This window comes from Rhizobium sp. EC-SD404 (genome assembly GCF_902498825.1).
Taxonomy (GTDB): domain Bacteria; phylum Pseudomonadota; class Alphaproteobacteria; order Rhizobiales; family Rhizobiaceae; genus Georhizobium.
Window position 1 is genome coordinate 399,097 of sequence record NZ_LR701459.1, and the last position, 57,671, is coordinate 456,767.

Sequence of the window (57,671 nt, forward strand, 5' to 3'; positions counted from 1 at the left end):
AGGCTGAGGTGCGTCGGGCGGGGGCGGAACTGACCGTGCTCGCCTATGGCACGATGACCTATGTGTCGGAGGCCGCCGCTGCCGATACGGGCATCGACGCCGAAATCATCGATCTCAAGACGCTGCTGCCGCTCGATCTCGAGACGATCGTTGCGTCGGTCACGAAGACCGGGCGGTGCGTGATCGTGCACGAGGCGACGCTGACATCCGGTTTCGGCGCGGAGCTTGCCGCGCTCGTGCAGAAGCACTGTTTCTATCATCTGGAGGCGCCGATCACGCGCGTGACTGGCTGGGACACGCCCTATCCGCATGCGCAGGAATGGGATTATTTCCCCGGTCCCGCACGTGTCGGCCGGGCGATGATCGAGACGATGGAGGGCTGAAGCGATGGGCGAACGCACAATCAAGCTGCCCGATGTCGGCGAAGGCGTCGCAGAGGCCGAACTCGTCGAATGGCACGTGAAGATCGGTGACGTCGTTAGGGAAGACGACATCGTCGCCGCCGTCATGACCGACAAGGCGACGGTGGAAATTCCGGCACCCTGCGACGGCGAGATCGCCTGGCTCGGCGCCGAGGTGGGCGATGTCGTGGCCGTCGGTTCGGTGATCGTGCGCATCAAAACCGGCGAGGGTGGCGCAGACGAAGATACCGCCGCGCAGCCGATGGATGACGGCGAGAACGAGGCGCCGATCGCAGACGGGATGAGCGGCGAAGGCGAGGATCTGCCGCCACCGCCTGCAAGCGAGCCCCAGAAGGTGGATACCAAGCCGGCAAAGGATATTGAGGCGAAGGAGCCTGCGCCCAAGCGGCCCACCCGCCCCGCTGCGGCGCCCAGTGCCGACAAGCCGCTGGCCTCGCCGGCCGTGCGGCTGCGTGCTCGGCATGCGGGCATCGATCTGCGGCAGGTGGCGGGGTCTGGTCCTGCCGGCCGGATCACCCATGACGATCTCGACCAGTTCAGCGCGAAGGGACCGCAGGCGGCGTCGCCGGCCGGTCTCACGCGCCGCACGGATGTCGAGGACATCAAGCTCGTCGGCCTGCGCCGCAAGATCGCGGAGAAGATGGCGATCGCCAAGCGGCACATTCCCCACATCACCTATGTGGAGGAAGTGGACATGTCGGCGCTCGAGGATCTGCGGGCGGCGCTCAACAGGGACAAGCGGCCCGACCAGCCGAAACTGACGCTGCTGCCGTTCCTGATGCGGGCGATGGTGAAGGCGATCGCGGCTCAGCCGCAGTTCAACAGCCATTTCGACGACGAGGCGAACATCATCCATCGCCATGGCGGCATCCATATCGGCATCGCGGCGCAAACGCCGTCCGGCCTCGTCGTGCCTGTTGCCAAGCACTGCGAGGCGCGCGACCTCTGGGAGTGCGCGGCGGAAGTCGGCAGGCTTTCGGACGCGGCGAAATCCGGCACCGCGACGCGCGAGGAGCTCTCCGGTTCCACAATCACCATCACCTCACTGGGTGCGCTTGGCGGCATTGTCACGACGCCTGTGATCAACCATCCGGAGGTCGCCATCATCGGCGTCAACAAAATGGCGGTGCGGCCGCACTGGGACGGCGCCGCGTTCGTTCCACGGCGCATGATGAACCTGTCCTGCAGTTTCGATCATCGGATCATCGACGGCCATGATGCGGCGGTCTTCGTCCAGCGGATCAAGACGCTGATGGAAACGCCGGCCATGATCTTCGTGGCATGAGGGGACGGTGATGAAAGACATTTCCTGCAAGCTTCTCGTCATCGGCGCCGGTCCCGGCGGCTATGTCTGCGCCATTCGTGCCGGCCAGCTCGGTATCGATACGGTCATCGTGGAGGCAGTGAAGCCCGGCGGCACCTGCCTCAATGTCGGCTGCATTCCATCCAAGGCGATCATCCATGCGGCCGATCAGTTCGCCGAGACAAAGGCGATGGCGGCCGGCGATAGTCCGCTCGGCATCACGCTTGCCGAGCCACGCATCGATCTCACCCGTACGATGGCCTGGAAGGACAAGATCGTCGGGCGACTGACGACGGGCGTGGCGGGACTTCTGAAGAAGGCCGGCGTGAAGACCGTGCAAGGCTGGGCGCGGTTCCGCGACGGCAAAACGGTCGAAGTCAAGACCGAGACGGGTGTTCAGATCATCCGAGCCGAGTCGATCGTGATCGCCACCGGCTCGGAATCGGTGCCTCTGCCCGGGCTTCCCTTCGGCGGTTCGGTGATTTCCTCGACAGAGGCGCTGGCACTCAAAGCCGTGCCGGAAAGGCTCGCCATCATCGGCGCGGGCTATATCGGGCTTGAACTCGGCACTGCCTTTGCCAAGCTCGGGTCACAAGTGACCATCGTCGAAGCCACTGATCACATTCTGCCGCTCTATGATGGCGAACTGACGCGACCCGTCTCCAAGCGGCTCGGCGAGCTCGGCATCGACGTCATCCTGGGGGCAAAGGCGCGGGGCTTGTCGGGCAAGGGCGATGCGCTTCTGGTCGAAGGCGCCGACGGCAATGATCGGCGCATGGTCAGCGACAAGGTGCTGGTGACGGTGGGCCGCCGGCCACTGACGGAAGGTTGGGGGCTCGAAGAACTCGATCTCGACCGTTCGGGCGCTGCGATCCGCATCGACGAGACCTGCCGCACCTCGATGCGCGGTGTTTACGCGATCGGCGACGTCACCGGCGAGCCGATGCTCGCGCACCGGGCGATGGCGCAAGGCGAGATGGTGGCGGAAATCATCGCCGGCCACCGCCGCGCCTTCGACAAGCGCGTGATCCCGGCAGTTTGCTTCACCGATCCGGAGATCGTGACGGCGGGGCTTTCGCCAGACGAGGCGCGTCGGAATGGCCGGGAGGTCAAGATCGGCCTCTTCCCATTCCAGGCGAATGGCCGGGCGATGACGATGGAAGCCGAGCAGGGATTCGTGCGTGTTGTGGCTCGGGCGGACAACCATCTCGTTCTCGGGATTCAGGCGGTGGGTAAGGGCGTTTCGGAACTCTCTGCCGCCTTCGGCATCGCAATCGAGATGGGCGCGCGGCTGGAAGACATCGCCGGCACGATCCATGCCCATCCGACGCAAGGCGAAGCGCTGCAGGAAGCGGCGCTGAAAGCGCTGGGCGCAGCCCTGCATATTTGACGGCCGCGCCATGTCGATGAAACTCCGGTCGCTGACCGTTGCCGGCTATCGCTCGCTCAAGACGATCCGCATGGAGATCGGCGACGTCAATGTGTTCGTCGGCGACAATGGCGTCGGCAAATCCAATCTTTATCGGGCGCTGCATCTCGCCCAGTCGGCGGCCGAAGGGACGTTCGCGCGCGAGATTGCTGCGGAAGGCGGCATGGCGGCCGTGCTGTGGACCGGCGCGCGCAAGAAAGGCCGCCCGGTGCGCCTGTCGATCGCCGTCGAGCTCTTCGACGAGGACACGGCGCTCGGCTGGCGCTACACGATCGAGGCAGGACTGACGCCGCCGATGGGCGCAGGCTTTCCGTTCGAGCCGCAGATCAAGGAAGAGCGGCTCTCGATCGACCAGGGCCGGCGTGTCGTGGACGTGATGAAGCGCGCCGGTCAGGGACTGTCCTACCGCGATGCCGACGGGCGGATGCAGGAGTATCCCGTCAGGCTTCTCTCATCCGAAACGGGCTTGGCTGCGCTTGGCGGATCGGGGATGCATGCGGAAGCGGCGATCGTGCGCGATACGCTTGCCCGGTTCCGCTTTTACCACGGCTTTCGCAGCGACGCCGGGTCGCCCTTGCGGGCAGCGTCACTTGCCGTGACGGCGCCCATGCTCGACATGGATGGCAGCAATCTCGCTGCTGTGATGGCGACGCTCAAACATATTCGTGGCGACACGGTGGATCTCGATCGGGCCGTTTCCGATGCCTTCAAGGGCGCGGGGCTCGATATTCCGCTGCCGGATCGCGAGGCGCGCTTCGGCGTTGTCTTCCCGCAATTCCCGCAGCGCGTTTTCTCGGCTGCCGAATTGTCCGATGGGCAGATCCGGTTCCTGGGCCTTGCTGCGGCACTGCTTGCCTACCGCATCCCGCCCTTCATTGCACTCAATGAGCCCGAAGCGAGCCTGCATCCGTCGATGCTCGCGCCGCTCGCCGACATGATCGCGCGTGCGGCGAAGGATGCGCAGATCTGGGTCGTGACCCACGCGCCGAAACTGGCGGACCTGATTATGGAACGCACCGGTGTGCGGGCAAGGACCGTAATCCGGCAGGACGATGGTTCGACCTGGATCGACGGCATGCGCCTGACGGGGCATTTCCCGGATGAGGCGGAGGAAGACGACGACGATTTCGACGCATGAAAAAAGCCGGCGGACACGATCCGCCGACTTGATGCTTTGGCCAAAGCGTTTCCAGGTGAAGTGGATACCGATTCAACGATCGGGAACGCGACACACCGGAAAATTGGACGATCAGGCGATCGTCTGGCCTGTCTTCTTCCAGTCTTCCAGGAAGGTTTCGAGGCCCTTGTCCGTCAGCGGGTGCTTGACGAGTGCCTTCAGCGTCGCCGGCGGTGCGGTGATGACGTCGGCGCCGATCAGCGCTGCTTCCTTGACGTGGTTCGCCGTGCGGATCGATGCGGCCAGGATCTCGGTGTCGAAACCGTAATTGTCGTAGATCTGGCGGATTTCGCGGATCAGGTCCATGCCATCGAGGTGGATGTCGTCCAGCCGGCCGATGAAGGGGGAGATGAAGGTGGCGCCGGCCTTGGCTGCGAGAAGCGCCTGATTGGCCGAGAAGCACAGCGTCACGTTGACGAGCTTGCCCTGTTCGGTCAGCGCCTTGCAGGCCTTGAGGCCATCAAGGGTCAATGGCAGCTTGATGCAGACATTGTCGGCGATCGCGCCAAGAACATCGGCTTCGCGCATCATGCCGTCATAGTCGGTCGCCGTGACTTCGGCCGACACCGGACCTTCGACGATGTCGCAGATTTCCTTTGTGACTTCCTTATAGTCGCGACCGGACTTCATGATCAGCGACGGATTGGTCGTCACGCCATCGAGAAGGCCGAAATCGTTCAGCTCCCGGATTTCCGCGACGTCGGCGGTATCGACAAAGAATTTCATCGGATCGTCTCTTCTGCTTTGCTTTGGCTGCCTGTTGGCCGGTAAGGCCGTTTCGGGTTCCCTTTAGACCAAACAGGGGGCAAGGTCACGTATCATGACCCGCCATTCCGCTGCCGATTCTCAGAGCGTTCTGTTCGACGCGCCATGCAACGCGCCGTCTCGGCCGGTCGTCTGCGTGCTCGTGCCGCTTCCGGCGCCCGAGCCTTACTCCTATGTGGTGCCTGAGGGTCTGCAAGTCCAACCTGGATCGCTCGTACAAGTTCCACTCGGTCCCCGACAGGTGCTCGGCGTCGTCTGGGACGGGCCGCCGGGGCGTGAGATCGATGCCCGCAAGCTGCGGCCGATCACGCATGTCTTCGATTGCCCGCCGCTCGATGCGGTGATGCGGCGTTTCATCGAATGGGTGGCCGATTACACGTTGTCGCCGCCCGGCCTCGTGGCCCGCATGGCGCTCAGGGCGCCGGCAGCGCTCGATCCGGAGCCGATGATCGAGGGATTGGCCTCGACCGGCAGCGTGCCGGAGAAACTGACGCCCGCGCGGCGGCGCGTGCTCGATACGGCGCAGGAGACCGGCGCCTGGACGCGATCGGGCCTTGCCCATGCGGCCGGCGTGTCGTCCTCCGTGGTCGACGGGCTCGTGAAGCAGGGCGCCTTCGCACCCATTCTGCTGCCGCCGCCGCCCGTCGTCGCTTTGCCCGACCCCACCTATGGTGGAGCCGAACTGAGCGACGGGCAGGCTGGTTCGGCTGCAATCCTGCGCGAGGCGGTCGGCAAGGCGCGGTTCGGTGTGCATCTACTCGATGGCGTCACCGGATCGGGCAAGACCGAGGTCTATTTCGCCGCCGTTGCGGAGGCCATCGAACAGGGCAAGCAGGCGCTCATCCTGCTGCCGGAAATCGCGCTGACGCCTGCCTTTCTCGGCCGCTTCGAGGCCCGCTTCGGTGCGCCGCCGGCGGAATGGCATTCCGAACTTGCGCCCCGTACCCGTGAAAGGGTCTGGAGGCAGGTGGTCGACGGGCGCGTGCGCATCGTCGTCGGAGCACGCTCGGCGCTTTTCCTGCCGTTCAAGGAGCTTGGCCTGATCGTCGTCGATGAGGAGCATGACCCGGCCTACAAGCAGGAAGATCGGGTCTTCTATCATGCCCGCGACATGGCGGTGGTGCGCGGGCGCCTGACCGATTGCCCGGTGGTGCTCGCCTCGGCCACCCCGTCGATCGAAAGCAGGGTCAATGCGGAGGAGGGCCGCTACGGTCTCCTGAAGCTGTCCAGCCGCTATGCAGAAGCAGCCATGCCGGACCTGAAGCTGATCGACATGCGTCAGAGCCCGCCCGCGCGGGGCGGATTCCTATCTCCGCTGCTTCTTAAGGCTGTCGCCGGCCGGTTGGAGCGCAAGGAGCAGTCGCTGCTGTTCCTCAATCGCCGGGGCTATGCGCCGCTGACGCTCTGCCGGGTTTGCGGCCACCGCTTCCAATGCCCGGATTGCTCCAGCTGGCTCGTCGAGCACCGGTTCCGCGGTCAGATCCAGTGCCACCATTGCGGCCATGCCGAACCGACGCCGCAGGCCTGCCCCGAATGCGGGACGCTCGATCATCTCGCAGCCTGCGGCCCGGGCGTCGAGCGGATCGCGGAAGAGGTCGTCGGGCATTTTCCGGACGCGCGCATCGTCGTCATGTCTTCGGACATGCTCGTGGGTGCAAAGCGGGTGCGGCTGGAACTGGAGGCCATCGCCAAGGGCGAGGCCGACATCGTCATCGGCACACAATTGGTCGCCAAGGGACACAATTTCCCTCTGATGACGCTCGTCGGGATCGTCGATGCCGATGTCGGGCTGACGAGCGGCGACCCGCGGGCGGCGGAGCGCACGTTCCAGCTTCTCTCGCAGGTGACCGGACGCGCCGGGCGCACCGGCCTCAAGAGCCTCGGGCTCATTCAGACCTACCAGCCGATGCATCCGGTGATGCAGGCGCTGGTCTCCGGCGATGCGGATACGTTCTACGAGCGCGAAATCGCCGAGCGGGAACGGGCCAAGCTGCCACCCTTTGGGCAACTGGCCGCGATCATCGTTTCGGCGAACACCCGCGCCGAGGCGGACGAGCACGCGCGTGGCCTTCGCCGCGTTGCGCCTGCCGCCCGGGGCCTCACCGTGCTCGGACCGGCGGAAGCGCCACTCGCGCTCATTCGGGGGCGTCACAGGTTTCGGCTGCTGGTGCACGGCGAGAAGCGGGCCGACATGCAGGCCTATCTGAAGGCGATGCTCGCCAGCGGTCCGAAGGAGCGGGGATCGGTGCGCGTGCAGGTCGATATCAACCCGCAGAGCTTTCTCTGACGGCAAAGCGGTGCGGCGTCACGCAGCGCTTTACCTGACGTTACGCCTATCCTATCGGTGCGAAGCGCAAATCAGGAGGTGCTTCGTTGGAATTCGCTTTTCCCTGGCCGGGCAGCCAAGGCGAATGGCTGGCTTTCGGTGCCGCCGTCGCGACCTCGCTTCTCGGGCTCTGGCACTTCATTGCGCTGCTGTTCACCCATTTTCCAAATGCATTGGCGGTCCGAGCGCAGGCTGCGGGCCTGCAATTCGGCGCAGGCGCCGTCGCCGTCCTGATGGCGCAGCCGCTCGTCTATCTGGCGATCGGTGCCGGCTGGGCTGCGACGGTGCTGATCAAGATCATTGCGATGGCGCGCCACGGCAGGGCCGACGGCATCACGTTGCTTTCGCTGATCCTGGCCCTCGTTCTCGCCGTGCTGCCGCTCGGATACGTCTTCGGAATGCTCTGACTGCGACGGAATGCGCCAGGAATGCGCCCAAAGCAGGCGTCCTGGCGTGTTGCGGGGGCGGAATTCCTATGTTAGACGAACCCCGAATTTCGGAGCGGGCGTGCCTTTCAGGCATTTGCTCTTGAAAATTACAGCAACAAATTCAAGGTGTTGTGGTTGGCCAGATTTCAACCGGCGGCGCTCTTGGGTACATTTGAGAGATTTGGGTGCCCGTGGCAGACACATCCCAGCTAATTTCCGGTGTTGCAGAACGGTATGCCTCCTCGCTTTTCGATCTTGCGAAAGAGGCCGGTGAAATCGATTCCGTCACGCGCGAACTCGACGCGTTCGAGGCGATGATCGCGGAAAGCACCGACCTGAAGCGACTGGTGATGAGCCCGGTTTTCTCGGCCGAGGATCAGGCGCGCGCCATCGGGGCCATCGTGGACCAAGGCAAGATCGCCGGTCTCGCCGGCAACTTCCTGAAGGTCGTTGCGGCCAACCGCCGTCTGTTCGCGCTTCCGGGCATCATTCGCTCTTTCCGCCAGCTGTCTGCCGCCGATCGCGGCGAAGTCGCTGCCGAGGTGACGACTGCTCATCCGCTGGACGAAGCGCAGCAGCGCGAGCTTGCCGCGGCCCTCAAGGACGTCACGGGTAAGACCGTGTCGCTCAATATTCATGTCGATCCGTCAATACTCGGCGGCCTGATCGTCAAGGTCGGCTCGCGTCAGATCGACACATCGCTTCGTACGAAACTCTCATCGCTTAAGCTTGCACTGAAAGAGGTCGGCTGATGGATATCCGCGCCGCGGAAATTTCCGCAATTCTCAAAGATCAAATCAAGAATTTCGGCCGCGAAGCCGAAGTTTCCGAAGTCGGCCAGGTGCTCTCCGTCGGTGACGGTATCGCTCGCGTCTACGGTCTGGACAACGTTCAGGCCGGTGAGATGGTCGAGTTTCCGGGCGGCATCCGCGGCATGGCGCTGAACCTCGAAGCCGACAATGTCGGCGTCGTCATCTTCGGCTCCGACCGGGGCATCAAGGAAGGCGACATCGTCAAGCGCACGGGCGCCATCGTGGACGTTCCTGTCGGCAAGGGTCTCCTCGGCCGCGTCGTCGACGCGCTCGGCAACCCGATCGACGGAAAGGGCCCGATCGTTGCCGACGAACGCAAGCGTGTGGACGTCAAGGCGCCGGGCATCATCCCCCGCAAGTCGGTGCATGAGCCGATGTCGACCGGCCTCAAGGCCATCGACGCGCTCATCCCGGTCGGCCGCGGCCAGCGCGAGCTCGTCATCGGCGACCGTCAGACCGGCAAGACCGCGATCCTGCTCGACACGTTCCTGAACCAGAAGACGCTGAACGAAGGCACGGACGAGAGCCAGAAGCTCTATTGCGTCTACGTCGCCGTCGGCCAGAAGCGCTCGACCGTCGCGCAGTTCGTCAAGGTTCTCGAAGAACGCGGCGCACTTCCCTATTCGATCATCATCGCCGCGACGGCATCCGATCCTGCTCCGATGCAGTATCTGGCACCGTTCGCCGGCTGCACGATGGGCGAATACTTCCGCGACAACGGCATGCATGCCGTCATTGGCTATGACGACCTGTCCAAGCAGGCCGTCGCCTACCGCCAGATGTCTCTGCTGCTGCGCCGCCCGCCAGGCCGCGAAGCTTACCCCGGCGACGTTTTCTACCTGCACTCGCGTCTTCTCGAACGCGCCGCCAAGCTCAATGACGAGCAGGGCGCCGGTTCGCTGACGGCTCTGCCGGTCATCGAAACGCAGGCGAACGACGTTTCTGCCTACATCCCGACCAACGTGATCTCGATCACCGACGGCCAGATCTTCCTCGAAACGGACCTCTTCTACCAGGGCGTTCGTCCGGCCGTGAACGTCGGTCTGTCGGTTTCGCGCGTCGGTTCGTCGGCCCAGATCAAGGCGATGAAGCAGGTTGCCGGCTCGATCAAGGGCGAGCTTGCGCAGTACCGCGAAATGGCGGCATTCGCGCAGTTCGGCTCGGACCTCGATGCCTCGACGCAGCGCCTCCTCAACCGTGGTGCACGCCTGACCGAACTTCTCAAGCAGCCGCAGTTCTCGCCGCTGAAGACGGAAGAGCAGGTCGTCGTGATCTATGCAGGCGTGAAGGGCTATCTCGACAAGCTGCCGGTCAGCGATGTCGGCAAGTTCGAGCGCGGGCTGCTTTCGCACATGCGCAATGAAGGCAAGGGCATCCTCGACGCCATCCGCACGGAAAAGGCGCTCAAGGAAAACGTCGAAGCCGATCTGCGCAAGGAACTCGACAAGTTCTCCAAGAACTTCGCCTGAGTTGGTCAGACTCCGAGAAACGGACGGATAGCGGATGCCTTCACTCAAGGATCTGAGAAACCGGATCGCCTCAGTCAAGGCGACGCAGAAGATCACCAAGGCGATGCAGATGGTCGCCGCGGCGAAGCTGCGTCGTGCGCAAGAGGCGGCGGAAGCTGCGCGACCCTACTCACAGCGCATGGGGGCCGTACTGGCCAACATCGCCAATGCAGTGGGTGACGGCGAGGATTCGCCGCGTCTCATGACCGGCACCGGCAAGAGCGACGTGCATCTGCTCGTCGTCTGCACGGCCGAGCGTGGACTTTGCGGCGGTTTCAACTCGCAGATCGTGCGTCTGGCGCGCGAACACATTCGCCGGCTGGTCGCTGAAGGCAAGCAGGTCAAGATCCTCTGCGTTGGCAAGAAGGGTTATGATATCCTTCGCCGTGACCACCGCGAGAAGATCATCGACCGCGTCGACTTGCGTGAAGTGAAGTCTGTCGGTTTCGTCGACGCGGACAAGATCGCACGCCAGGTCATCGCTCTGTTCGAGCAGGGCGAGTTCGACGTCTGCACGCTGTTCTATTCGGAGTTCCGTTCGGTGATTTCGCAGATCCCGACGGCACAGCAGCTCATCCCCGCCAGCGCGCCTTCGGGCGACAGCGCGGTGACGGAAGCGATGAATGCCCGTCTCGGCGGCGCGATCTACGAATACGAGCCGGATGCCGGCGAAATCCTGACCGATCTGATCCCGCGCAACATCGCGGTCCAGATCTTCCGTGCTCTCCTTGAGAATGCTGCGTCCGAACAGGGTGCGCGCATGTCCGCCATGGACAACGCGACGCGCAATGCGGGCGAGATGATCGAGAAGCTGACGCTTTCCTACAACCGCCAGCGTCAGGCTCAGATCACCAAGGAACTGATCGAAATCATTTCGGGCGCGGAAGCGCTCTGAGGCTCTTTGAAGAAGAGGTTTGAACGATATGGCTAAGGCAGCGACACCACAGACGCCGGCGGCTGAAAAGAAGCCCGCCACCAGAAAGGCGCCGGCCAAGGCAGCCGCCGCTGCACCGGCAGCGACCATGACTTCGGCACCGGCCGCAGCCGTTGCGACCGGCCGCGTGACGCAGATCATCGGCGCCGTCGTCGACGTTTCCTTCGACGGCCACCTGCCGCAGATTCTGAACGCGCTGGAAACCGACAACCTCGGCAACCGCCTCGTTCTGGAAGTCGCGCAGCACCTCGGTGAGAACAGCGTTCGCACGATCGCCATGGACTCCACCGAGGGTCTGGTTCGTGGCCAGGCGGTCACCGACACCGGCGCGCCGATTTCGGTCCCGGTCGGTGCCGGCACGCTCGGCCGCATCATCAACGTCATCGGCGAGCCGATCGACGAAGCTGGTCCGGTTCCGGCCGCCACGCGCCGCGCCATCCACCAGGAAGCGCCTGACTTCACCGAACAGTCGACCGAAGCCGAGATCCTCGTCACCGGCATCAAGGTGATCGACCTTCTCGCTCCCTATGCCCGTGGTGGCAAAATCGGCCTCTTCGGCGGCGCAGGCGTCGGCAAGACGGTTCTCATCCAGGAACTGATCAACAACATCGCAAAGGCGCATGGCGGCTACTCGGTATTCGCCGGCGTCGGCGAGCGCACCCGCGAAGGCAACGATCTTTATCACGAGATGATCGAGTCCGGCGTGAACAAGGACCCCAAGGAGCATGACGGCTCCACGGAAGGTTCCAAGTGCGCCCTCGTGTTCGGCCAGATGAACGAGCCGCCCGGCGCCCGCGCCCGCGTTGCGCTCACCGGCCTGACGATCGCCGAGCATTTCCGCGATGAAGGCCAGGACGTTCTGTTCTTCGTCGACAACATCTTCCGCTTCACGCAGGCCGGCTCGGAGCTGTCGGCTCTGCTCGGTCGTATTCCTTCGGCCGTGGGCTACCAGCCGACGCTTGGCACCGACATGGGCGCCATGCAGGAGCGCATCACGACCACGACCAAGGGTTCGGTCACCTCGGTACAGGCCGTGTACGTCCCCGCCGACGACATGACCGACCCGGCTCCCGCCTCGACCTTCGCCCACCTCGACGCAACGACCGTTCTGTCGCGTTCGATTTCGGAAAAGGGCATTTACCCGGCCGTGGATCCGCTCGACTCCACGTCGCGCATGCTCGACCCGATCATCCTCGGCGAGGAGCACTACAACGTTGCCCGCCGCGTTCAGGAAACGCTGCAGCGCTACAAGTCGCTGCAGGACATCATCGCCATCCTGGGCATGGACGAGCTTTCGGAAGAGGACAAGCTGACGGTTGCCCGCGCCCGTAAGGTCGAGCGTTTCCTGTCGCAGCCGTTCTTCGTCGCCGAAATCTTCACCGGTGCACCCGGCCAGCTCGTCGATCTCGAAGACACGATCAAGAGCTTCAAGGGCCTCGTCGAAGGCGCATACGACCACCTGCCGGAAGCTGCCTTCTACATGGTTGGCGGTATCGATATGGCGCTCGCAAAGGCCGAAAAGCTGGCTGCGGAAGCAGCCTGATCACTAGAGCGAATGGCGAATAGGGAGCGGCTGACGGACGCGTAGTGCTGATATTACGATATCACCACGGTTTTCGTCGGCCGACGAGATATGGCTGACACATTCAAGTTCGAACTCGTATCGCCTGAGCGTCTGCTCGTCTCGGCCGAAGCCGTCGCCGTCGTCCTGCCGGGTTCGGAGGGCGAAATGACGGTCATGGCCAAGCATGCGCCGCTGATGTCGACGCTGCGTCCCGGCGTGATCACCGTCGAACTCGCAGACGGCCAGAAGCAGTCCTTCATCGTGTTTGGCGGCTTCGCCGACATTCTGCCGGATGGCTGCACGGTGCTTGCCGAAGCCGGCTACGAGCAGACGGCTTTCGACAGAGCCGAACTGACGCGCCGCATCGACGCAGCGCGCGCAGAGCGCGAGAAGGTTACCGGCGACGATCAGGCTTTCAAGCTCGACGAGTATCTGAGCCAGCTGACGACGCTGCAGGGCACCGTGCCTCCGGCGTAGGTTTCAGCGCTCCACTGACTTTGGCAACGCCGGCCTCATCAGGCCGGCGTTTTTCGTTTCAGGATTGAGATGTCGCTTCGCGCAATTTCGCGCTTCTGCGAAACGTTCAACATCCACTGCAGCGCTTCCCGCTTCATCTGCTCATATCCGGCTGATCGGAAGCAACGTCCGCATTCGCCCGATGTGGAGCATTCGGATATAGCCGACCGCCGATTTGCACGCGTCGATGAAGCACAATGAGCGACTGCCAAGTGGTTTCGGAAGCTGCCATAGCGAGTCGATAAGAGGGTCAGGCTGGAGCGCTGACAGGCCGGCCTTCAGTGCAAGTTGCTTGAGGCCACCGCGATCGCCGGATTCGCGCACAATCGTTGGTGAATGGCGGAGAGGGGGGGATTCGAACCCCCGATACGGTTGCCCGTATGCCGCATTTCGAGTGCGGTGCATTCAACCACTCTGCCACCTCTCCAGGGGCCATGTTGCACGGGTGGTCGCGTGCGGGCGTTTCAATAGCGGGATGAGCGCCAGGACACAAGGCCCTGTAACAGGCAAATTTATGCCGCGCATCTTGACTCGGCGGGCCCCATCGCTTATCCGCGCAGCATCTTGAGATGGCGAAGTCCGTCCTTGATCATGCATCGACCACCACGCTTCCTGTTCGCCTTTCCTTTCGGCAGGCACGCATGGCCATGGGTGCGATGTTTCACCGGCTGAACCATGATCGGCTGTTGGCGCGTAAGCGTCTTCGATCATGGCTGATGCCATACGACTGACAAAAAGACGGCTCGCGGCCACTTGGTCGAAGAAGCCGGAACGAACATGAAAGGCTAAAAAATGTTCGCAGTCATCAAGACCGGCGGTAAGCAGTACCGCGTCGCCGCAAACGATGAGCTGACGGTCGAACGGACCGGCGGCGAAATCGGCGACATCATCGAATTCGCAGAAGTTCTCATGGTCGGCGTCGGCGCCGATGCCACGATCGGCGCACCTTTCGTTCAGGGCGCGCTCGTCACGGCAGAAGTCGTCGAGCACGGCCGTGCACGCAAGGTCATCGCCTTCAAGAAGCGCCGCCGCCAGAACTCCAAGCGCACGCGTGGCCACCGTCAGCACCAGACGGTCATCCGCATCGCCGAGATCCTGACCGAAGGCAAGAAGCCTTCCAAGAAGGCCGCTGCCAAGTCGGAAGCGAAGTCCGCGCCTGCAGCCCAGACGCTCTTCACCGCACCTAAGGGTGCCGGCGACGATCTGACGGTCATCAAGGGCATCGGCCCGAAGGCTGCCGAGCAGCTCAACGAGCAGGGCGTCACCACCTTCGCCCAGATCGCTGCCTTCACCGACGCGGATATCGCCAAGATCGACGAAGCCATGCCGTTCAGCGCCGCCCAGATCGAAGACTGGCGCGAGCAGGCCAAGGCTTTGGCCGAGAACAACTGATAGCGACGAGAAACTTTAAGGAGAACACCGATGGCACATAAAAAAGCTGGTGGTTCGTCGCGCAACGGTCGCGACTCTGAATCCAAGCGCCTTGGCGTGAAGAAGTTCGGCGGCGAGAACGTCGTTTCGGGCAACATTCTCGTGCGTCAACGCGGCACCAAGTGGCATCCGGGCACGGGCGTCGGCCTGGGCAAGGACCACACGATTTTCGCAGTCACCGCCGGCCAGGTCGCTTTCCGCACGAAAGCCAATGGTCGTACCTACGTGTCCGTGATGCCAATCGCGGACGCAGCGGAATAGCCGGACCGCTCTTCAAAAAGCCGGCGTCTCATCGACCCGGCTGAGCAAAAAGGTTCAGACCACGTTCAAAAGGGGAGATGGGGCAATCCATCTCCCCTTTTCTCTTTTGAACGAAGGACTGATCCGATGTTGATGGACCTCGATGAAGACTGTCGGGACGACTTATTGCCCGACGAAGCCCGGCCCGATTGTCCCGTCCTGTTGACCGAACGGCTGGTCTTGCGCCGGCCCCACGCGGAAGACGCGGACGCACTTGCCAATCTCGCCAACAATATGCGCGTGGCATCGATGGTGTCGCGCATGCCGCATCCCTATACGGCACAAGATGCGTCGGACTTCATCCGACGCGCCAAAACGGGCGGTATTGGCAAATGCGTCTACGCGGTCACCCTAGCGGATAATGGTGCGTTCGTCGGCTGTGCCGGCATTGAACCTCATGACGACACCGACACGGTCGAACTCGGCTACTGGATCGGCGAGCCTTACTGGAACCGAGGGATCGCGACCGAAGCTGCCCACGCCGTCATCGACATGGTCTTCCGCACCCGCACGATCGAGGCGATCGAAGCGCGCTGCCGGGTGACGAACCACGCGTCGCGCCGGGTCATCCAGAAGTCCGGCTTCCAGCACCAGGGCAACGGCATGGTGCCGTCCATGGCGCTCGGCGGCGCGCTACCGGTCGAATGGTACAGGCTCGATCGCAAAACCTGGCTGTCGTTGAAGAGCTGGAGCGCTGCGCCCAACCGCAGGGCATGAAGCTGCGCGCCACCGAAGGCATTGAAGCGGCCTCATGATCCTATCCACCGGCCTCTGCGTAGAAGCCGGTGGACTTCCTCGAAGGATCATCGCCATGAAAGCCGTTCGTTTCGTTCTGATTGCCGCGGTCGGCCTCGTTCTCGCCTTGCCGGCCTATGCTGAGTTTCGTCTCGAGGACTGGTTCCTGGGCAAGACGCGCGCGGAGGGAAGCTTTTCCGCCATCGACGGCACGCATCGGCGGTTCACCGTCGACCTGACGGGCACGTGGGACGGCACGACGCTGCGCCTGCGCGAAGATTTCGCCTATGACGACGGCGAACGCGACACCAAAACCTGGGTTTTCGAAAAGACGTCCGAGACAACCTATCGCGGTACTCGGGAAGACGTGGTCGGGACGACGACGGTCTATCTAGCCGGCAACGAGGCCGATTTCACTTACCGCGTGGATCTCGCGCCGGGAGAAGACCCGAACATCGTCCGGTTCTTCGACAAGCTCGTGCTAAACGGCGACGACACGATCACGAACACCGCGCTCGTTACCAAGTTCGGCGTGCCGGTTGCCCGCGTCGAGGTCAATTTCGAGCGCGATTGAACCGCTCGGCTAACGCCGTTCTCGAATGGAGGCTAAGCGGCGGCGCTTGCCGCCGTTGGCCTAATGCAGCGTCTCTTCGCCCAGCTCCGGTGTCATCCACATCTTCTCGAGATTGTAGAATTCCCGGATTTCCGGCCTGAAGACATGGACGATGACGTCACCGGTGTCGATCAACACCCAGTCGCCAGTTGCCAGACCCTCCACGCGCGCATTGCCGAAACCGGCTTCCTTGATCTGCCGCAAGAGCTCGTCGCAGATTGCGCTGACATGACGGCTCGAACGTCCGGATGCGATCACCATGTGGTCGCCCAGCGCTGATTTTCCGGCAATGTCGATGGAGACGATGTCTTCCGCCTTGGAATCCTCGAGGATTTCGAGGATCTGGTGAAGCACGCGGGAGTCGGCGTCCGCGCCGCGACCCGTGGCTGAGGAGAAACTGCTTGGCGCATTTCCCTTCGCGTGTGCTGTTGTCAGTGTCGTTACCCTTTCAGCAGTGACAGGACCAGCTTCACTTGCTTTGTTCCTGAAGGTCCAAAGCACATGTAATGATAGGCTCGTCTCGTTAAAGGTTTCAAGACACAAGAAGTTGCCGTCCCATCACCAATTTTCTTGGCCCATCACCGATTTCTCAGGATGCTTGGGTCGGCCTCAGGACTTTCCGGGCCAGTGGCTGCGCAACTCTGTGGAGGATAGAAGCGATCGCGGTCCGTGGATGAAGGTCCAGGCCGGCGCTTCCATCAATGCGAGGCGTCCGGCATCGTCCTCGTCGACCCGCGCATGCGCGAAGGTCTTGGCCATTTTCGAGGAGAGATACGAAAGCGTCGAACCGGGGCGGTCGATGACGGCGATAGGAAACGTCTTGGCGATCGCCTGCCAATCCTGCCAGCGGTGAAAACCGGCAAGATTGTCGGCCCCCATGACCCAGACGAAATGGATGCCGGCATTGCGCTGCTTGATGAGCGCCAGGGTTTCGGCCGTATAGCGCAGCCCATAGTTCGCTTCGAACGCCGTCACCTTTACCCGCGGATCGGGCGTGATCGCTTCGCTCAGTGCGATGCGCTCCTCAAGCGGCAAAAGCTTGCCGTGGTCCTTCAGTGGATTACCGGGCGTCACCATCCACCAGAGCTGGTTCAGCCTGAGCCGCCGCAGCGCGATTTCCGCCACCAGCCAGTGGCCACCATGGGGCGGATTGAACGACCCTCCGAACAGCCCGACGCGCATGCCTTGCTCGACATGGGGCATGCGGCCGTAAGGCGACAGGGGAGAAAGCGCTGAGCTCAAGGGGTCAAGGTCGCGTCTGGCCAGTGCCGTGGACGCGGTACTTGAACGAGGTCAGTTGTTCTACGCCGACCGGACCCCGCGCATGCATCTTGCCGGTCGCGATACCGATCTCTGCGCCCATGCCGAATTCACCACCATCGGCAAACTGCGTCGAGGCGTTGTGCAGGAGGATCGCGGAATCCACTTCGTTGAAGAAGCGCTCGGCGACGGCCGGATCCTCGGCGATCACCGCCTCGGTATGGTGGGAGGAATAGCGTTTGATGTGAGCGATCGCGCCCGAGATCCCGTCGACCAGCGCCACCGAGATGATGGCGTCCAGGTATTCGGTTGACCAATCTTCGTCGGTCGCTTGCTTCAGGGCCGGAAACACCTTCAAAACCGCAGCCGAAGCGCGAATTTCACAGCCGGCCTCAGTCAGCGCTTCGAGAAGCGGCATCAGATGCGTGCCCGCTGCGGCACCGTCCACCAGAAGCGTTTCGGCCGCACCGCAGATGCCCGTGCGCCGCATCTTCGCGTTCACGACGATGCGCTTCGCCATCTCCAAGTCGGCGGATTGGTCCACGTAGATATGGCAGAGGCCTTCGAGATGCGCGAAGACCGGCACCCGCGCCTCAGCCTGGACGCGCGCGACGAGGCTCTTCCCGCCCCGCGGCACGATGACGTCGATGGCGCCGGAAAGCCCGGTCAGCATGGCGCCGACGGCAGCCCGGTCGGCAACTGGTACGAGCTGGATCGCGTCCTCGGGCAGACCGGCCTGCTTCAGGCCGCGAACGAGGCTCGCATGAATCGCGCGGGATGAGTTCAAACTGTCGGAGCCGCCGCGCAGGATCACCGCATTGCCAGCCTTGACGCAAAGCGCGCCGGCATCGGCGGTCACGTTCGGCCGGCTCTCGTAGATGACGCCGATGACGCCGAGCGGCGTGCGTACGCGCTCGATCTGAAGGCCGTTTGGGCGCTCCCAGGCGGCGATCACGGCACCGACGGGATCGTCGAGTTCCGCAATCGTGCGGATGCCCTCGGCCATGCCGGCGATGCGTTGGGTGTCGAGCTTTAGCCGGTCGACCAGCGATTCGGCGAGCTCAGCTTGCTTTGCGTTGGCGAGGTCGACAGCATTGGCGGCAAGGATCTTGTCCTCGTCGGCCAGAACCGCGTCGGCCATCGCCTGAAGCGCCTTGGTCTTCATTTCCGGCGTGGCGATCGCCAATGGTCCACTCGCCGCTTTCGCGCGACGGCCGATCTCTTCCATCACGTCGGCGATGGTGTTGTCGTTGGTCTGGACCTGGTGCAGCATGCTCATGCTCCGCCTTAATTCTGGAGAATTATGCCATCGGCTCTCGCGGTGCGCCTGTCAACACCAGGTCGTCGCGATGAACCATGGCCGCCCGGCCCGAATAGCCGAGGATCGCCTCGATCTCGGCGGTCTTACAACCGGCTATCCTGGTGGCCTCTTCGGCATCGTAGGCGATCAGTCCACGGGCGATTTCGCGACCCACCTCGTCGAAGATCGCCACCGTATCGCCCCGGGCGAATTCCCCGGACAGCGACCGAACGCCGGCCGGCAACAGGCTCTTGCCCATACGCAGCGCGCGCTCGGCACCCTTGTCGATGCGCAGCGTGCCCATCGGCGTCAACTGACCTGCGATCCAGGTTTTGCGGGCAGTGACGGGCTGGCCGCTCGGCGCAAAGAAGGTGGAGCGCGCGCCTTGATCGATGGCGCTGATCGGATGCATATCCTTGCCGGAGGCGATGATCATCGCGCAGCCGGCATTCGTTGCGATCTTGCCGGCTTCGACCTTGGTGCGCATGCCCCCGCGCGACAGTTCGGACGCAGCGCCGCCAGCCATCGCCTCGATCTCGGGCGTGATCGACGACACGATGTCGAAGAACCGCGCATCGGGATCGATCGAAGGCGACGCGCTGTACATCCCGTCGACATCGGACAGCAGGATCAGGAGATCGGCACCGATCATCGTTGCGACGCGCGCTGCCAGTCGGTCATTGTCGCCGTAGCGGATCTCGGTCGTGGCGACCGTGTCGTTTTCGTTGATGATGGGCACCGCGCCTAGCTTCATCAGTTCGGTGAGCGTCGCGCGTGCATTGAGGTAGCGCCGCCGGTCTTCGGTGTCGCCGAGCGTCAAAAGCACTTGCCCCGCAATGATCGACCGTTCGGCCAGCGCTGCAGACCAAGCGCGTGCGAGCGCGATCTGCCCGACGGCAGCCGCCGCCTGGCTGCCCTCGAGCTTCAACATGCCTGCCGGCAGATCGAGAACGGAACGTCCGAGTGCGATGGCACCGGATGACACGACGAGCACGTCGCAACCGCTGGCCCGCAAAGCTGCGAGATCGGCGCACAGCGCTTCCAGCCATGCCTGCTTGAGGCCGAGATTTCGATCGACGAGAAGCGCCGAACCGATTTTCACGACCACGCGTCGGTGTGCGGCGACGGGTTTCCTGGATGTTGCCACGGGCGGGTCTGCCTATCGCCTGTCCGCGTCGGCAGCCCAGTCGGCATCGTCCTGGAAGTCGTCGGAAACATCGGTCGGTTCGCCACCCTTGGATTCCAGGATGATCGTGCGCAGCGCCCGCAATGCCGCCTGCATGCCTTCTCCGGTCGCCGCCGACAGCATCATCGGCGTCTTGCCCGATGCGTCGGCCAGCTCTTTCAGCTTCTCGGCACGCTCGTCCTCGTCCAGCGTGTCGATCTGAGAAAGCGCCAAGATTTCGGGCTTGTCGGTCAAGCCATGACCGTAGGCATCGAGCTCGTTGATCACGGTTCGGTAGGCCTTCGCCACATCCTCTTCCTGGCCCGAGACCAGGTGCAGGAGGACACGGTTGCGTTCCACATGACCAAGGAAACGGTCGCCGATCCCGACACCCTCATGGGCGCCTTCGATCAGGCCGGGAATATCGGCAAGCACGAATTCCGATCCATCGACAGACGCGACGCCGAGATTGGGATGAAGCGTGGTGAAAGGGTAGTTTGCGATCTTCGGCCGCGCGCGGGTGACGGCTGCGAGAAATGTTGACTTTCCGGCGTTCGGCAGCCCGACGAGGCCGGCATCGGCGATGAGCTTGAGACGCAGCCACACCCACTTTTCGATGCCTTCGAGGCCCGGATTGGCGTGGCGGGGCGCCTGGTTCGTCGACGACTTGAAATGCGCATTGCCGAAGCCGCCATTGCCGCCGGCCGCAAGCCGGTAGCGCTGGCCTTCCTTCGTCATATCGACGATCAGCGTTTCGTTGTCTTCTTCGAAAATCTGCGTGCCAACAGGCACCTTCAGGACGACTTCGCCGCCCTTGGCGCCGGTGCGGTTGCGGCCCATGCCGTGGCCGCCGGTCTCGCCCTTGAAGTGCTGCTGAAAGCGATAATCGATGAGCGTGTTGAGGCCGTTGACCGCCTCCACCCACACGTCGCCGCCACGGCCGCCGTCGCCGCCGTCCGGTCCACCGAATTCGATGAATTTTTCGCGGTGAAACGAGACGCTGCCTGCGCCCCCGTCACCAGAGCGGATGTAGACTCTCGCCTGATCCAGAAACTTCATGATGTTGCCACTTATCGTCACGCGCGCAGGATCAAGCCTGCGGGACCGGGTTCTGCCGGCGGTGATATAGCCGACGGCCCGAGAGGTCAAAGACAATCGCCGAAATGCGGGCGAGCGCCGCCTTTACGGAGCGGCATCGGCCTGCCAGAAACCAAAGGCATGAAGATCGACATCATTGCCATCGGCAAACTGAAATCGGGACCGGAGCGTGAACTCGTTGCCCGCTATCTGGACCGTCTCGCCAAATCGGGCCCTGCCATCGGCATCGAATTCGGCCGCCTCATCGAGCGTCCCGAAAGCCGCGCGTCCAGCACGAACACCCGCAAGCGCGAAGAAGCCGACGCGATCCGGTCGGCGCGACCGGAGGGTGGCAAGCTCATCCTTCTCGACGAAGGCGGCAAGACGCCGGGATCCGAAGCATTCGCCGCCGATCTCGGCCTTTGGCGCGACGATGGCGCCCGCAACGCCACATTCGTCATCGGCGGGGCGGATGGCCTCGATGGGTCCCTATTGGGAGAAAGCGATCTGACGCTGTCCTTCGGCCGGCTGACCTGGCCGCACCAGATCGTCAGGGTGCTTCTGGCCGAGCAGCTCTACCGCGCCGTCACGATCCTGTCCGGCCACCCCTATCACAGGGAATGAGCAGACAGGATTTCGTGCGGGTCAGTTGGTGAAGTGCAGTTGCGCCACCATGCTGCCAATGCGTGCGAAGACGCTGTCCAGCCGGCTGACATCGTTCGTCGGGAAATAGTTCTCCGGCGCCGACGCACACCCACCGTTGGCACTGCTGTAGACCGCGCGGTTGTTGGCGGTGTCAGCCTGCAGCAGCACCGTATAAATCTCCACGCCGTTATTCTTCAGCATGGTGCAATTCTCTTTCGTCCAGCCATCGACCGTTCGAGCAGCCGTACCTTGGTTCGTGGTGCCGAAGCGGTTTGACGACATGAAGCCGTTCGAGCCGTAGTCGGACTTGTTGACCGTGTTACTTGAGCCGTAGACGACATTTTCCCCATCCGTCAGCAGCACCACGATCTTCTTCGTGCCCTCGGTAGCGAAGGGATCGCCGGTGGTGTAGGGCGCTTCCGGTGAAAGCACGCGGGTGCCCCAGGCAAGCCCCTCCGCGACATTGGTGCCTGACCCGTTCCACTCCCGCATTTGGGAGACGGCAGTTTTCAGCGCAGTGAAATCGTCGGTTAACGGCTGAACAGGGGTCGGGCAGGCGCGGTTCGGTCCGCCGGTCAGCGGTCCGCCTTGCGCGGCAAACGGAAGCTTCGGGTTGGTCGCATTGTATTTCGCGAGTGAGCGCTGGATTACCGCAAATGTGCCCGTGATCTGGTCCGTCAGATAGGACGTGTTTAGGTTCGCCGAATTATTCCCGGCGAAGGGCGTATCGGCGTTGCTGCGCGTGGAATCCTTGTCCGGCTCGTCTGGGGCGAAATAGGGGACGAACAGGGTGCTGCCGGTCGTTGGGGCAGCATCGACAGTGACCGTGCGCGGACGAGCCTCGACACAACCCTTCCAAGTTACGCCGATCTGATGAAACAGCCGCATATGGTTGGCTTTCACCTGACCAGTGGAACCCCGATTTCCGCTAAGCACCGTAACGTTCGAGGCGTTGGCGCTGCTCACTGCAGGAATGGCGCACGGGGAAGCGGCAACAGCGCCGTACTTGCTGTCTTTGACGGCCCCGTGTCGGTCGAACTCAACCTGAATGCTGTCGAAATTGGCGCCGTGATATTCGGCGACCGCATTCACATCGATCCAGGAGCAATCGAATTCCGGACCGCGAATGTTAACGCCCGTGACGAACGGCACGAGCGCCATGCGGATGCGGCGGTTTGGATTGTTCTCCGCTACCGTTTCCAGCGTCTCTACCAGCGTCGTTGCCGCTTTGCGCAATGCAGCAATGCGATTGTTCGTCGCCATCGAGCCGGTGTTGTCCAGTACCATCACGACTTCCAGCGCGTCGGTCGCCTCATAGGCGTCCGAGCTCACGCTGATCCGCGCGGTGCGACCCGTAAAGGTGTGCATGATCGTGAGCGCCACGTCCGCAGTGGCCGTCGCTTCCGTTCTGATGAAATTTGCGCCGATCTCGTCGTCGAAATCCGTTTGAATATTGCTGATCGTCGGTTCGGAAGAGACCAAGGCCGAAAGATAGGATTCGAAGTAGCTCTCGCGGGTCTGGTCTCGATCGTTGAACCGCGTTGCGGCCAGCAGCGCCGCATCGACATTGTTCTGCAGCGCAGTCTTGGCCGCCATCATGCGGCTTGTATCGATCGCCATCCCGGCTGCAAGCAGCATGACCGGCAAGGAGATGCCGAACATCATTGCGAACTGTCCGCTACGATCTTCAAGGAAACGCTTCATGGTTGGATCCCCAGCTATTCCCTTCTGGATACGCGCGACCGATTAAGACATGCTTTGCTTCATGGGGAATCAGTCGATGAAGCAGGGCTCTCCGCGTGAATTCGGTCGATGCGGTTAACCGACGGTTTCTACACTGAAGTGTATTTTCGACTGGGGCGGCGAAACCTCTCTTTCGCCTCAAACTCGACATGCTTGCCGCCGATGGAGAATACATGGGCCAAGATCGGACTGAGACTTGAAGCCAGCACCATGGATTCGCGACCGCAGCGCCGCGTTGCAATTCGTTTCAGGTCGGCAAGCGAGACTCGCTGCCGGGCTCGCCAGCGGAGCTGTCGTCGCCGTTCTTTTTGCTTCGGCATCACTCCATATCGCCCAGGCGCAGGAGCCGGCCTCGACCCAATCGGGTGCCCAAGCGGAAATGCCCTCCGATCCGACGGAAACTCTCGATGCCAAGCGCGCCGAAACGGCCGATGAACTTGACCGCCTGAGCCGTGCCATCACGCTGTCGGAACAGCGCATGGCGGATCTGCGCGCCGAGGTGGACGCGCTGCGACAGGACGAGGCGGCAATTCGCGAAAGCATGATCGAAACCGCCGATCGCCAACGCGATCTTACAACCCGCATGGCGGAAGCCGAAGATCGCTTCTCCGCGCTGCGTGAAGACGAAGGTGAGATTACTGCATCGCTGCGGGAACGGCGCGTGCTCCTAGCGGAGGTACTCGCCGGGCTGCAGCGCATGGGGCGTAATCCGCCGCCGGCCTTGCTCGTGGCGGCGGAAGACGCGCTTGCCTCCGTGCGCAGCGCCATTCTGCTTGGCGCCGTCGTGCCGGAAATGCGCGAAGAGACGCAGAAACTTGCGCAGGATCTCGCGCGCCTTTCCGCAGTGCGCGAGGACATCGAAGAAGAGCGCGAGAAGCTCGTCGCCGCACGCACCGATCAGGTCGTCGAAGAAGAGCGCCTCACACTGCTTCTTGCCGAGAAGCGCGACATGCAGGGCGACCGCGAACGGCGCATCGAGGAGGAGCGGGTCGCCGCGGCAAGGTTAGCGGAACGCGCGTCGTCGCTTGGCGAGCTGATCGCATCGCTCGAAACGGAGATCTCCTCCGTGCGTGAGGCTGCCGAACAGGCACGCGAAGCAACACGATTGCGTGAACAGCAAAGCGAGGAAGAGCTGGAACGGGCGCGTGATCGTGCCGCCAGCGGCGACCTCGATATGGAAAGATTTTCGCCGGCCGTTCCTTTCGAATCGCGCACCGCAACGCTGGAATTGCCCGTGGAAGGGGCGGTTGAGCGCTGGTATGGCGACGACGACGGCACGGGACATCCTTTGCAGGGTGTCATGGTCGCAAGCCGTTCGGGCGCGCTGGTTCAGGCTCCAGCCGACGCCTGGGTCGTCTATGCCGGGCCCTTTCGGTCCTATGGCCAGCTATTGATCCTCAACGCCGGTGACGAATATCATATCGTCATGGCGGGTATGGATCGTATCGATGTTTCACCTGGCCAGTTTGTCGTGACTGGCGAACCGGTCGCTGCCATGGGTGAAACAAGGCTCGCAGGCGCTGCTGCTTTGGCTCTGGTTTCCGGGCAGCCGACGCTTTACATTGAATTCAGGAAAGATGGACAGCCGGTCGATCCTGACCCCTGGTGGGCAAACGATACTTCGGGAAGGGCAAGCAATGATTCGTAAAATATCGCTACTGTTCGTCGGCGCCCTCATGGGCGCTACCGCCCTGAGCACCGCCCAGCAGTTCAGCATGCCGGCGGAAGCCGCCGGGTCGGATACGTACCGACAGCTGTCGATCTTCGGTGACGTGTTCGAGCGCGTGCGCTCTCAATATGTGACCCCGCCGGAGGAGAAAGAGCTGATCGAGAATGCCATCAACGGCATGCTCACCTCGCTCGACCCCCATTCCAGCTACCTCAACGCCGATGACGCCAACGACATGCGCACCCAGACGCGTGGCGAGTTCGGCGGCCTCGGCATCGAGGTGACGATGGAAGACGACCTCGTCAAGGTCATCACGCCCATCGACGACACCCCCGCCGCCCAGGCCGGTGTGCTTGCCGGCGACCTGATTTCAGAGATCGACGGCGAATCGCTGCAGGGCCTGACGCTGTCGGACGCGGTTGATCGCATGCGCGGTCCTGTCGACACGACCGTCGAACTCACCATCATCCGCGAAGGTGCGGCGCAACCGCTGAAGATCGAAGTCACGCGTGACATCATTCAGGTCAAGGCGGTTCGTCACAGCGTCGAGGAGAATGTCGGCTATCTGCGCCTCATCTCCTTCACCGAAAAGACCTATGACGATCTCGCCGCAGCCATCGAACAGATCCAGGAAGAAGTGCCGGCGGACGAGCTGAAAGGCTTCGTTCTCGACATGCGCCTCAACCCAGGCGGATTGCTCGATCAGGCGATCAGCGTTTCCGACGCTTTCCTCGATCGCGGCGAAATCGTTTCGACCCGTGGCCGCAACGAAGAGGAAAGCCGCCGCTTCAATTCGCGCGCCGGCGACCTCACGGGCGGCAAGCCGTTGATCGTTCTCGTCAATGGCGGCTCGGCATCGGCTTCAGAAATCGTGGCCGGCGCGTTGCAGGACCACAAGCGTGCGACGGTTCTCGGGACGCGGTCCTTCGGCAAGGGCTCGGTTCAGACGATCATCCCGCTAGGTGAGAATGGTGCGCTTCGCCTGACGACGGCGCTCTATTACACGCCGTCGGGCAAGTCGATCCAGGGCACGGGCATCACCCCGGACATCATCGTCGAGCAGCCGCTGCCCGAAGAGCTGATGGGCCAGGTCGAAGCATCCGGCGAATCGCAGCTGCGCGGTCACATCCAGGGTGAGAGCGAGACCGAAGAAGGGTCCGGCTCGATCGCCTACGTACCGCCGGAGCAGGAAGATGACCTTCAGCTGAACCACGCATTCGACCTGCTGCGTGGCGACCGTACGGACGCCTCCTTCCCGCCGAACCCGGATCAGGCTGCCGTTACCGAACAGTAGGGGTCTGCGGATCCTTTCGACGCGGCGTTCTTTGAGCGCCGCGTCTTGCCGAATCACCCTCAGTCATGAGACCGGTGAGCGGTGCGTAACAAGTTAGATACCCCATTGGGCCAAGCCCGAAAGTCGAAGCCAAAGCGCCGGCGCTGGCCGGGTCGCTTCGCGCTCGGCACGTCGGCCGTCGTTGCGCTGCTTATTGCCGGTTCAATCTACACAGCCATCTCGCCAAGCGGCCTGAGCGGCTCACCTGAGCCGGTGGTGTCCGCCGAGGCGCCCACGACCGCGCCACCTGTGGAAGCGGACGAATACGCGAACCTCCAGACCGGCACCGTGCCTGCACGCACAGCCGGCACTGCCGGCGGCAACATCGCTTCGGAAATGACCGGCGACGGCGTCATGGTCACGACCTATCGGCCGGGCAGCCGTGAAGGGCTTGGGCCACTCATCATCGACGGTGGCGCGGTCGGTCAGGACGTGCGCGTTGCGCACCTGCCGGAAGATGCACTGCTCGAAGAAACGGAATTCGGCGCCATCCCGACCATCTCGCCGGGCGGTAAGCGCTCGGCCGAGGCCTATGCCCGCTCATGGTCCGGCACGAATGGCGCAAAGATCGCGATCATCGTCGGCGGCCTCGGCCTTAGCCAGACGGGCACGCAGTACGCGATCGAGAAACTGCCCGAAGAAGTCACGCTGGCCTTTGCGGCGAGCGGCAACAGCCTGACGCGCTGGATGCAGGACGCACGTCGTGGCGGTCATGAGATCCTCCTGCAGATTCCGCTCGAGCCTTTCGATTATCCATCCGTCGACCCCGGAGCGAACACGCTCACGGTCGAGGCGCCGATGGAGGCCAATATCCAGGCCTTGCACAAATCGCTTGCCCGCATGACCAACTATGCGGGCGTCATGAACTACATGGGCGGACGCTTCATGTCCGACATCGAAGCCTTCGAGCCGGTCATGCGCGAGATCGCCGATCGTGGCCTGCTGTTCCTCGACGATGGTTCGGCGCCGCAATCGCGTTCGGAGATGCTGGCCCGAACCTTCGGTGCGCCCTTCGGCCAGGCCGAGATCGTTCTCGACAGCCGCCGCGAGCGCGGCTCGATCATGGAAGCGCTTGATGCTCTGGAGCGCAGCGCCGTGCGCAACGGTGCCGCCATCGGCGTCGCCTCTGCCTTCGATGTCAGCGTCGATGCGATCGCCGAATGGGTGCGGCAGGCCTCACGCCGCAACATCGAGATCGTCAGCGTCTCGGCAATCGCGCTCGATCCGGCCTCATCCCGAGCAGCGAGCCGATGAGCCGCGTCAAAGCCGAAGACCTGCCGTATCGCCCCTGCGTCGGCGTGATGGTGTTGAACGCCCAAGGTCTCGTCTGGGTCGGACGCCGGATCCCCATCGCTGATTCGGAGCATTCGGGATCGTCGAAACTCTGGCAGATGCCGCAGGGCGGGATCGACCCAGGTGAGGACCCCTATCCGGCTGCGCTGCGCGAGCTCTACGAAGAAACCGGCATGAAGACGGTAAGCCTGCTGGCGGAAGCTCCGAATTGGATCAACTACGATCTTCCTGCCGAACTGATCGGCATCGGCCTGAAGGGCCGTTATCGCGGGCAGACGCAGAGATGGTTCGCCTTCCGCTTCGAGGGCGATGAGAGCGAGATCGCCATCAATCCGCCGCCAGGTGGCCACGAGGCGGAGTTCGACGCCTGGGACTGGAAGCCCATGGCGGAACTGCCGAACCTGATCGTCCCGTTCAAGCGCGGCGTCTACGAGACCGTCGTCTCGACATTCTCATCGCTTGCCGGCCGCTAGAGCGCGTCCCGTTCAATCTGGTTCATCCGGCCGCTTTTTTTGAAAGTGATACTCCGTGGCCAGGCAACAGCCACGCCGTTGAGGTGAGATCCACACGCCGCGCTCGGCGGCCAGGCACTCCCCGGCCTCGGTAATCGTCAGGTTCCCGTGCCGCCTCAGTGAAGGCCTCGCTGGCATCGACCTCCTTAACGTGTCTCGGCGGTCGATCTTGCCGAGCCTGCGAACGTGATCCGCGTCGTTGCTTGAGATGGGTGCGATACCTCAGAGCCGATGGGGAACCTTCAACCCCTGCCGATCATCACTCGATCGAAGAATGCTGTCAGTTCGGCGTAGGCGTCGAGCGGCAGCACTTCCGCCACATACTGGTCCGGGCGGACGACGACGAGGCAGCCGGTCACTCGGTCGATGTTGCGCAGGTCGAAAATGTCGGGACCGGTCTTGAGATCGGGGCAGAAGACCTTTTCGTGATCGATCAATCCGTAACGGCCCTTCCGAGGCGTGAGGAGAGGATGCAGCCTGTCGCGCGATAGGGACTGGTGGTCGGTCTGATAGACCGCCCGCAGATCGATGATGGCATCGATATCCGCTCCAGGTGGAGTGTATCTAAGGAGAGGTGAAGCGAGGTCGTCCGCGAGGAAGTGGCAGAGCTTCATCATTGAACCCGATCGAGCCGGCTGGTCCGTCGGAGTGACGCCGGATCCTTCGAATACAAAGATGCGCCAGCGTCCGTCGGCTTTTACGACATGGCCAAGCTGCATGGGCTTGGCATCGGCAAAACGGATGACCGGGGCGGAATGGAAGCGCATGCCGACCGGGAAGCCAGCTGTCAGATTCTGATGGGTTCCGTTACCCGTAAGCAAAGACTTACTATATTGCGTTGCCGTGCCGGCCGTGAACCGGCCCTGTTTGACGAAATAGCGTTGAAATTCATTTGGATCGACGCCTTGGTCATCGCCATTGCCGGACGTTTTCGGCCGAGCGCTGAACATTTTCGCGAATTCCCGATCGAAGTCGATGAGTTCCTGGGCAATCGCCTGGCGTTCATCGGAGTAGGTGTTGAGGACTTCGGGCTTCAGGATGTTGCGCAGCACGCCTGCCAGCTTCCAACCGAGATTGAAGCTGTCCTGCATGGAGACGTTCATGCCTTGGCCCGCCTTCGGGCTGTGCGTATGGCAGGCGTCGCCGGCGATGAAGACGCGCGGCAGGCGGTCGTCAACGGCGCCTTCAGGGCGATCGTCGAAGCTTGCGCAGAGCCGCTGGCCGATCTCGTAGACGGACCACCATGCGACTTCCTTCACGTCCAAAGTGTAGGGGTGGAGGATGCGTTGTGCGGCGGCGATCAATTGCTCGCTCGTGATGTTGCGGTTGGAGACGCGCTCGTCCTTATTGAGCTTGTCCATCTCGATATAGAGCCGCACGAGGTAGCCGCCCTCGCGCGGGATGATGAGCACATTGCCTTCGTTGGCGGAGTGAATTGCGGCCTTCAGGCGGATGTCAGGAAAATCTGAGACGGCGAGCACGTCCATCACGCCCCAGGCATGGTTGGCGGAATCACCGAGCAGTGGCTTGCCAAGCGCTTGCCGCACAGCACTTCGGGCGCCATCGCAGCCGACCACGTAGCGCGCCCTGACGGTTTCGATCGTTTGTGCGCCGTTCTCATTAGCCCGCTCGAGCGTCACCGACACGGGGTGGGTCCCGGCTTTCTCGCCTTGTGCAATCTCTAGGCCTGCGACGCGTCGGCCATAGTGCGGGTCCAGGCGGGTCGGTGCGTTGCGCATCGTTTCGAGAAAGAAGTCATGGACGCGCGCCTGGTTCAAGATGACATGCGGGAACTCCGATAGGCCGTCTTCGGTATCCTGAATGCGTCCGCTTCGTGCAATGTTGCGCGGGTTTTCCGGATCCGGTTTCCAGAAAGACGTCTCGTTGACCCAATAGGCCTCCTTCAGCACCTTTTCGCTGAAACCGAAGGCTTCGAACATTTCCATCGTGCGGCATGCGATGCCGTCGGCCTGGCCGAGTTCGAGTGGGCCCGGCTTCTGATCGACGATCATCGTGGTGATGTCGGGAAAAGCGGCAAGCTGGGCAGCCAGCGTCAAACCGGCCGGACCGCAACCGATGATCAGCACGTCCACCTCTTCGCTCGCCGACTGTGCGGACTTGATTTCAGGATCGGTGCTGGCTGATGGCGCGACGGATGGATCGCCCGTGCGAAAGCCGTTGAGATGGAACTGCATCAAATCCTCCCGCTAACAAATGCTCCATATGATAAGTATACGTATCATATGGAGCGGTCAATGGGCGGTGCGGGTGGATCGCTCAACGAGCGCTCCCGGGATCAGGCCCGGCTGGAGTTCAATTTCTGGAGGTGACGTTCCCACTCAATCGCGTGTGTCACGATCAGATCGAGATCGTCGAGTTCAGGCGTCCAGCCCAATTCGCGACGGGCGATCGCGGCATCGGCCACCACGGTGACGGCGTCGCCAGGTCGACGCTCGCGCTCGCGAACGTCGAAATCGAATCCGGTCACCTTCTTTACGGTGTCGATGACTTCCCGCACGGAATAACCGCGGCCGTACCCGCAATTGGCGAGCAGGCTGCCGCCGCCATTGCGCAGGCGCGCTAGGGCGAGGCGGTGCGCACGCACCAGATCGGTGACGTGGATGTAGTCGCGAATGCAGGTGCCGTCCGGGGTGGGGTAGTCGCCACCGAATACTTCCATGAAGTCGCGCTTGCCGGTTGCCGTTTCGCAGGCGACCTTGATCAGATGCGTCGCGCCGCGCGTGGATTGCCCGGTGCGCAGGCGCGGATCCGCCCCGCAAACGTTGAAATAACGCAGCGCCGTATAGGCGAAATCATGGGCGGCGGCGGTATCGCGCAGCATCCACTCCGTCATCAGCTTCGAGGCACCATAGGGCGATTCCGGCTGGGTCGGCATGTCTTCGGTAACGGGCACCTTCTGGGGTGTGCCGTAGACGGCGGCCGTGGACGAGAAGATGAAGTGGGGCACACCGGCACGAACGGTGCTCTCGAGGAGAGACCGCGTCTTGGAGGTGTTGTTCTCGTAGTAGGTGAGCGGGTCGGCGACGGAGTCCGGCACGACGACCGAGCCAGCGAAATGAATGATGGCATCGACGCCATTGTCGCGAATGGTGGATTCGACGAGCTCCTGATCGGCGATGTCGCCGACGACGAGCTTTGCTTCCGGCGCCACCGCCCAGTCGAACCCTGTGCTCAGCCGGTCGAGAACGACGACATCTTCACCCGCATCCAGCAGTTCCCAGACCATGTGGCTGCCGATATAGCCGGCGCCGCCGGTGACCAGTACGGACATGCATGACCCCAATGATAATCTGCGTTCGACAAGCCGGTGCGCCGTCGAGGACGAAGCACGCTTCCACGCTCGACTTAATCGAAAGGGCTATCGGGGCGCAATGCCGAGAAGGCGGGTGATGCCGCTCCGTCTCTTCTTTGGGGCGACGGTTGCGGCCAGCTGCGCCTGCAGCTCTAGCACCTGTTGCTCAAGTTCGGCGATGCGTGCGTCTCGCTGCGCCAGCGCAGGAACGAAATAGGAATGCCGCTCCGCCTCATAGGCTTCGGCCGTCTGTTCCAGATGCAATATACGCTGCTGCCTTAACTCGAGCTGCGGCTCGTACCAGGTCGAGCGTACGTTGTCATAGTGGCCGACCTCCTCTTTCAACTTGACGAGTTCCGGCTCGTACCAGTTCACGCGCTTGTCTTCGTAACCGTCCGCGCGCTCGGAAAGCTCGTGGATAATGTTCGACATACGGCGCATCTGCTCGGCATAGTGCATGACACGGCGCCGCATGACCGCCTGCTCGCCATTTTCGGACGGTGGCTGCACAGACGATGCGGCCGGGTCGGGCCGCCGCGGCATCGTTGGCTCATATCCTTGGCCGTTGCCCTTGCCATTCATATCATCGCTCCCGTGCGCCACGCAGCTCTCGTCTTTCTCGGCATTCGCTTTGTCAGTTCGGACTTGCTGCGTCCGGGCCCTGTCCGCCAATGAGAATTGGTCCGGCGGGCAACGGCCTCGTTGCGCGCACCCCGTTAGCACGCATGATGCTTTGCGCTGGCCGGATCCTCTCGTGTGTGGTCGCGGGAAGCTCAAAAATCTCGGCGATGCGGGCCTGGTGCTCGTGGATCGAATGGCGGATGTCGATCAGCTTGCGGGCATTGTCCGCCTTGCGTCGCGCCTCGGCGGGATCTGCGTAGAGCTCCGCCACCGCAGCCAGATAGGCGGCTGTGAGAGCGTCGTCATCGATCAGGTCGGGAACGAGAAAGCCGGTTTCGGAACTTATGGCTTCGCCGATGCCGCCGACCGCCGGCGCAATCACCGGCAAACCCACGGCCATCGCCTCCAGCACGACGTTCGGCAGGCCGTCGAACGCAGCCGTGTAGATCAGTGCGTCGTAGTCCTCGACGTCGATGGTCGAAAGGCCATCGAAGGTGCCCTTGTAGACGAGGTCGGGCATTTCGCGGAGACACTCGGGCTCGCACCCGACGGGCGCGTTCCCGTGAACGTGAATAGAGATGCCGGGCTGGCTGGTTTGAAGGCCACGGGCGATTTCAGCCAGAAGTTCGGGACGTTTCTGGCGATCGATGCGCGACGCCCAAAGCAGCCGCCGTTTCGGTGCCTTAAGGTCCGACAATACGCGCCGCTCATCGCTGCAAGCCGCGTAAAGGGCGTGAAGCTTCGGGCCGATATCATCTCCCAGCCTTGCGGCCAGGGTGGTGAGGATTGCCTGATGATCCGAAACGATGCCGTCGAACCTGTGACCGGCTTCTGTGATCAGATCGAAGCCGAATCCGTTCTCGAACCGCAGGCCCTGGACCGTGTCGACGGCTTCACAGAAGTGGTAGAAATAGGTCGAGACGTCGCCTAGCCGATCCGCATGGTTGCGCATGAACGCATCGACATATTCGCAGTGTTTCAGATGCAGGCGCTGTAACCCCGGTTGATGCTGGATGATCCGCAGGGTGATCGTTTCGATATCGGCCTCGGTCAGGCCCGTGACGCCGAGGCTGTGCAGATCGACAAACAAGCTGTCGTCGGGAAGACGGTCCACCCAGTGATGTTGGACGATGCGCTGGCCGCCGAGCACGAGGCAGCGCGTGTCGGGCCGCTCTGCCTTCAGCGCCGAAAGAACCGACAGGATGAACTTCTCGCCACCGCCCCGCGTGAGATAGGGGACCAGCAGAATGTCGGTGAACTCCTGACCAGCGAGAATGCCGCAAAGCTCGAAATAGGCGCGCGACAACCCGGCCGGCCGCGTGAAGTTCGTGTTGCCGTGCCTGCCTTTCAGGATCCCGAGACTGATCGCAGGATCGATAGCATTGGCTGCTGCGACGAGGTCCGCCATTCCGGGCAGGTCCGCAAAGGCAGCGGCCGAGAAAGACGGAGCCTCGCTGTGGGACAAGTCACCGTTGAAATCGGCCCAGGCGATTTTGTGGAACCGTGCCGGTTCGAAGAAGGGGCTCGGCGGAACGAGGCCCGGGGTCTCGGCACGAAAGCGGCGGCTCATGCTCTTCTGGCGTTCCCGGTAGAAGACGAGAGCATCCTTGGCGATCGCGACGTCATAGCCGTGCGCGACCGCCGTACAGTTGAAATGCCAGTCTTCGTAGGCGTAGCCGGATTTGTAGGAAACGTCGGCGAAGTGCAGTTCCTTGAAGGCCTCGCGGTAGAGCATGATCCGCGAGACGAAGGGGTGGTTGTCCATCATGGACGCGGCGCCGATGGTTCTCAGCGGCAGGAACTTCCACACGTAACAGGTAGTGCCGAAGCCCAGATAATATTCGGGGCAGACGATCGACTTTGGCCCGCCGGCCTTCAGTGCGCCGTGCATGCGATGGAAATAGTCGAAGCTGACGAGATCGTCCCCGTCGGCGGTCGCGATGATGGCGCCACGAGCCGCATCGATGCCCGCATGGCGCGAAGGGCCGAGCGAACCGTGGGAGACTTCGACGACCTGAAACTGGTCGAAGGCAGTGAGGTCGAAGCTCGAGAGCGCAGTTTGCGTAGGGGCATCGGCGTTGTCGAGAACCACGACAAGCTCCATGCGTAATCCGAATTGGGCTGCGTATTGCATCGCCTCCAGCAAGGATCGAAGCGTCCTAACCAAGTAACGGGCTTCATCATGCAGGTTCAACACGACGGAGATGTCGATCTTCGCGAAGGTTCGGGCTGGTCCGTTCGGGGAAGGTTTGGCCGCGCGCTCGCGATCAAGCCTGGTTTTCATACGCCCCTTCAGGGCGGCTATCGCCATGGAATCGTTCAATGTACCCATCCCTACGCCAGGGCACACCGCCACACTGCGCACCTCTTGCAAGATGCGCTTATCCCCGAGCCCCAGAAAAATAGTATGATAAGAAATATGTTAAATAAAGGGGAATTCTATGGGAAGAACGTCTAATCTAAAAATCCCCTATATTATTATGGCTCAAGCGCAGAAACATGTCACTCATAACGAAGCTCTACTTATGATCGACGTGCTCATCAGATGAGCGTTCAAAGCAGAGCGGTGAGTGAACCTCCGGCAGAACTTGCGGACGGAACGCGCTTCATCGTGCCGGAGGCGGCTGCCGGCGCCTGGATCGGCCAACACGCCAAGATTGCAGCCTGGCAGGATGGCGGATGGCGGTTCTATCAACCGGTGGAAGGCTGGATCGCGTTCTGCGCGGATGAAAACCAGCTTCTCGTTTTCCACGAGGAGGCTTGGCAAATCCTGAGATCGACCAGCGGCTTTGCTGAGCGTCTGGGGATCAACGCCACGGCTGAGGCGCCCAACCGCCTGGCGCTTGCCGGAGATGCGTCGCTCTTCAACCATGAAGGGGGCGGTCATCAGGTGAAGATCAACAAGGCGGCAGCGACCGACACGGCCAGTATCCTCTATCAGACCGACTTCTCGGGCCGTGCCGAGTTAGGGCTGACGGGCGACGACGATTTCCATTTGAAGGTTTCCGCCGACGGCGAGACCTTCATCGAGGCCATGGTCGTTCAATCGGCCACCGGCATTGCGTCATTCCCCTCCGGCATTGCTGGCGTACGCGAGCGGCTCGTGGCTCCGCGCACCTTGTTCGTATCGACGACGGGGTCCGACGCGGCGGATGGACTGGGCCCCGACACGGCCTTCGCGACACTGCAGCGGGCGGTGGATGCAGCGCACATGCTCGATTGCATGACCTTCGACGTCACGATCCAACTTGCGGGGGGAACGCATCAGGGCGCCGTGGTGCTGCGTCCTCTCGTTGGCGGTGGGTTGCTTCGCATCCAAGGCGACGACGATGATCCGTTCTCCGTTGTCGTCTCGTCGGGCATCCTTGCCGGTGGCGGCGCCCGCGTTTCCGTGTCGGGAGTGCGCTTCGTGATGGCATTGCCCTGGATGAGCGCGGTCGCTGTTCAGGAAGGCGCGATGCTGACGCTTGGCGCGGTGGATTTCGGCCCTTGCGGTGCGAACGGATCGCACATCGCAGGAACCGGCTTCGGGCAGATCAACTTTCTGGGCGACTATACGATCTCCGGCGGCGCGCTGAGGCACTTCAACCTCTCCGGCCATCTGATGGTGACTAGCAACAACCAGACGGTGACGCTGGTCGACGATCCCGCTTTCATCGAGGAGTTCGCTTTCGTCTCGAACGGAGCGGTGCTGTCCTTGTGGAACGCGACTTTTTCGGGTTCTGCGACGGGGCGGCGCTACACCGCGACGACCAACGGCACGATCAGTCTCTTCGGCGGCGGCGAAGCGTTTTTGCCGGGAAATGCCGCCGGGATCGTCAATGCAGGAGGAATTCTCGCTTAGACCTCGGCGAAATTAAGCGAGAATCGACGTTCAGGGCTCTCTGGGACGTCGTCTGCTTGCGTGTCGTCCACGTCCGTGCATGGATGTGAACCTCAAATCCGCATGGCTCGTGTGGGCGCGCGCGGTCAGTCTCGAGTAAACTGTGCATGACCCGATCCTGGGCTCCGGTGCGTTTCGTCCGGCAGAGGTTTACACAATCCCTCTGGCGGCAAGTCGTTGGCTTTTCCGGGTATTTCGATCGCGACTGGTATTTGCTCGCCTATCCCGATGTGTTGCGCACTGGTCGGGATCCACTCGATCATTTTTTGAGGCATGGCTGCGAGGGACGCTCACCCGGACCGCGTTTCGATGCAGCCGCCTACCTCGCGCGTTACGAAGTGTCTGGAAATCCGCTCGTTCATTATCTGGTGCACGGCCGCCGCAAGGGTTTTGAGGTTCGGCCCACTGCACCGAGCGAGGCCGATCGGGTCATCGCGTGCGGTTTCTTCGATCCGGACTTCTATCTGGAGACCTATCCGGACGTTCGGCGGGCAAATTATCCGCCCCTTCTTCACTACATGCTGCACGGTGCGTTGGAAGGTCGCTCGCCGGGGCCGGATTTCGATGCGCAGTGGTATCTCATGCGCAATCCCGACATCGTCGGAATGCATCCTCTGCTGCATTACATTGATTATGGCCGTTTCGAAGGGCGTAAACCGCGTCGCCCCGAGAATGCATTGCGCGTTGCACGAGAGGCCGTCGCGGGCGTCGAGGATCTCGACGTCGCACTCTACGGCGCGGACTACTTCGCGCATGCGGATTTTCTGGAGGTAGTGGATGGAGCGGCGCACAACCGGCTCGAACGGGCTCTGACGGCTCTCGTCGACCAGATCGACCATGTGCCCGAGCGGATCGTGTTTATGCCGTGGCTCGTGCGCGGGGGGGCCGAACGCGTCGCGGCCCATGCGGTGCGTGCGATGGCCGAGCGGCTTGGATCGAAGAAGGTTCTCGTCGTTCTGGTCGACTATGACTTGGAGAGTGCCTGCGATCTGATTGCGCCGGACATACCGGTTCTGTCGTTCTCGCGGATCGATCCGGATCTCTCGCATGACGAGCGGGTGCGGTTGGTCGAGCTGCTGGTGCGAGGGTTTCGTCCCGAGGCGATTCTCAATGTGAACAGCCGGGCCTGCTGGGACGCGATTTTGCGGCGAGGGCGGGTGCTTGCACGGTATACGCGGCTCTACGGGGCGCTTTTCTGTGCGGATTTCACGCCGGATGGCCGGCGTGCCGGCTACAGCGATCTCTATCTCCGCGACTGCTTGGCTCAGCTCTCGGGTGTCTATTTCGACAACGCCGCACATAGAGACGAGATGATCCAATCGCTTGGAATTCCAGACGCGCTTGCATCCCGGCTCGTCGTCGCGCGCCAGCCTGCGCCGCCGGCTCGGGTGTTGCCGCGAAGCAAAACGACCGAGCGGCAAAGGGTCATCTGGGCAAGTCGGTTGAGCCGTCAGAAGAACATCCCGCTTTTGCTTGCGATCGCTCGGGCCTTGCCCGAGATGGATTTCGAGATTTTCGGCAAGGGTGACGCGGAGCATGAGGCGATGGTGGCGGGCGCCGAAGGCGACATATCCAGTCTTCGCTATCACGGTGCGTTCGAGGATTTCTCAGTGCTGCCGCTAACGGATGCGGATGTGTTTCTCTACACGTCCTATTGGGACGGCTTGCCCAACATACTGCTGGAAGCGGGGGCCTGCGGGCTGCCTGTGATCGCGCCGAATGTCGGAGGGATCAATGAGCTGATCGACGACGACACCGGTTACCTCGTCGACGATCCTGAAGCTCTGGAAGGCTTCGTTTCGGTGTTGCGTTCGATAACGCAGAATCCGGCTGAAGCTCGGCGACGCGCCGGGCGGTTGCGCAAGCGCATCGCGGACGAGCACAGCTGGGCCGGATATATCCGCGTGCTGGAAGCGGAGCCGAGCAAAGGAGGGCTTCTGCATGTCGGTGGCGCCTGACATCACCGCGGTGCTCAACGCCCATCGCGAGGGGTTGCTCGCCCATGCCTCGCTCACCAGCATGAAACGGGCAATCGCCGCCGCCGACGAGGCAGGAATCCGAGTCGAAATCCTCTGCGTGCTCGACCGCGGCGACGAGCTCACGCGCTCCGTCGTCCAAGGAGGGCTTGGAAAGGACGATCGCCTGCTCGAGGTGGCCTATGGGGATCTCGGGCGGTCTCGCAACACTGCCGTTGCGGAGGCGCGCGGCACGCACATCGCCTTTCTCGACGCCGACGATTTCTGGGGGACGAACTGGCTGGTGCGCGCTTTTGCGGAAGCGAAAAAGCGTTCCGATCCGATCGTCTGGCACCCGGAAGTCTGCGCCTTCTTCGATGCGACCAAGCACATTCTGCACCATGTGGACATGGAATCGTCGGCCTACAGGCCAGTGGTGCTGATGGATCAGAACTACTGGACGGCTCTGAGTTTCGCCCGGCGGAGCATCTACCTGGACACGCCTTACCCGCCGTCGGATATTCCCGGTGGCGTCGGGTTCGAAGACTGGGCCTGGAACAAGATGACCATCTGCAAAGGTGTGCTGCACAAGATCGTGCCGAACACCGGCCACGTCATACGACGGCGGAACTTTTCGCTTTCGCATATGACGGTCGCATCGCAGGCGGTGCCGCACTCGATGGGCTATCTGCGTCATCTCGTCGAAAGCAGGCAACGTTCGCCGAAGCCCAAGGAGCGCTGACCCGTCACGTCAGTCGCCCGAGCCGTCCCGCCAGACATCCATCTTCCGGCGCTCGCGCTTTGTCGGTCGGCCCGTTCCCGGCTCCCGGATGGGCGCCAATGCAGTGGGCAAGCTGTCGGCAGACTTCTCCACGATGGGCGTAAGGTCCTCGTACAAGGTCCGTGCCTCTTCGGCCGGGCCTCGACGTATGCCGGGTGCGCTGATCTTCAGAATGCGCACGGTTCGGTCGAGCGTGATCGTCAAAGTGTCGCCGAGGCGAACCTGATGGCTCGCCTGGTCGATCTTGTCGCCATTGACCCGGATGCGTCCGTTCTGTGCCAGCTTGGCAGCCAGCGTCCGTGACTTGACCACACGCGCGAAGAACAACCACTTGTCGATGCGCTGGCGGTCTTCGGTCATCGGCGTGTGCTACTTCCCGAGCTTGTCCTTGAGAGCTGCGAGCTTGGCGAAGGGCGAGTCCGGATCGATCGGACGCTCCTTGCGGGGAGGCCGCGCGGCCATGGGTGCCGGACGTTCTGCGTCCTTAGGCTTACGGTGCCCTCCAGGGTGACCGCCGCGCTTGTCCTTGCCCTTGTCGCCTGGCCTTTGATTATCCCGACGACGATGCTGCTGATGGTCGCGTGCGGGCTGTTCGCCGGCTGCGGGCGTCGCGCCTGCTTCGGCAGATCCACCGCCTGGACGGCGTCCACGGCCCTGCTTCTGGCGCTGCGGCCGCTGCGTCTCCGGCCGGTTGCCGGCCGGGCGCCAGAGCAGCACGGGCTTCGGCTGCTCTTCTTCGCTTGCTTCGGCGACAGTGGCTGGTTGCGCGGGCACATCTGCGGCAGGTGCGGGAGCTTCGGCTTCCGCCGTTGCCGGTGCGGGTGTCGGTTCGGACGCCGGCTCGTCGCTGGTCGCGGCGTCCTGCTCATCGTTCGCGGCGGACTGGGTCTCGGAGTCGGGCGTCGTTGCGGCTGGCGCCTCGGCGGCCGGCTCTTCGCTCGGCGCTTCCTGCTTGGCCAGATAGGCGGCAGCCTCTTCGGCGCTCACTTCATCGGCGCGGTAGCCGAGGCCCTTCAGGATTTCCTCGATGTCGCTGACCGTTGCGCCCAGGATCGACAGCATGGCGGGCGTCGTCGTGAAGCGGCGGCCGTCATAGGCGCCTTCCGGACGGCTGCCCGAGCCTAGCTTCCAGTTGAGAGCCGGTCGGATGAGGTCTGCCAGACGCTCGAGGATATCGATGCGCACCGCGCGCTTGCCGAGAAAGCGGAAACCGGCAAGCTTGTAGAAGTTACGCTCATATCCCGCCTCGGTCACGACGGATGTGCGCCCAGCAGCGAGTGCAGGGATCAGTTCGCCATAGCCCGGCTGGTCGATGCCGTCGTTTTTCAAAGCCCAGAGCAGCGTGATCAGTTCAGCAGGTGCCGGCTTCAGCAGGGCCGGCATGAAAATGTGATAGGCGCCGAAGCGCACACCGTAGCGGCGCAGTTGCGCACGGGCATCCTGGTCGAGCGCCTTGACGTCGTCGGCGACGTCGCGGCGGAAAAGCACGCCGAGCGCCTCGACCAGCTGGAAGGCCAGGCCCCGACCGAGACCGTCGATGTCCTCGGCGCGCGACAGATCGTCCAGCGGCTTTAGAACGGTGGCGATGTGATGCTGCACGAAGCGTTCGATGCGTGCCGCGACATGGGTGCGCGCCGTGCCGCTCAGATGATCATCGGCAAGTAACACGACACGGGGACGCAGCAGGTCATCGCCTGCGGTCAGACGGGCAATCGGTTCGCCAACCCAGCGCACGGTCGCATCGGAGCCGATTGCGAAGTCGCTGTTGCCGGCGGCATACAACCGCGCAGCGCGCGCTTCATATTCGATCGACAGAGCCTTCTGCGCGGCGCCCAGGACAGCCTTGGCGTCCGGCCCCTCGGCTTCGCTATCGGGGGTAAACCGAAAGCCGGCGAGTTGGCCGACAAGATGGCCCTCGACATAGACGTCGCCATCGACACTGATTTGAGCTTCGAGCATTGCATTTTCTCTCAGGCGCTTCATGAGAACGGATGTCCTGCGGTCAACGAAGCGTTTCGTCAACCTTTCGTGCAGAGCATCGGACAGACGATTCTCGATTTCACGAGTCTTTTCCTGCCAGTGTGTCGGATCGGCAAGCCAATCCGGGCGATGGGACACGTAGCTCCATGTCCGGATTTGCGACACGCGGGCCGATAAGGTGTCAATTTCGCCGTCGGTGTGATCGGCGCGGCGAACCTGCTCGGCCATAAAGTCTTCATTGACCGAGCCGAGCTGGACCAGATCAGAAAAGAGCGTCGCGATAAGGTCGGCGTGCTGTGCCGGCGCAATCCGGCGATAATCGGGCAGGGCACAGGCGTCCCACAGTCTGGCAACCCGCTCAGGCGTCGTCGCGAGGTCGCGGATTTCCGGATAATTCACCAGATAATCAAGCGCCTGTTGATCGACCGCCGGCAAGGCGCGCGTCAGACCCGGGGTCGGCGGAAGGCGGTCGAGCGATTGGCGCAGCGCCTGAAGGTTGGCAAAGTCCATATCTTTGCTGCGCCATTGCAGGATACGCACCGGATCGAAGACATGCGCCTCGATGCGCTCCACGGTTTCCTCGCCGAACGGATCGACCCGCCCCGTGACCCCGAATGTGCCATCGCGGACATGGCGCCCGGCGCGCCCGGCGATCTGACCGAGTTCGGCCGGGTTCAGAGGCCTGTACTGATAGCCGTCGAACTTGTGATCCTGGGCGAAGGCCACATGGTCGAGGTCGAGATTGAGGCCCATGCCGATGGCATCGGTCGCCACGAGGTAATCGACATCTCCATTCTGGTACAGCTCGACCTGCGCGTTGCGGGTTCTTGGGCTCAGTGCGCCGAGCACCACCGCGGCGCCGCCGCGCTGCCTGCGAATGAGTTCGGCGATCGCGTAGACTTCATCCGCCGAGAAGGCCACGACGGCCGAGCGTCGCGGCAGACGGGTGATCTTGCGCGCGCCGGCATATTGGAGCTGAGACAGGCGAGGGCGCTCCACCACCGTCAGCCCAGGCAGCAGCTTTTCCAGGATGCCGCGCACCGTGCTCGCACCAAGCAACAGCGTTTCGTCCGTTCCGCGCAAATGCAGGATGCGGTCGGTAAAAACGTGGCCGCGTTCGAGATCACCGGCGAGCTGTACTTCGTCGATGGCGACGAAGGCTGCGCTTGTGCGGCTCGGCATAGCTTCTACCGTGCAGACGGCGTAGCGCGCTTTCGGCGGTACGATTTTCTCCTCACCGGTGATCAGAGAAACGTTCTGCTCGCCGACGCGGGCCGCAATCCGCCCGTAGACCTCTCGCGCCAGGAGCCGCAGCGGCAGGCCGATCACGCCGCTGCCATGGGCGATCATGCGCTCGATCGCGTAATGCGTCTTGCCGGTGTTTGTCGGTCCCAGAACTGCCGTGACGCCTCGACCCGAGAAGAGGGGCGACTGGCTTTTCTCGGGCATCCGACGGTCGGATGTCACTGTTGAGCGGGGCAAGGCGTCCTTCCTGCCCGGACACGGACATAGGCTTGGCAACGCTTGATATGGGGCAGCTTGAAACCGAATGCGAGCGCGCGTGTTCGGTGCCTTGAAAAGACGAGGGATATGGGCGTTTGGAACAGGCGCGGAACGAAAGAGCGACGAATCGCTGACTCAACTGGATTCAGGTTTTGTTCGCCGCTACATCTATGCGTGGCGGCCGCTGGCCTATCTATATCGTGAATCTTTTGAAGCATTTGGTGCTTGATGCCATCCGCAAGAGAACATGCGGGCAAGGACTCTGAATCCTATGGGAGTCAAGCCATGGCTATGGAGATGATCGGCCAAGGCGTGAGGACGGGATCGGCCGCGAAAGCGCCCGATCCCGATGAGCGAACATTACGTCCTGATCAGTACCCGCGCGGGCAAGAGGCGACGTAGCGACGGCCGTAGCTGTCCCGATAGTAGCACTGGCCCGGCTGTTCCGAGGCGCGACCGATGAGGGCGCCGGCAGCGCCGCCAAGAGCCGCACCGACGATTGCGCCTTCAGTATCGCCAACGGCACCACCGACAGCACCGCCGGCGACGGCGCCGATGACGGCACCTTCCTGGGTCGGGGTGCAGGCGGCCAGTGCGGCAGTCATAAGGATTGCAGACAGGATCTTCTTCATTTTGGTTTTCTCCGAGCGTCCCACCGCAGAAGTAATTACGGCAAGCGCTTGTTCCGTCAAGGCGCAGGATGCGAGAGACTTTTGCCGGTCAGGCGCGACGACGGTTCAGACGCTCGGCCCGAAGCACGAGTTCGGCATCACGGGCGAAGGCGTTCAAAAGCGGATTGAACAGCTGAGGGGCGTGCCAAAATGCGGCATGCCCAGTCGCCGGGATGAGGTGAGAACGATCCCGCCACAGATTGGCGAAGGGGATCGTATCGAGATAGCTCAGCCGGACGAACGGATCGAGCACGCCGTTGACGAGCGCGATCGGCATCTCCGAGGTTTCCACCAGCCGACGCTGATCGGCCCCATGGCCGTGCATCAGGCTGCGCAGGAAATTGACGCGCAGTCGTCCGTCCGTGCGGGCAATCACCGCCAGAAACGCGGGGTCGAATTCGTCGCCGAAGCAAAGCTGCGCAAAACGCGTCACATCGCGCTCCGAGAAGTGACGCTTGGACGTCAGCAGAATATCGAAGCTCGGCTGGAACCCGCGCAGCAAGCCAAGGGGTCCGAGCGACACTGGAGGCGTGCCGGAAAGCATGAGCGCGACTGGAATGCTCGTGGTCGCAGCCATCTGCAGCGCGACGTGCCCACCAAGCGACCAGCCGAAGATGACCGCGCGGCTGATGCCGATCGACGACATTGCTTCGGTGATGACGCTTGCCATGCCCTTCAATGTGTACGTCTTGTCCGGCGTAGCTGCATCGGAGGAGAGACCGTGGCCGGGCAAATCGATCGCCACCAGCCTGTGATGACTGAGCAACGGGTCCGCGAACTGGCGATGGAACACGTCGATCGAACTGCCCGAACCGTGCAGCAGGACGATCGGCAAACCGTCGCCGCCGGTGTCGCGCACCCGCAGCGTTGCATCGTTTGTCGTCATCATCCGATCGGTTGGCGCCATGGCCATTGTCCCATTCATTAGCGTCCCATGTTGACACGAGGCCCTCTAGATTTCGTGTAGGGGAATGGTCAAAGAACCGTTAGCGCGACGGCATGTGAAGGTTGTGTTCAGAAAGCTGTGCTACTTCAGCATGTTGCGCTTGCCATGCGGGAAGGCCACGGTTAGCGTCCGCAAAACGCGCAAACTGATCGTTGAGCATGACCAGCCAGACCATCCTCGATATCGCCAGCATCATTCTTGGCCTGTTCGTCGTCGGCCAGTTCACCTGGGCGATGCGCTTTCATTTCACGACTGAAAAGATGGCGCTCGCTGCCAAACTGATATCCGTGATCAGCATCGCGATGATCGCGCTTTTCATCTATCTGCTGATGGCACGCGTCCAGCCGATAGCAGCCCACGGCGTCGGCATCCTGATGATGATCGGATCGTCGATGCTCTTTGTCAGCGCGATCCGCGCATCGAAGAAGGCGCGGCTCTGGTATGCCTTCGAAGGGCGCAGCCCGAGTACGCTCGTCACGGACGGCCCGTATCGCCATCTCCGTCACCCGTTCTACGTATCCTATCTCGTCCTGTGGTGCGGCTGGGCGCTCACGACGTTCTCCCTCGTCTCGGTCCTTCCGGTCATGATCATCGCGCTGGTGTACGTGCGTGCGGCAAAGGGCGAGGAGGCGACCATTGCCGCTTCGCCTCTGGCGCACGAGTATGCGGCCTACAAAAGGCGGGCTGGTTTCTTCTGGCCCAAGTTCGGCAGTTCCTCCTGATCGACGGCAACCGCGTCCTCGATAAAACGCGTGAATGCATCGACCTTCGCCGGTAGCCGCTCGTAGGGCGGATAGAACGCAGTCAGCCAGATCATTTCCGGCAGCCAACCGGGCAACACCTGCACCAGACGGCCATCGTCCAGCGCCTCGTCGATGATGAAGCGCGGCAGCAGCACGATGCCTTCGCCGGCCAGCGCCAGATCCGCCAGAAGCTCACCATTGTTGCAAGCGAGCTTCGAGGCGATGGTGATGTCGGCCTTTTCGTCGCCGCTCCGAAGTCGCCAGATCTGCGGATCGTTGGAATTCGAATAGGCGAGGCAATTGTGGTCAGCCAGGTCCTGCGGCCCGAGGGGGCTGCCACGCCTGGCGATATAGTCCGGCGACGCTGCGAGCACGCGGGGCACTTCGCAGATCTTGCGCCAGATGGTCGATCGATCGGCGGGCGGCCCCGAAATGCGCAGGGCCATGTCGTATTCGTCGCGCAGGATGTCGACGAAGCGATCCGTCAGGTCCATGGCCAGTGTGAGGTCCGGATAAAGAATGCGAAACCGCGCGATCGCATCGGGAAGAAACCGCATGCCGAACGACAGCGGCGCACTCACCTTCAGCGTTCCGCGCAAGGTGTGCTGTTCGTCGCGCACGGCTTCCGTCGCCTGGTCGATCTGACGAATGGCGATACGCATGCGATCGGCGTAGATGGCGCCCGGCGCGGTGAGCGCGACCTTGCGTGTCGTGCGCACGAGCAGCTGCACGCCGAGTTCTTCTTCCAGCTCAGCCACTTGCCGGGTGACCACCGAGCGCGACAGGTTCAGCGCCCGCGAGGCATCGGCAAAGCTGGAACGGTCCGCGACTGCCAGAAAGATGCGACTACGCTCGATATGCCCCAAGGCAGTTCCTCCTATTGTTCTGTTTTTGGCAACAGATAATGGCAGATTATCGTACTAGAAAAGATAGTGAAAGATCGCGACATTGGGTCCAACACGCGACATGCCCTTTGAGGGCAGAAAGGAAGAATTGCGATGTTGAACGAGATCAGAGGCCTGCACCACGTCACCTCGATGGCTGCGGATGCACGCGAGAACAACCGCTTCTTCACCGACACGCTCGGCCTGCGACGGGTCAAGAAGACCGTCAACTTCGACGCGCCGGATGTCTACCACCTGTACTATGGCGACGAAGTCGGCACGCCGGGCTCGGTCATGACGTATTTCCCGTTCCCGAACATCCGCCGCGGCCGTCCCGGCACGGGTGAAGTCGGCACGACTGTTTTCGCAGTTCCGCAGGGTGCGCTCCCATTCTGGAAAGAGCGGTTCCAGAAGCTGGGCGTCAGCGGTCTGAAGGAAGAGGAACTCTTCGGTGAGAAACGCCTGAATTTCGCCGGTCCCGATGGCGATGGCTTTGCGTTGGTGGAAACCGGCAATGATGACCGCCAGCCCTGGACCGGAAATGGCGTCGCCGACGACGTCGCCATCCGCGGCTTTCACTCGGCTGCCATGCGGCTGCGCGATGATGAAGCGACCGGCGAACTCCTGAAGTTTATGGGTTACAGCGAGATCGAAGCGCGTGACGGCGTGAAGCGGTTTGCGATCGATGGCGGCAACGGCGCGCACCGTATCGACATCGAAACCATGCCGAACATCGCCCATGCGGACCAGGGCGCCGGCTCGGTGCACCACATCGCCTTCGCGGTCGACAATCGCGACAGCCAGCTGGCGGTGCGCAAGGCGCTTATGGATACGGGATACCAGGTGACGCCGGTGATCGACCGCGATTACTTTTGGGCGATTTATTTCCGTACACCTGGCGGCGTTCTGTTCGAAGTGGCGACCAACGAACCGGGCTTCGAGCGTGACGAAGACCGGGCGCATCTCGGTGAAGCGCTGAAGCTGCCGCGCCAGCATACGCATCTGCGTCCGTATCTGGAAAACACGCTGCAGAAGCTCGACGGTGCAGCGGGAGCCGCTGCATGAGCCTGCAATCCTACCAGCATCGCATCCGGCCAGGCTCGCCGGGTGCGCCGATCCTCTTCGGGTTTCACGGCACGGGCGGAGACGAGAACCAGTTCTTCGATTTTGCCGCGCGGCTGATGCCGCAGGCTACGATCGTCTCTCCCCGCGGCGACGTGTCGGAAGGTGGCGCGCTGCGCTTCTTCCGTCGGCGCGCCGAGGGCCTCTACGACATGGAAGATCTCGCAGTTCGCAGTGCGGCGCTTGCAAGCTTCATCGCGGCCCACCGCGACGAAGCACAGGCGGGCGCCGTCTATGGCCTCGGCTATTCCAACGGTGCCAACATTCTCGCGGCCATGATGTTCGAGGACGGCACGCTGTTCGATGGGGCGGTGCTTATGCACCCGCTCATCCCGTGGAGCCCTGAGCCGAACTCGGATCTGAAGGGTCGCGACATCGTCATCACTGCCGGTCGGCGTGATCCGATCTGTCCACCGGCCCAGACGGAAGCGCTGGCCGCTTATCTCGTTTCCCAGCAGGCGCATGTCGACCTGCAGTGGCATGACGGCGGGCATGATATCCGTCCGAACGAAATCGGTGCAGCACAGGCGTTTGCGTCCCGCGTGGCATCGGCCGTCTGACGCTTTCAGGCAGGCCGTGCTTCACCAACGCTGTCGGCGACGACGGCCCCGCGCTCACCCATGCGAGCGCCGGGGCCGATGGTCGTGTCGTTGAGCGTCTGGTGTTCGATCTCGGCGTTCAGCTGGGCGCCGACCAGAAGGATGATGACGGATATCCAGGTCCAGGTCATGAAGCCTATGACCGCACCAAGCGAACCGTAGGTGGCGTTGTAGTCGGCAAAGTTCTGCAGATAGAACGAGAACGCCGCAGACGCAGAAATCCAGATGGCAGTGGCGAGAACCGATCCGGGGATCAGCCACCGCCATTTCGCCGGCCGACGGCTGGGGCCGAACCGGTATATCAGCGTGATGCCAATGGCGATGATGGTGAGAAGAGCAGGCCAGCGCAGCCACGCAATCATCAGGTCGGTCTGATTGGCGAGGCCGAAAAATGCGATGATGGCAGGCACCACGCCCACGGTGAAGATCAGCGCCATGGCGACCAACAATCCACCGATCGTAAAAACTGCCGACAGCAGGTTAAGCTGGATGAAGCCGCGCTTCTCCTTTTCGGCGTAGACGATGTTCATCGCGTCGAAGAGCGTCTTGATGCCGTTGTTCGCGCTCCACAGGGCAATCAACAGACCGAGGATGAAGCCGAAGCTCAATGCGCTCGCGTCCTGAGTTGCCAAGGCATCCAATTGGGATTCGATGATGTCGAGTCCACCAGCTGGCAGAAGCGAACCGAGGAAGGCGATGTGGTCTGCAACGCTGACCGGATTGGCGACGAGGCCATAGAGCGACACGAATGCTGCAAGGGCTGGAAAGAGCGCCAGCAGCAGATAGAACGTCGCGCCGGCTGCGACGAGCATGATGCGGTTGGCGCCGATGTTGTTCCAGATGCGCCAGGCGACATCGAGCCAGCCGTGCCGGGGCAATTGCATGGGATGATCGGCGCGACGTCCCCGCGATACGTGCTTGCCTTCGCCCCGTTCCTCGTCCTGCTTGGCCGCAGTGGACGCATCGACGATGCTGGTGCGTTCGTCGCCAAAATCGCTCACGCTGTTACCCCCGGTTGATTGGCGCGATGTCTCGCATGTTGGTAGGATCAAGGCCCGGAGGGTTGGAATGTTCCGAACGCGCCTAGCGGATGATCTGGATTTGCTGGTTCGTGCCGTGGTCCCGGCTGACAAGAACCATCTTTTGGCAGGATTTTCCCATCTTTCCGAGCGGTCGCGGTTCTTCCGATTTCTGGGTGGCGTCACGCGTCTTTCGGAAAGCGATCTTGTCCGGTTCACCGCGCACTCCAATGCCCAGCATTGCGCGATCGGTGCCTTGAACATGAGTGTCGTTCCGCCCGATCCCGTCGCCATCGCACGCTACGAGCGGCTCGATACAGATCGTGAAAGCGCGGAAATGGCCGTGACCGTGATCGATGCCTATCAAGGCTATGGGGTTGGCCCGCTGTTGATCGGCGCCATCGCCTTCTGTGCCGCGGAAGCAGAGATCAAGCGTTTCGTTGCCTACGTGCATCCTGAGAATCGCGGGATGATCCAGCTGATGATCTCCCTCGGCGCGCATATCGTGGATGCGGCCGAGGGGGAGATCACGTTCGACTTGCCGCTGCATCGGGATGCATGGGCCTATCCGGATACGCGGGCAGGAAGGCAGGTGCGGCTGGCTTATGGTCTAATGGCGCATCATGCGCCGGAAGCAGCCGCGGGGCCGATTGGACAGTCCTGATCGATTTGGTCGTTATCAGCTCAGGCCGAGGAACGACAGAATGGCGATGACGATGACGACGAGACCGACGATGTAGATGATGCTGTTCATTGTTTTTCTCCTTGTATTTCGACCGGGAGAACGACGGCCTGCGGCTAATGGTTCCATTCGCAAATGGTAAAACACCGACTGCGGTGGAGATTCACGAATTTTCCGCGACGGCCTGTTCGAATAGAGCAACAGGCTCGGAGGTCGTCAGCCGCACGGGCGTGCCAATAGTGAGCAGGCTGCTTGTTGCGGCGAGCGCCATGATCTCGGTTCCGCCCACGCGGACCCAGTACAGTTGATCGTGGCCCCGGAACTCGCGACCGATGACGACGCCGTTGCCATCTTCGGCGGGCGTCAGCACGAATTGCTCGGGCTTCACGGCAAGGCGCACATTGCCGTACATCGTCCGGTCGATGGCGAGATCGCCGAAATCGGTCTGGGCGAGGAACCCGTTTGCGCATGCGGGAACGATGTTGGACCTGCCGATGAATCGGGCGACGAATTCATCCGCCGGGCGCCGGTAGACGTCGTCGGGCGTGCTCATCTGCAGAATCTTGCCCGCATGCATGACAGCGACGCGGTCGGCAAGTGCCAGCGCCTCTTCCTGGTCATGCGTGACGAGAATGGCTGCGGATCCGGCCTGTTTCAGGAGCCGGCGTACTTCCTGGCGCGTCTCGACACGCAAGGCGGCATCGAGATTGGAGAAGGGCTCGTCGAGCAGCACGAGGGGTGGGGCCGGCGCGAGCGTTCGCGCAAGCGCCACGCGCTGTTGCTGGCCGCCCGACAGCTGATGCGGCATGCGGTCGGCGAGATCGGCAAGGCCCACCATCTCGAGCATTTGGGCCGTGCGTCGCCGTTGCTCGGCAGGGGAGGCGTGCCGCAGGCCGAAGGCAACATTGGCCGCGACGCTCAGATGCGGAAAGAGTGCGTAGTCCTGGAAGACGAAACCGATGCCGCGCTTTTCGGGCGGAAGGTTCGTGACATCGCGGCCGTTGAGACTGATCGTTCCGGCGTCAGGGCGCTCGAAGCCACCCGTCAGACGCAGCGTGGTGGTCTTGCCGCAGCCCGAAGGACCAAGGAGCGCAATGAGTTCTCCCGGCATGACTTCGAAGGACACGCCGGCGACTGCGGCGCCGCGGGCCGCCGGAAAATGCCGCACGAGATCGCGCGCCGCGAGCAGCGGTCCCGAACCCCGATCAATGTCAGCTATTTCAGTCATGTTTCGCTTCATGCCTGAGAACGACCCCGACAAACAAGCCGGAAAAAATGATGATGGCTGCGGCATAGGGTGCCGCGTTGACCATCATGCCTTCGGATGTGCGGCTGAACAGCGTGATCGCGAGCGACCGGTAGCCGGTCGGCGCAAGCAGGAACGCGATCGGGAGTTCCTTCATGGCGATGACGAAGACCAGCACCATCCCACCGATCACGCCGCGCCGGATCAGCGGGAAGACCACATGGGCAATGACCGAAAGCGGACTATAGCCGAGCGACCGGGCCGCTTCCTCCAGGGAGGGACGCGCGAGATAAAGCGCCGCGCGGATCGGTCCGAGCGCCAGTGCTAGGAACGCGAGCGAATAGGCGATCACCAGCAGGAGATGCGACTGATAGAGCGGCCGCGCGAAGCCGAGTGACAGGAACACGAAGGCAAGCGCGAAGGCCAGCGGTGGCACCGCATAGCCGATGAAGGCCAGGCGGTTGATCGCGCTCGACAGCGGCGACGGGTAGCGCACCGCCATGACCGCGACGGGCAGCGCCAGCGCACCGGCGAGCAACGCCGACGGGACGGCGACCGACACGGAGTGCCAGAAGCTCGTGAAAAGCGCAGGCAGGCTGGGAAGCAGGGGTTCCGCCGACAGCCAGAAGGCGAGAACGGAAATCGGCAGGCCAAGCGACGCGAGCGCCACCAGGACGATGAAGCCCCATGCCGCCACCGACGGGAGCGTGCCGATCGCAGCGATGCGCGATCGAACGCCCGAGCCGGTTCCCGTACGGGCGAAGTGAGCGCCCTCTCGCAACTTGCTTTCCCACCAGATGACCGAGATCGCGATGGTGATCATGATCAGCGCGAGCCAGGCGGCGTAGATGCGATCATAGGCGGCGGCATATTGCGTGTAGAGCGCGTATGAGAAGACCTCGAACCGCATCAGCGCGACGGCTCCGAAATCGCCGATCACATAGAGGCCGACGACGAGCCAGCCGGCAAAGAGCGCCGGACGCAGGTAGGGCAGCGTGACGCGGAAAAAGACCTCGCGCGGCGAAGCGCCGAGGGCGCGCGCGCTTTCCTCGAGGCTCGCATCGATGCTGCCGAGGGCCGCGCGCAAATTCAGATAGATGTAGGGATAGGTATAGAGGCTGAGCGCGAGCGTTGCGCCGAGCCAGCCTTGCGGCCTGGGGAAAGTCCAGCCGAAGAGCGTGTTCATGAATCCGTAATAGCCGGACAGCCCGATCAGCGCATAGGCCATGACGTAGCCTGGAACCGCGAGCGGCAGTACGACGAGGATGTGCGCGATGCGGCGGCCCTTGAGGCCGGTGCGGGTCGTGAGCCAGGCCAAAGGCGCGGCAATCGCCGTCGCCAGGATAAGGACGCCGGCGACGAGTGCTGCCGTGTTCAACAGCAACTGCCCGGTGCGGGGCCTGAAAACGAGAGAAGCGACCGTGCCGAAATCGGCCTCGGTCGCGCGCAGCACGAGGTAGAAGATGGGGACCAGCATCGCCAGCCCCACCAGAACGGCGGGGATGACGAAGATGGCGGGCGGCGCGCGTTTGCGGCCGCCCGTCACGATGGCTGTCACAACAGGCCGACCTCACGGAGCAGGTCGAGCGTGCCTTCGAGATCGTCGATGTCGTTGAGGTCGAGCGCCGGCGAAGCGGCGATGACGTCCTCGATGTTGGGCTCGATGCCGGAATTGTCGGCGCCTTCGATGACGCCGTATTCCTGGTTGTCCTGCGCGAAGTAGGTCTGCGCTTCTTCGGACAGGAGGAAGGTGACGAACTGCTCTGCTGCTTCGGCGTTGTCGGACGAGGCAAGAACGCCCGCACCGGCTGCCATCAGCAGATTGCCTGCATCGCCATTGGCGAAGATCGACTGCGCGACGGGGAAGGCGGCATCAGCTGCCTTGTTGCGCAGCAGGTAATAGTGATTGACCAGGCCGAAATCGATTTCGCCGTCGGCGATCGCCTGAAGCTGGGATGCGTTGTTGGAATAGACCTGTGTGTCGTTGGCGATCATCGCCTCGAGCCAGGCCTTGGTTTCTTCCTCGCCAAGGAGAACCCGCAACGCGGTCAGGTGTGCCTGGAACGAGCCATTGGTCGGCGCCCAGCCGACGCGGCCGCGATAGTCTTCGCCGGTCAGATCGGTGATCGAGGTCGGGAGTTCGCCCTCTTCGACACGCTCGGGCGAATAGATGAAGGTGCGCGCCCGTGCCGAAGCGGCAACCCAGCGGCCTTCGTCATCGCGCAGTGTCTCTGGAACCGTTGCGAGCAGTTCTTCCGGCAGCGGCGCGAAGAGTTCGCCGACAGCGCCCAAGGCGCCCGGATCCTGGGCCCAAAACACATCCGCCGGGCTCTGGTCGCCTTCTTCGGAGATCAGAACGGCCATCTCGGCCGTGCCGCCGTATCGGACCTCGACTTCGATGCCGGTCTCTTCGGCAAAACGGTCGATGATCGGCTGTGCGAACGTATCGCCACGGCCGGAATAGATCGTCAGTTCCTGGGCACCCGCAAGTGTGGGCAACGAAACGGCTGCAAAAGCTGCCGCGGCGATCAGCGATCGTGTTGTCTTGGACATCGGTGTCTCCCGTTTGGTTGTCTGTCCCGGTCTGCGAGATGAGGAAGTCATCCCGAGATCTCTCCTAGGAGGCCATGGAAGGCGCCTCTCCGGTCCGGCGTCGCTACAATACCTGATAATTAGCGTCAAGTAATATCAGGCTGCCGGCTGGGAGAATTGACCCGTCGGCGTGCCCCGCTGAAAGGCGAAGCGCAGAGATTGGCTTGCCTCATACAGAGATTGGCTTGCCTCATACATGGTACGCGCACGCTCGCACGTACTGTCTATAGACGACGCCTAAAAGCGCGATCAAAGAAGGCTGCTCACTCAAGAGGCAGCGCTCCGACGAAGGCAGCGTCGGCGCATTTTTTGTCGTCAAAACGGGAAGTTGGGACATTTTCTTGCGAGGTGCGGAAACTGTCATTTTTCTGCAAAATGGCTGTTGACCGGAGCGAATGGCTCGGACTATAACCCGCTCACCAACGAGGGCGGCGCGCCGCTGGCGGCGAGAGACTGTTGCCCTTGATTTGGTTTAGGATTGCTCTTATGTGGCGGTTCTTTGAGATTTCTTGAAAGTTCGCTTTTGCGGATTTGACGGTGCTGTTGATGGGGCTTTCGGGCTTTGGTTGGCGGCAAGGACGGATTGTTGCCTTTGGGTGATGTGTTCGTCGGTTTTTTGACAATTGCATNATTTCGATCAGGCTATGCATCACCTTCTCGTCGCGGAGCAGGCGAACGTGCGTTTGAGCAATACAATTTGTTTGATGGCGTTCCGCCACCGACGGCAATGCCCCGCAACTGTCAAACGCTTCTGCAGTGCCGTTCTCGAACTTGATCGGGCTTTGATTTGCAACGCTGCAGATGTCGAAGCGAAGCGCTACAATGCTTTGCAGATGCTCGGTGATCTGCGGCAGCTCATTGCTGGCCGGGTATAGTCACCATAGCAATATCAAGTGTGATTTGGTTCATCGGTTGTCGTCGCATGGACACGCTCTCAATGGTGGGGATCATGACGCTGTCGGATCGAGTAGCACCCGGCGTAGCTTTATGTTTCCGTGGGCGTCAGGGGATAAGGATCCTGATTACGCGACACTTGCATCAGGTTTTTGCACCGTGCAGACGCAAAACACATCGTTAAAGTCGGGGGGGGGGGAGCAATGAATGCGTTTGTCCGAAAGCTTGAGTGCTATCGCAGTCTCAACGATAGCGACAGGGCTCTGGTCAAGGCACTCACCGGAAAGGCAAGGTTGGCAGAGCGCCATACCGATCTCGTGGAGGAAGGGGTGCCGACAAATGTCGTTCACGTGATACTTAACGGATGGGCTATCCGGCATAAAACGGTTAGGGGCGGAAGGCGGCAGATATTTGGTTGCTTAGTCCCTGGCGACATCTGCGATCTACACGCAGCTCTGCTCGACGAGATGGACCACACAGTTTCGACTGTATCTGATTGTGTCATCGCCGAAATCCGTCGCCCCGACATCCTAGACATTGTAGCGGAGCGTCCGGCACTAACGCGGGCTTTCTGGTGGACCATGTTGGTCGATGAGGCCGTCCTGCGGGAGTGGGTGACCAACATAGGGGCCCGAGATGCGAAGTTGCGAATCGCGCATCTTTTCTGCGAAGTTCATGCACGCCTGGAAGCTGTCGGGCTCGTCAGCGAGGGAACATTCAAGCTCCCGATGACGCAGCAGGAGCTGGCCGATACGGTTGGTCTATCGATCGTGCACGTAAACCGCAGTTTGAGGGTTTTACGTGAACGCGGCCTCGCCTCGTTCCGCAACCAAATCGTTGAAATCCCATGTGTTGATCGATTGAGAAAGTTCTCCGATTTCGAGGCGAGTTATCTGCACCTTAATCCGGCTCCAAGAGCGCAATCGGTCTCTTGCTAAAACTACAGTGCTCCGACTGAACCTAATCAGATTGGCGCCAGAAGCCTAGCACACGGCCGCACGCTACCTCCTAAAAGCGTTGCGCCTGGAAGTAGCCTCCCCACCGACATTGCCGGGATGGTATGCGGCAGCGAGCTGCAGCGCTCCGACATGTGGAGTTTATAGCGATCAAGCTACGTGTCGTGGCGGAAAATTGGAAATGGTGACTTGTGTCAGTTACAGCGAGACGGTTTCACTCGCCTGGTTCATTTCCAGCAAGATCGTGATTGCTTGCCGGGCAGTCGCTGTGGTTTGGAGCGACGGTTTCGCCCGACTACATGGACCGCTTTCAAACGTAGAGCATTAAGAGGCGAACGAGCGTCTGCGCGGTCCAGCACGGATGCCTGCGCAAGCCAGTGACTCGCTACGCAGCAAGCCAAAGCCTAATCATCCGATTGGTGGTGCGGATGGTCGTTGGCTAAACGGAAAGCTATTATGCGATCAGTGACCACTGAGCTCGCCCAAGCCGGGCGATACATCGAAGTTGACAGTGCATTTCAGCACATGTTCACCAGCTGTGTTACGTACGCGTATAATGAAGCGCCGCCGCGTACTGTCTGGCAATGCTTCGCGCACCATATCGGCCATTCCGCACACGGCCGCACGACGTGCAGCCGAGAGCGTGCCGAATTCCAATCCGTCGGGGTCATGATCATGACGTTCACCATCAGTGACGTCGAAAAAATATCGGTCCATTAGGATCTCCGAGAGGATGGCCGTCACAGACGAGCATATATCTCGCTGAGCGCGCCCGGTCCCTATAGTAAGCAAAGCCGGAACGCCCCCAACTTGTTCCGGTCATATCTCGTATCGCGACTGAGGCCACGTTCGTCGCTCCGCTTGGTTGTTGAGTCGGTGAATCCCGCCATACGATGACAACGCCTGAGCGCGAAATTCCCTGTAAGTCGAACTGGCGGACGGATTCACCCATAATCGGCTGTCATGACTCTGTGACGCTCTGATGTCATAGATTAATGACAGCCTATTTCGCTGCTGATAGGAAGCACCTTTGAAACGAAGGAGGCTCTCAATGACCGAGACCATGCTTACTCCAGCCTCCGTCGATCTCCTTAGTCTGTTGTTGAGGGATGGCGGTCTGCCTGCGAAGGACAAGCGTGTCGATCCAATGACGGCTGTCGACTTGATGGACGAGGGATATTTGAGCATCAGCATTCGCGATGCATCGTTGTCGCTGACGGACAAGGGGCGGCATTTCCTCGATATACAGGAGCGGCTCGATCGGATGTCTAATCCGAGATAGCGAATGCTCCCATCCTTGCGTCTGAGGCAATGAAGCGTGTTGCGAGAATTCGTGCGAGCTTTTCTCCATTCTTGAACGGTGCCCAACCGTTGCGCGGCACTGGGCATGGCGTGCCACACGTGTTTGCTTGTGCCCGGTCTTACAATGGCACGCTCGCCGGCCAGAACGACCTTCCCGCATTGCAGAGGAAGCCGGCGTCCTTGGTTGCTACTCCGCAGCTCGGCCAGCTTTCTGAAGCTCCTCATGGCGGATTCTGTCAGCGAGTTGAAGAAGCTTGGCTATCGTCCTGATCTTTGGAGTTGCCAAAAAATTGCATTCTATTGGACGGTGCGGGGCAATGATTTCTTCGGTTCTTACACGACAGACAGCAGCGGGTGTCAGTTGATACCAATGAGGAAAAGCTGGTGATTGCTTTTTGCAAAGAAAACAGGTTATCGAGATTTTTGTTCTTGATTCAATCTTGATTTGTTCGGATTACATGAGCTGGATCAATATCAGCTCTTTCACAGAGGCTGGCGCTTAGCTGATCGGTCACGTCGCGAGTGCGTAATGCGTCCATTGGGGTTTTGACGTAGCCGGCCAGACGGCGGCTGGAGACGGATAGCCCTGAAACGCAACGTTTTGCCAATTGTGGCCGGACGTCCAGCTTGCCCTATGTCCTGCCGTTCAGATGATCGCTACGATGAACCTGTAAGGTGGATGTACGGCCGGAGTGATTAGACGGCGCTTTCGGGGCGGGAAGCGAAATGACACCGGACGGCCGCTTCAAAGAACCATTGGGAGCCCTTCGTTCTGATCCCCCAAGCGTCTTGGGCGGCCGAGCTTCTGCGGCCGTTGCTGCTGACACCTTACCGATCGTCGCGCGGCCAGCGAAAGCCCTGGGCTGAAGCCGCCATCTCGGCAAGAAGCAATTGATGCACACATAACCTTAACCAGTGTTTGCGAATACATGAATGGAGATCACCACGACCTGGGAGGGAAAATGCTGTTCATGCGACGCAAGAATTCCCCGACCCCGCCATCTTGGGAAGAGGCTCTTTTCAACCTCACGGATGTGATCATAGTCGTGGCTGCAATTGCGATCTTAGGCAGAGCATGTTGTTCGATTTTCGGCCGTTGATCGAGGAGGCGCAGGCAGAGCAGCATTCACGGTCCGAAGAGCGCCATGGTGGTTCGGTAAAGGTGGCTGCGAGCCCCCGCAACCAAATCAAATAAACCAGATCGATAAAGCCCCAGCATCAGCCCTGGGGCTTTTTTGCATTCCAACAGCACCCAACGCGAGGATCGCTCCAGGCTCGCCAACGAGCTCGATCGCAGTCCGCCATCATCCTGGATCATGCGGATTGCAGACAGAAGAGCGCGCACGCGCGAATGCTGCAAATGACCTAGTCTTTTCGGCTTTATGCTTTCCTCTCTAACAATCGTGCCGCGATAGCGCTGCCGATTGCTGCAACAACTCACGCGCGATTTTAACGAATTTGCAATCGACCCTCATTAGCTTGTTCCTGGCGGGTGAGACCTACCTTGAGGCCATGAGCGCCATTGACCGCGATGATCATCTTCCGGCAGATCTGACATGTGGTCGTCCGAAACTCGGCGTCGAGCGGTAACTCCTTGAACCTGAGCCTTTGACAGCTTCTGCCCCTTGCAGGCTTGGGGACCTTCAATGAAATTCTTCACAAACGCTCCGGTACGAGCGAAAATTTTGGCGCTCGTCATTGCGCTCGCCGTGACGTCCG

The 57,671-nt window shown here is 61.9% G+C and carries 52 protein-coding genes and 1 tRNA gene (2 of these 53 only partly in view); 31 read left to right on the forward strand and 22 right to left on the reverse strand.

Features of this window, described 5'->3' with window-relative positions; translation table 11 throughout:
• The 4 genes in view from GC125_RS02960 to GC125_RS02975 are tightly spaced (at most 16 nt apart) and all read left to right on the forward strand, a layout consistent with a single transcriptional unit that may run on beyond the window.
• A protein-coding gene (locus GC125_RS02960; protein WP_151983967.1) for an alpha-ketoacid dehydrogenase subunit beta crosses the window boundary here: on the forward strand, positions 1-383 show its final stretch. Its footprint begins 631 nt before the window's first position; only the last 383 of its 1,014 coding nucleotides appear in the window; its start codon lies beyond the left edge, outside the window; the stop codon is at positions 381-383.
• A gap of 4 nt (positions 384-387) precedes the next feature.
• Positions 388-1,707, forward strand: coding sequence for a dihydrolipoamide acetyltransferase family protein (locus GC125_RS02965; RefSeq protein ID WP_151983969.1), 1,320 nt, complete (start codon positions 388-390; stop codon positions 1,705-1,707).
• A gap of 10 nt (positions 1,708-1,717) precedes the next feature.
• The gene (gene lpdA / locus GC125_RS02970; protein WP_151983971.1) at positions 1,718-3,115 is read left to right on the forward strand and encodes a dihydrolipoyl dehydrogenase; all 1,398 of its coding nucleotides are present in this window, start codon (positions 1,718-1,720) and stop codon (positions 3,113-3,115) included.
• Positions 3,116-3,131: 16 nt separating this feature from the next.
• Entirely contained in the window at positions 3,132-4,292 is a 1,161-nt protein-coding gene (locus GC125_RS02975; RefSeq protein ID WP_151987480.1) for an AAA family ATPase, read from the forward strand.
• Positions 4,293-4,403: 111 nt separating this feature from the next.
• Here GC125_RS02975 and fsa read toward each other — a convergent pair whose 3' ends face one another.
• Complete coding sequence (gene fsa, locus GC125_RS02980; RefSeq protein ID WP_151983973.1) at positions 4,404-5,057, reverse strand: fructose-6-phosphate aldolase; 654 nt, start codon at positions 5,055-5,057, stop codon at positions 4,404-4,406.
• A 94-nt stretch (positions 5,058-5,151) separates the two neighbouring features.
• On the opposite strand from fsa, the gene GC125_RS02985 reads away from it, so the two are divergent.
• The 7 genes from GC125_RS02985 to GC125_RS03015 all read left to right on the forward strand — a co-directional run bounded on the left by GC125_RS02985 (position 5,152) and on the right by GC125_RS03015 (position 13,145).
• Positions 5,152-7,383, forward strand: a complete 2,232-nt coding sequence (locus GC125_RS02985) for a primosomal protein N' (protein WP_151983974.1) — start codon at positions 5,152-5,154, stop codon at positions 7,381-7,383.
• An 86-nt stretch (positions 7,384-7,469) separates the two neighbouring features.
• Positions 7,470-7,829, forward strand: a complete 360-nt coding sequence (locus GC125_RS19900) for a DUF4345 domain-containing protein (RefSeq protein WP_199864410.1) — start codon at positions 7,470-7,472, stop codon at positions 7,827-7,829.
• Between the two features lie 206 nt (positions 7,830-8,035).
• Positions 8,036-8,602 carry a F0F1 ATP synthase subunit delta gene (locus GC125_RS02995; RefSeq protein WP_199864411.1) on the forward strand — a complete coding sequence of 189 codons (567 nt, stop codon included), beginning with the start codon at positions 8,036-8,038 and terminating at the stop codon, positions 8,600-8,602.
• Positions 8,602-10,131, forward strand: a complete 1,530-nt coding sequence (gene atpA / locus GC125_RS03000; RefSeq protein WP_151983976.1) for a F0F1 ATP synthase subunit alpha — start codon at positions 8,602-8,604, stop codon at positions 10,129-10,131. Before GC125_RS02995 ends, atpA begins: the two co-directional genes overlap by 1 nt.
• Positions 10,132-10,165: 34 nt before the next feature.
• On the forward strand, positions 10,166-11,065 hold the full coding sequence (locus tag GC125_RS03005) for a F0F1 ATP synthase subunit gamma (protein ID WP_151983977.1): 900 nt from the start codon (positions 10,166-10,168) through the stop codon (positions 11,063-11,065).
• 28 nt (positions 11,066-11,093) lie between these two features.
• A complete protein-coding gene (gene atpD / locus GC125_RS03010) occupies positions 11,094-12,647 on the forward strand; it encodes a F0F1 ATP synthase subunit beta (protein WP_151983978.1) in 1,554 nt (517 codons plus the stop codon).
• Between the two features lie 90 nt (positions 12,648-12,737).
• Positions 12,738-13,145 (forward strand): F0F1 ATP synthase subunit epsilon, encoded by a 408-nt coding sequence (locus GC125_RS03015; protein ID WP_151983979.1) that lies wholly within the window; start codon positions 12,738-12,740, stop codon positions 13,143-13,145.
• A gap of 376 nt (positions 13,146-13,521) precedes the next feature.
• Here GC125_RS03015 and GC125_RS03020 read toward each other — a convergent pair.
• Positions 13,522-13,611: transfer RNA gene (locus GC125_RS03020), tRNA-Ser, on the reverse strand.
• 365 nt (positions 13,612-13,976) lie between these two features.
• Between GC125_RS03020 and GC125_RS03025 the strand changes: the two genes are divergently transcribed.
• From GC125_RS03025 to GC125_RS03040, 4 genes are all read left to right on the forward strand, one after another.
• Positions 13,977-14,576 (forward strand): 50S ribosomal protein L21, encoded by a 600-nt coding sequence (locus tag GC125_RS03025; RefSeq protein ID WP_151983980.1) that lies wholly within the window; start codon positions 13,977-13,979, stop codon positions 14,574-14,576.
• 30 nt (positions 14,577-14,606) lie between these two features.
• Positions 14,607-14,876, forward strand: a complete 270-nt coding sequence (rpmA, locus tag GC125_RS03030; protein ID WP_151983981.1) for a 50S ribosomal protein L27 — start codon at positions 14,607-14,609, stop codon at positions 14,874-14,876.
• Between the two features lie 126 nt (positions 14,877-15,002).
• Complete coding sequence (locus GC125_RS03035; protein WP_151983982.1) at positions 15,003-15,632, forward strand: GNAT family N-acetyltransferase; 630 nt, start codon at positions 15,003-15,005, stop codon at positions 15,630-15,632.
• A gap of 94 nt (positions 15,633-15,726) precedes the next feature.
• Positions 15,727-16,224 (forward strand): DUF3833 family protein, encoded by a 498-nt coding sequence (locus GC125_RS03040; protein WP_151983983.1) that lies wholly within the window; start codon positions 15,727-15,729, stop codon positions 16,222-16,224.
• Positions 16,225-16,284: 60 nt separating this feature from the next.
• Here the strand turns inward: GC125_RS03040 and rsfS are convergent, their stop codons facing one another.
• The 5 genes from rsfS to obgE form a co-directional block, all read right to left on the reverse strand.
• Positions 16,285-16,698 carry a ribosome silencing factor gene (gene rsfS, locus GC125_RS03045; protein WP_286165594.1) on the reverse strand — a complete coding sequence of 138 codons (414 nt, stop codon included), beginning with the start codon at positions 16,696-16,698 and terminating at the stop codon, positions 16,285-16,287.
• A 174-nt stretch (positions 16,699-16,872) separates the two neighbouring features.
• Positions 16,873-17,466, reverse strand: a complete 594-nt coding sequence (locus tag GC125_RS03050) for a nicotinate-nucleotide adenylyltransferase (RefSeq protein ID WP_151987482.1) — start codon at positions 17,464-17,466, stop codon at positions 16,873-16,875.
• A gap of 43 nt (positions 17,467-17,509) precedes the next feature.
• Positions 17,510-18,796: a glutamate-5-semialdehyde dehydrogenase gene (locus GC125_RS03055; protein WP_151983985.1), complete on the reverse strand. Its 1,287-nt coding sequence runs from the start codon at positions 18,794-18,796 to the stop codon at positions 17,510-17,512.
• 28 nt (positions 18,797-18,824) lie between these two features.
• Positions 18,825-19,970 (reverse strand): glutamate 5-kinase, encoded by a 1,146-nt coding sequence (proB, locus tag GC125_RS03060; protein ID WP_151983986.1) that lies wholly within the window; start codon positions 19,968-19,970, stop codon positions 18,825-18,827.
• A 12-nt stretch (positions 19,971-19,982) separates the two neighbouring features.
• Positions 19,983-21,047: a GTPase ObgE gene (gene obgE / locus GC125_RS03065; protein WP_151983987.1), complete on the reverse strand. Its 1,065-nt coding sequence runs from the start codon at positions 21,045-21,047 to the stop codon at positions 19,983-19,985.
• A 159-nt stretch (positions 21,048-21,206) separates the two neighbouring features.
• Between obgE and rlmH the strand changes: the two genes are divergently transcribed.
• Positions 21,207-21,689 carry a 23S rRNA (pseudouridine(1915)-N(3))-methyltransferase RlmH gene (rlmH, locus tag GC125_RS03070; protein WP_151983988.1) on the forward strand — a complete coding sequence of 161 codons (483 nt, stop codon included), beginning with the start codon at positions 21,207-21,209 and terminating at the stop codon, positions 21,687-21,689.
• A gap of 21 nt (positions 21,690-21,710) precedes the next feature.
• Here rlmH and GC125_RS03075 read toward each other — a convergent pair whose 3' ends face one another.
• On the reverse strand, positions 21,711-23,414 hold the full coding sequence (locus GC125_RS03075) for a TadE/TadG family type IV pilus assembly protein (RefSeq protein ID WP_151983989.1): 1,704 nt from the start codon (positions 23,412-23,414) through the stop codon (positions 21,711-21,713).
• Positions 23,415-23,649: 235 nt separating this feature from the next.
• On the opposite strand from GC125_RS03075, the gene GC125_RS03080 reads away from it, so the two are divergent.
• From GC125_RS03080 to GC125_RS03095, 4 genes are all read left to right on the forward strand, one after another.
• Entirely contained in the window at positions 23,650-25,101 is a 1,452-nt protein-coding gene (locus tag GC125_RS03080) for a murein hydrolase activator EnvC family protein (protein WP_286165341.1), read from the forward strand.
• On the forward strand, positions 25,091-26,416 hold the full coding sequence (locus GC125_RS03085; protein ID WP_151983990.1) for a S41 family peptidase: 1,326 nt from the start codon (positions 25,091-25,093) through the stop codon (positions 26,414-26,416). Before GC125_RS03080 ends, GC125_RS03085 begins: the two co-directional genes overlap by 11 nt.
• Positions 26,417-26,497: 81 nt before the next feature.
• Positions 26,498-27,709 carry a divergent polysaccharide deacetylase family protein gene (locus GC125_RS03090; protein ID WP_151983991.1) on the forward strand — a complete coding sequence of 404 codons (1,212 nt, stop codon included), beginning with the start codon at positions 26,498-26,500 and terminating at the stop codon, positions 27,707-27,709.
• Positions 27,706-28,221 carry an RNA pyrophosphohydrolase gene (locus tag GC125_RS03095; protein ID WP_151983992.1) on the forward strand — a complete coding sequence of 172 codons (516 nt, stop codon included), beginning with the start codon at positions 27,706-27,708 and terminating at the stop codon, positions 28,219-28,221. The genes GC125_RS03090 and GC125_RS03095 overlap by 4 nt, the downstream gene beginning before the upstream one ends.
• A gap of 281 nt (positions 28,222-28,502) precedes the next feature.
• On the opposite strand, the gene GC125_RS03100 is transcribed toward GC125_RS03095, so the two are convergent.
• From GC125_RS03100 to GC125_RS03115, 4 genes are all read right to left on the reverse strand, one after another.
• Entirely contained in the window at positions 28,503-30,455 is a 1,953-nt protein-coding gene (locus GC125_RS03100) for an FAD-binding monooxygenase (RefSeq protein ID WP_151983993.1), read from the reverse strand.
• Positions 30,456-30,556: 101 nt separating this feature from the next.
• A complete protein-coding gene (gene galE / locus GC125_RS03105; RefSeq protein ID WP_151983994.1) occupies positions 30,557-31,552 on the reverse strand; it encodes a UDP-glucose 4-epimerase GalE in 996 nt (331 codons plus the stop codon).
• Between the two features lie 87 nt (positions 31,553-31,639).
• Positions 31,640-32,116, reverse strand: a complete 477-nt coding sequence (locus GC125_RS03110) for a hypothetical protein (RefSeq protein ID WP_151983995.1) — start codon at positions 32,114-32,116, stop codon at positions 31,640-31,642.
• Positions 32,117-32,207: 91 nt separating this feature from the next.
• Positions 32,208-34,526 (reverse strand): glycosyltransferase, encoded by a 2,319-nt coding sequence (locus tag GC125_RS03115; protein WP_151983996.1) that lies wholly within the window; start codon positions 34,524-34,526, stop codon positions 32,208-32,210.
• A gap of 213 nt (positions 34,527-34,739) precedes the next feature.
• On the opposite strand from GC125_RS03115, the gene GC125_RS03120 reads away from it, so the two are divergent.
• The 3 genes from GC125_RS03120 to GC125_RS03130 all read left to right on the forward strand — a co-directional run bounded on the left by GC125_RS03120 (position 34,740) and on the right by GC125_RS03130 (position 38,774).
• A complete protein-coding gene (locus tag GC125_RS03120) occupies positions 34,740-36,038 on the forward strand; it encodes a DUF2793 domain-containing protein (RefSeq protein ID WP_151983997.1) in 1,299 nt (432 codons plus the stop codon).
• Between the two features lie 146 nt (positions 36,039-36,184).
• Positions 36,185-38,035 carry a glycosyltransferase family 4 protein gene (locus tag GC125_RS03125; RefSeq protein WP_151983998.1) on the forward strand — a complete coding sequence of 617 codons (1,851 nt, stop codon included), beginning with the start codon at positions 36,185-36,187 and terminating at the stop codon, positions 38,033-38,035.
• A complete protein-coding gene (locus GC125_RS03130) occupies positions 38,019-38,774 on the forward strand; it encodes a glycosyltransferase family A protein (protein ID WP_151983999.1) in 756 nt (251 codons plus the stop codon). Before GC125_RS03125 ends, GC125_RS03130 begins: the two co-directional genes overlap by 17 nt.
• Positions 38,775-38,783: 9 nt before the next feature.
• Here GC125_RS03130 and GC125_RS03135 read toward each other — a convergent pair whose 3' ends face one another.
• Both GC125_RS03135 and GC125_RS03140 read right to left on the reverse strand, forming a co-directional pair.
• On the reverse strand, positions 38,784-39,173 hold the full coding sequence (locus tag GC125_RS03135) for an RNA-binding S4 domain-containing protein (protein WP_151984000.1): 390 nt from the start codon (positions 39,171-39,173) through the stop codon (positions 38,784-38,786).
• A 9-nt stretch (positions 39,174-39,182) separates the two neighbouring features.
• Positions 39,183-42,242, reverse strand: coding sequence for a helicase-related protein (locus tag GC125_RS03140; protein ID WP_151987486.1), 3,060 nt, complete (start codon positions 42,240-42,242; stop codon positions 39,183-39,185).
• Positions 42,243-42,354: 112 nt separating this feature from the next.
• Between GC125_RS03140 and GC125_RS19905 the strand changes: the two genes are divergently transcribed.
• A complete protein-coding gene (locus GC125_RS19905) occupies positions 42,355-42,525 on the forward strand; it encodes a hypothetical protein (RefSeq protein ID WP_199864414.1) in 171 nt (56 codons plus the stop codon).
• 142 nt (positions 42,526-42,667) lie between these two features.
• Here the strand turns inward: GC125_RS19905 and GC125_RS03145 are convergent, their stop codons facing one another.
• Positions 42,668-42,928: a membrane lipoprotein lipid attachment site-containing protein gene (locus GC125_RS03145; protein WP_151984001.1), complete on the reverse strand. Its 261-nt coding sequence runs from the start codon at positions 42,926-42,928 to the stop codon at positions 42,668-42,670.
• A gap of 88 nt (positions 42,929-43,016) precedes the next feature.
• Positions 43,017-43,874, reverse strand: coding sequence for an alpha/beta fold hydrolase (locus GC125_RS03150; RefSeq protein WP_199864415.1), 858 nt, complete (start codon positions 43,872-43,874; stop codon positions 43,017-43,019).
• A gap of 197 nt (positions 43,875-44,071) precedes the next feature.
• On the opposite strand from GC125_RS03150, the gene GC125_RS03155 reads away from it, so the two are divergent.
• Complete coding sequence (locus tag GC125_RS03155) at positions 44,072-44,635, forward strand: methyltransferase family protein (protein WP_151984003.1); 564 nt, start codon at positions 44,072-44,074, stop codon at positions 44,633-44,635.
• On the opposite strand, the gene GC125_RS03160 is transcribed toward GC125_RS03155, so the two are convergent.
• Complete coding sequence (locus GC125_RS03160) at positions 44,584-45,522, reverse strand: LysR family transcriptional regulator (protein WP_151984004.1); 939 nt, start codon at positions 45,520-45,522, stop codon at positions 44,584-44,586. The two genes, GC125_RS03155 and GC125_RS03160, sit on opposite strands and share 52 nt — an antisense overlap.
• Positions 45,523-45,654: 132 nt before the next feature.
• Between GC125_RS03160 and GC125_RS03165 the strand changes: the two genes are divergently transcribed.
• Both GC125_RS03165 and GC125_RS03170 read left to right on the forward strand, forming a co-directional pair.
• Positions 45,655-46,605, forward strand: a complete 951-nt coding sequence (locus GC125_RS03165) for a VOC family protein (protein WP_151984005.1) — start codon at positions 45,655-45,657, stop codon at positions 46,603-46,605.
• The gene (locus tag GC125_RS03170) at positions 46,602-47,222 is read left to right on the forward strand and encodes an alpha/beta hydrolase (protein ID WP_151984006.1); all 621 of its coding nucleotides are present in this window, start codon (positions 46,602-46,604) and stop codon (positions 47,220-47,222) included. Before GC125_RS03165 ends, GC125_RS03170 begins: the two co-directional genes overlap by 4 nt.
• Before the next feature lie 5 nt (positions 47,223-47,227).
• Here the strand turns inward: GC125_RS03170 and GC125_RS03175 are convergent, their stop codons facing one another.
• Positions 47,228-48,262: a YihY/virulence factor BrkB family protein gene (locus GC125_RS03175; protein ID WP_286165342.1), complete on the reverse strand. Its 1,035-nt coding sequence runs from the start codon at positions 48,260-48,262 to the stop codon at positions 47,228-47,230.
• Between the two features lie 67 nt (positions 48,263-48,329).
• On the opposite strand from GC125_RS03175, the gene GC125_RS03180 reads away from it, so the two are divergent.
• The gene (locus GC125_RS03180; protein WP_151984007.1) at positions 48,330-48,944 is read left to right on the forward strand and encodes a GNAT family N-acetyltransferase; all 615 of its coding nucleotides are present in this window, start codon (positions 48,330-48,332) and stop codon (positions 48,942-48,944) included.
• Positions 48,945-49,125: 181 nt separating this feature from the next.
• Here the strand turns inward: GC125_RS03180 and GC125_RS03185 are convergent, their stop codons facing one another.
• From GC125_RS03185 to GC125_RS03195, 3 genes are read right to left on the reverse strand one after another with little or no spacing between them, the layout of a single operon-like run.
• Complete coding sequence (locus tag GC125_RS03185; RefSeq protein WP_151984008.1) at positions 49,126-50,190, reverse strand: ABC transporter ATP-binding protein; 1,065 nt, start codon at positions 50,188-50,190, stop codon at positions 49,126-49,128.
• Entirely contained in the window at positions 50,183-51,766 is a 1,584-nt protein-coding gene (locus tag GC125_RS03190; RefSeq protein WP_286165343.1) for an ABC transporter permease, read from the reverse strand. The genes GC125_RS03185 and GC125_RS03190 overlap by 8 nt, the downstream gene beginning before the upstream one ends.
• On the reverse strand, positions 51,763-52,761 hold the full coding sequence (locus GC125_RS03195; RefSeq protein WP_151984009.1) for an iron ABC transporter substrate-binding protein: 999 nt from the start codon (positions 52,759-52,761) through the stop codon (positions 51,763-51,765). The genes GC125_RS03190 and GC125_RS03195 overlap by 4 nt, the downstream gene beginning before the upstream one ends.
• A 1,136-nt stretch (positions 52,762-53,897) precedes the next feature.
• Between GC125_RS03195 and GC125_RS03200 the strand changes: the two genes are divergently transcribed.
• On the forward strand, positions 53,898-54,632 hold the full coding sequence (locus tag GC125_RS03200; protein WP_151984010.1) for a Crp/Fnr family transcriptional regulator: 735 nt from the start codon (positions 53,898-53,900) through the stop codon (positions 54,630-54,632).
• Positions 54,633-55,112: 480 nt separating this feature from the next.
• On the opposite strand, the gene GC125_RS03205 is transcribed toward GC125_RS03200, so the two are convergent.
• A complete protein-coding gene (locus tag GC125_RS03205; RefSeq protein ID WP_151984011.1) occupies positions 55,113-55,367 on the reverse strand; it encodes a DUF6894 family protein in 255 nt (84 codons plus the stop codon).
• 334 nt (positions 55,368-55,701) lie between these two features.
• Between GC125_RS03205 and GC125_RS03210 the strand changes: the two genes are divergently transcribed.
• Positions 55,702-55,932: a hypothetical protein gene (locus GC125_RS03210; protein ID WP_151984012.1), complete on the forward strand. Its 231-nt coding sequence runs from the start codon at positions 55,702-55,704 to the stop codon at positions 55,930-55,932.
• Between the two features lie 1,666 nt (positions 55,933-57,598).
• A protein-coding gene (locus tag GC125_RS03215) for a methyl-accepting chemotaxis protein (RefSeq protein WP_151984013.1) crosses the window boundary here: on the forward strand, positions 57,599-57,671 show its beginning. Its footprint extends 1,889 nt past the window's final position; 73 of the gene's 1,962 nt are visible here — the first part of the coding sequence; the start codon lies at positions 57,599-57,601; its stop codon lies beyond the right edge, outside the window.

Coding starts and splice junctions, on each gene's coding strand:
- GC125_RS03055 (WP_151983985.1), bottom strand. CDS start 18,796: ATGCTGCACCAGGTCCAGACCAACGACAACACCATCGCCGACGTGATG.
- GC125_RS03085 (WP_151983990.1), top strand. CDS start 25,091: ATGATTCGTAAAATATCGCTACTGTTCGTCGGCGCCCTCATGGGCGCT.
- GC125_RS03150 (WP_199864415.1), bottom strand. CDS start 43,874: ATGGCGCCAACCGATCGGATGATGACGACAAACGATGCAACGCTGCGG.
- GC125_RS03200 (WP_151984010.1), top strand. CDS start 53,898: ATGAATGCGTTTGTCCGAAAGCTTGAGTGCTATCGCAGTCTCAACGAT.
- GC125_RS03140 (WP_151987486.1), bottom strand. CDS start 42,242: ATGCCCGAGAAAAGCCAGTCGCCCCTCTTCTCGGGTCGAGGCGTCACG.
- GC125_RS03180 (WP_151984007.1), top strand. CDS start 48,330: ATGTTCCGAACGCGCCTAGCGGATGATCTGGATTTGCTGGTTCGTGCC.
- GC125_RS03120 (WP_151983997.1), top strand. CDS start 34,740: ATGAGCGTTCAAAGCAGAGCGGTGAGTGAACCTCCGGCAGAACTTGCG.
- GC125_RS03095 (WP_151983992.1), top strand. CDS start 27,706: ATGAGCCGCGTCAAAGCCGAAGACCTGCCGTATCGCCCCTGCGTCGGC.
- GC125_RS03015 (WP_151983979.1), top strand. CDS start 12,738: ATGGCTGACACATTCAAGTTCGAACTCGTATCGCCTGAGCGTCTGCTC.
- GC125_RS03135 (WP_151984000.1), bottom strand. CDS start 39,173: ATGACCGAAGACCGCCAGCGCATCGACAAGTGGTTGTTCTTCGCGCGT.
- rlmH (WP_151983988.1), top strand. CDS start 21,207: ATGAAGATCGACATCATTGCCATCGGCAAACTGAAATCGGGACCGGAG.
- obgE (WP_151983987.1), bottom strand. CDS start 21,047: ATGAAGTTTCTGGATCAGGCGAGAGTCTACATCCGCTCTGGTGACGGG.
- GC125_RS03205 (WP_151984011.1), bottom strand. CDS start 55,367: ATGGACCGATATTTTTTCGACGTCACTGATGGTGAACGTCATGATCAT.
- GC125_RS03170 (WP_151984006.1), top strand. CDS start 46,602: ATGAGCCTGCAATCCTACCAGCATCGCATCCGGCCAGGCTCGCCGGGT.
- GC125_RS03165 (WP_151984005.1), top strand. CDS start 45,655: ATGTTGAACGAGATCAGAGGCCTGCACCACGTCACCTCGATGGCTGCG.
- GC125_RS03130 (WP_151983999.1), top strand. CDS start 38,019: ATGTCGGTGGCGCCTGACATCACCGCGGTGCTCAACGCCCATCGCGAG.
- GC125_RS03185 (WP_151984008.1), bottom strand. CDS start 50,190: ATGACTGAAATAGCTGACATTGATCGGGGTTCGGGACCGCTGCTCGCG.
- GC125_RS03110 (WP_151983995.1), bottom strand. CDS start 32,116: ATGCCGCGGCGGCCCGACCCGGCCGCATCGTCTGTGCAGCCACCGTCC.
- atpA (WP_151983976.1), top strand. CDS start 8,602: ATGGATATCCGCGCCGCGGAAATTTCCGCAATTCTCAAAGATCAAATC.
- GC125_RS03025 (WP_151983980.1), top strand. CDS start 13,977: ATGTTCGCAGTCATCAAGACCGGCGGTAAGCAGTACCGCGTCGCCGCA.
- galE (WP_151983994.1), bottom strand. CDS start 31,552: ATGTCCGTACTGGTCACCGGCGGCGCCGGCTATATCGGCAGCCACATG.
- GC125_RS02985 (WP_151983974.1), top strand. CDS start 5,152: ATGACCCGCCATTCCGCTGCCGATTCTCAGAGCGTTCTGTTCGACGCG.
- GC125_RS03125 (WP_151983998.1), top strand. CDS start 36,185: ATGACCCGATCCTGGGCTCCGGTGCGTTTCGTCCGGCAGAGGTTTACA.
- atpD (WP_151983978.1), top strand. CDS start 11,094: ATGGCTAAGGCAGCGACACCACAGACGCCGGCGGCTGAAAAGAAGCCC.
- GC125_RS03035 (WP_151983982.1), top strand. CDS start 15,003: ATGTTGATGGACCTCGATGAAGACTGTCGGGACGACTTATTGCCCGAC.
- GC125_RS03005 (WP_151983977.1), top strand. CDS start 10,166: ATGCCTTCACTCAAGGATCTGAGAAACCGGATCGCCTCAGTCAAGGCG.
- rpmA (WP_151983981.1), top strand. CDS start 14,607: ATGGCACATAAAAAAGCTGGTGGTTCGTCGCGCAACGGTCGCGACTCT.
- GC125_RS03195 (WP_151984009.1), bottom strand. CDS start 52,761: ATGTCCAAGACAACACGATCGCTGATCGCCGCGGCAGCTTTTGCAGCC.
- GC125_RS03050 (WP_151987482.1), bottom strand. CDS start 17,466: ATGCCCCATGTCGAGCAAGGCATGCGCGTCGGGCTGTTCGGAGGGTCG.
- GC125_RS02965 (WP_151983969.1), top strand. CDS start 388: ATGGGCGAACGCACAATCAAGCTGCCCGATGTCGGCGAAGGCGTCGCA.
- lpdA (WP_151983971.1), top strand. CDS start 1,718: ATGAAAGACATTTCCTGCAAGCTTCTCGTCATCGGCGCCGGTCCCGGC.
- GC125_RS03040 (WP_151983983.1), top strand. CDS start 15,727: ATGAAAGCCGTTCGTTTCGTTCTGATTGCCGCGGTCGGCCTCGTTCTC.
- GC125_RS03155 (WP_151984003.1), top strand. CDS start 44,072: ATGACCAGCCAGACCATCCTCGATATCGCCAGCATCATTCTTGGCCTG.
- GC125_RS03075 (WP_151983989.1), bottom strand. CDS start 23,414: ATGAAGCGTTTCCTTGAAGATCGTAGCGGACAGTTCGCAATGATGTTC.
- GC125_RS03145 (WP_151984001.1), bottom strand. CDS start 42,928: ATGAAGAAGATCCTGTCTGCAATCCTTATGACTGCCGCACTGGCCGCC.
- GC125_RS03115 (WP_151983996.1), bottom strand. CDS start 34,526: ATGGGTACATTGAACGATTCCATGGCGATAGCCGCCCTGAAGGGGCGT.
- GC125_RS03100 (WP_151983993.1), bottom strand. CDS start 30,455: ATGCAGTTCCATCTCAACGGCTTTCGCACGGGCGATCCATCCGTCGCG.
- GC125_RS03210 (WP_151984012.1), top strand. CDS start 55,702: ATGACCGAGACCATGCTTACTCCAGCCTCCGTCGATCTCCTTAGTCTG.
- fsa (WP_151983973.1), bottom strand. CDS start 5,057: ATGAAATTCTTTGTCGATACCGCCGACGTCGCGGAAATCCGGGAGCTG.
- GC125_RS02975 (WP_151987480.1), top strand. CDS start 3,132: ATGAAACTCCGGTCGCTGACCGTTGCCGGCTATCGCTCGCTCAAGACG.